Genomic DNA, 57,671 nt, shown 5'->3' with positions numbered 1-57,671 from the left:
GCCTACCTATTCTTTAGACATCAAAAAAAGAATCTTAGACAAATTAAACCATGCAGTTGCTTTTGAAAGTTTCTTAGGAACAAAATTCTTAGGTCAAAAACGTTTCTCTTTAGAAGGTGCAGAAAGCTTAATTCCAGCTTTAGATGCTGTTATCGAAAAAGGATCTGAATTAGGTATCCAAGAATTTGTAATCGGAATGGCTCACCGTGGCCGTTTAAATGTATTAACAAATATCATGGGTAAACCTTACAAAACTGTTTTTTCAGAATTTGAAGGTAAAACTTATGCCGAAGACCCTGAAATTAACTTTGGTGGTGACGTAAAATATCACTTAGGCTATTCAACAGATGTTAAAACAGATGATGGTAAAACAATCCATTTGAGTTTAGCTCCAAACCCTTCTCACTTAGAAACCGTAGATCCAATTGTTGAAGGTTTAGTTCGTTCAAAAATTGACATGAAATATGAAGGCGATTCATCTAAAATCGCTCCTATTGCTATTCATGGTGATGCTGCTATCGCTGGTCAAGGTGTTGTATATGAAGTAACACAGATGTCCAAATTGGATGGTTATAAAACAGGTGGTACAATCCACATTGTCATTAACAACCAAATTGGTTTCACAACAAATTATAAAGACGCCCGTTCTGGTACATACTGTACAGATGTTGCAAAAATTACTTCTTCACCTGTGTTCCACGTGAATGGTGATGATGCTGAAGCTTTAGTATATGCCATTAAATTGGCAGTGGAATACCGTCAAAAATATAAAACTGACGTTTTCATTGATTTATTATGTTACAGAAGATTTGGTCATAATGAGGCTGATGAACCTAAGTTTACGCAACCATTACTGTACAAATTGATCGAAAAACATCCGAATCCAAAGGAAGTTTATGCTAAAAAATTAATCGAAGAAGGTAGTATAGATGAAGCTTATTCTAAAAAAATAGAAAAAGACTTCAAAGCAATTCTACAAGAGAAATTAGAAGAATCAAAAGAAGTTGTTAACTTAACAGAAGAAACTCCAATGTTCTCAGGCGCTTGGAAAGGTCTTCGTCCTGCTAAAAAAGGTGAATCTTTCAAACCTGTAAAAACCAATGTATCGGATAAAACATTCTTACAGTTAGCAAAAGAAATTACAACACTTCCTAAAGATAAAAGCTTCTTCCGTAAAATCTCTCGCTTATTCGAAGATCGTGCAAAGATGATTGAAAAAGATTCTTACGATTGGGCAATGGGCGAATTAATGGCTTATGCTACATTATTAAATGAAGGAAGCCGCGTACGTATTTCTGGTCAAGATGTACAGCGTGGTACATTCTCTCACAGACATGCTGTATTAACATTAGAAAATTCAGAAGAAACTTACACACCATTAGCAAATATCAATGGTGGAGATAAATTCTCAATTTACAACTCCCTACTTTCTGAGTATGCAGTATTAGGTTTCGAATATGGTTATGCTTCAGCAAACCCACATGCATTAACAATTTGGGAAGCACAATTTGGAGATTTCTACAATGGTGCACAGATTATTGTGGATCAGTATTTATCATCTGCAGAAACGAAATGGAAACGTTCTAATGGTTTAGTAATGTTATTACCTCACGGTATGGAAGGGCAAGGTCCTGAGCACTCTTCGGCTCGTATCGAAAGATTCTTAGAGCTTTGTGCGGACGAAAACTTGATCTTAGCAAACTGTACAACACCTGCAAACTACTTCCATTTATTACGCCGTCAACAAGTTCGTGAATTCCGCAAACCATTAGTAGCGTTTACTCCAAAATCGTTGTTGCGCCATCCCAAAGTTGTTTCTTCATTGAAAGATTTCACGACCAGCACTTTCCAAGAGGTAATTGACGATGCAAATGTAAATGCAAAAGATGTAAAACGTGTGTTGTTCTGCTCTGGTAAAGTATACTTCGATTTATTAGAAAAACAAGAAGCTGATAAACGTAAAGATATTGCAATTGTGAGGTTAGAACAATTATTCCCTATTCCTGAGGAACAATTGAAAGCTATCCGTAAAAAATACAACAAAGCAAAAGAATTTATTTGGGTTCAAGAAGAAAACGAAAACATGGGAGCTTGGTCTTACTACTGTCGTAAACTAATGAATACTGAAATTGCATTCACTGGATTTGTAGCACGTAAGGAAAGCGGTAGTACTGCTACTGGTTATATGAAACAGCACGTAGCACAACAAGCTAGCATTTTAAATAAATCATTCGAATAAAAACAATTTTTATCCAATTGCGTCTTTTATCAAAAAGACGCAATTGTCTGTAAAGAACATTATATATGAGCTTAGAAATTAAAGTACCAACCGTAGGTGAATCCATTACTGAGGTAACCTTGTCACAATGGTTGAAACAAGATGGCGATTACGTCGAAATGGACGAAAACATCGCTGAATTGGAATCTGATAAAGCAACTTTTGAATTACCAGCAGAAAAAGCAGGTATTTTAAGAATCATTGCTCAAGAAGGTGATACTTTAGAAATTGGTGCTGTAGTATGTACTATCGAAGAAGGTGGTTCTCCTGCTGGTGATGCAAAACCTGCAGCTGCTGTTTCTGAAGAAAAAGCTAGCACTCCTGCTGCAACAGCTAATGTTGCTGATGAGAATCCTGATTCTTATGCTGCTGGAACTGCTTCTCCTGCTGCCGCTAAAATTTTAAGAGAAAAAGGAATTGATCCTGCTACTATTAAGGGTACAGGTAAAGAAGGCCGTATTACAAAAGAAGATGCTGAAAAAGCACAAGTAGCTCCTAAAGCAGCTGCTCCTGCTAAAGAAGCACCAAAGGCTACTGCTCCAGTTGCTGTAGCTGGTTCACGTAACGAACGTCGTGAGAAAATGACTTCATTGCGTAAAACAATTGCGAAACGCTTAGTTTCTGTTAAAAATGAAACAGCAATGTTAACAACTTTCAATGAAGTTAACATGCAACCGATCATGGATCTACGTGCTAAATACAAAGATACCTTCAAAGAAAAGCATGGTGTAGGTCTAGGCTTCATGTCATTCTTCACTAAGGCTGTTACAACAGCATTAAAAGAATGGCCTGCAGTAAACGCTAGAATTGAAGAAAATGAATTAGTATATTCCGATTTTGCAGATATTTCAATCGCAGTTTCTGCTCCGAAAGGATTAGTAGTTCCTGTTCTTAGAAACGCAGAGTCAATGTCATTACATGAAATCGAAAAAGGAATTGGCGCATTAGCTGTAAAAGCACGTGACAACAAATTAACGATCGACGAAATGACTGGTGGTACATTTACAATTACGAACGGTGGTGTATTTGGTTCAATGATGTCAACTCCGATTATCAATGCTCCACAATCTGCTATCCTAGGTATGCACAACATCATCCAACGTCCAGTTGCAGAGAATGGTCAAGTCGTTATCCGTCCAATGATGTATATCGCACTTTCATATGATCACCGCGTGATTGATGGTCGTGAGTCTGTAAGCTTCTTAGTACGTGTAAAACAGTTATTAGAAGATCCTGCTCGTTTGTTATTAGAAGTTTAATAACAAATAAAAGCTATTAAATAGAAAATCCCGATGAGAATTATTCTCCTCGGGATTTTTTTATTTAATAAAACTTAAACCCTTAACTTAATAGTGTTCTAATTTATTTATGCTCTCGCCTGCAAAGCCAAGGCGTACAATTTCATTTGTTTCACCATGGATAGCAATCCATTGGCACGAGTCGGCGAAAGATGTTCATGAAGACCGATCTGATTAATAAAATATAAATCAGCATCCACAATTTCTTTTGCTGTATGACCAGACAAAACCTTTACCATCAAACTCACCAAGCCTTTTGTAATGATTGCATCACTATCAGCAGTGAAATACACTTTTCCATCTTTCACTTCAGGAAATAACCAAACTTTCGATTGGCATCCTTTAATGATGTAATCATCTTTTTTATGTTCTTCACTTATTAATGGAACTTCCTTTCCTAATTGAATGATATATTCATATTTTTCCATCCAATCTGTAAAAAAAGAAAAATCCTCAATTAACTCATCTTGTATTTCGTTAATAGTCATTACTATTTATATTTTTTTAAACTAACATATTTGCAGCCCTCTTTAGACCTGCAACTAAAGTATCCACCTCTTGTTTCGTATTGTACAAGGCAAATGAAGCCCTTATTGTACCTGGAATACCGAATTTGTCCATAACCGGCTGTGCACAATGATGCCCTGTACGAACTGCAATTCCTAACTTATCTAAAATAACCCCAACATCATAAGGGTGAGTACCATCAATCAGAAAAGAGATTACCGAACTCTTGTGAGCCGCTGTACCAATAAAACGGATTCCTGGTACAGTTTCCAATTGCTCTTGTGCGTAAGTCAATAATTCTTCCTCATAAGAAGCAATCTCATCAATACCGATAGCATTAATGTACTCGATAGCAGCATTTAAACAAATACCTGCTTCAATATTTGGTGTCCCCGCCTCAAACTTAAATGGTAATTCATTATACGTTGTCTTCTCAAAAGTCACTTCTTTAATCATATCTCCCCCACCCTGGTAAGGAGGGATAGCATTCAAAGCATCCTCTTTTCCATATAAAACTCCAATACCCGTAGGGCCATACATTTTATGTCCAGAAAAAGCAAGAAAATCGACATCTAGATCTTGTACATCAATTTTTATATGTTGAATAGCTTGAGCTGCATCTAATAAAACAGGAACATGATGTTCATGTGCTATAGCAATCATCTCTTTAATAGGATTGATCGTACCTAATGAATTTGAAACATAAGTAAAAGAAGCAATCTTAGTTTTTTCAGAGAACAACCCTTTATAAGCTTCGATATCCAGTTCCCCCTGCTCATTCATAGGAATAACTTTTAAAATAGCACCTTTCTCTTCACAGATCATCTGCCAAGGAACTATGTTCGAATGATGCTCCATTGCAGAAATAATGATCTCATCACCAGAACCAATATTCGCTTTACCAAAACAAGTCGCAATTATATTAATACTATGGGTAGTACCTGTAGTGATAATGATTTCATGCTCATGCTTAGCATTTATAAAAGACTGAATATTCCTTCTAGTCACTTCAAAAGCGTCCGTGGAAATTTGACTTAAATAATGAACTCCTCGGTGAACATTACTATTCATATCTGAATAATAATGAGTTATTGCATCAATAACAGACTGCGGCTTTTGAGTCGTCGCTCCATTATCTAAATAAACTAAAGGCTTTCCATTGACTTCCCTTTTAAGTATTGGAAAGTCTGCTCTTATCTTACTTACATCGAAATCTTTCAATTTGTTTTGCTCCATGATATGAGCAAAGTTAACAGTATTTTAGCGAAAAAATGTCTTCGCTATCTACTTTTTAAATATAGCGATACATTTGTCCCAATTTTTTAATCCACCTCTATACTTGATTTTTATCACATAAACGTATAATCTTTTTTCTAATACAATCAATATTGAACCTATTTAATTATCTTTGTATTGATATGCAAGAATTACCTCTAAATTTACCCGAAGGCTCACGAAAAGAAGTTATGAGCTATTTGGAACCGTTCATGCTTAACGAGATGAGCGATTATTTAAAGCCTGTAGACGAAATGTGGCAACCTGCAGATTTTCTACCAGATGCTTCTAGAGATACATTTTTTGAAGAAATTAGAGATTTACAAGAGAGTGCAAGAGAACTTCCATATGATTTAGTTGCTGTATTAGTTGGTGATACGATTACAGAAGAAGCGTTACCTACATACGAATCGTGGTTAACCATGGTTGAGGATGTAGAGAAAAATGAACAAGGTGGCTGGATGAGATGGGTACGTGCTTGGACTGCTGAAGAAAATCGTCATGGTGACCTTCTGAACAAGTATCTATATTTATCAGGAAGAATTGATATGCGTCAATTCGAGATCTCAACACAATATTTAATAAAAGATGGTTTTGATATTGGTACCGGGGCAGACCCTTACCGTAACTTTATTTACACATCTTTCCAAGAATTAGCAACCAATGTTTCTCACCGCCGCGTCGCAGGTCTCTCCAAAAAGAGCGGTGATAAATTATTAGCAAAAATGTGCGGTGTTATTGCTTCAGATGAAGCACGTCATGCAAAAGCATATATGTCATTTATATCACATGCATTAGTCGTTGACCCTAGTGAAGTAATGATTGCTTTTGAAGATATGATGCGTAAGAAAATTGTTATGCCTGCTCAATTCTTAAGAGAGTCTGGAGAACCACAAGGGGAAGCATTTGCGCACTTTTCTGATGCAGCACAACGTCTCAATATCTATACAGCAATTGATTATGTTGATATATTAAAAGAATTAAATGCTGATTGGAAAATCGATCAAGTGACCGGTTTAAATGAAAAAGGAGAAAAAGCGAGAGATTATCTAATGAGACTACCAGATCGCTTACTTAGATTAGCAGACAGAATGAAGGTTCCAGAAACGGAATATAAGTTTAAATGGATCTACGATCAGAAATAATAAAAAAGCTCGATAATTAATTATCGAGCTTTTTTATTATTTCACAAAATTATGGAGAAGTGGATTATTTCACTCCCCCCATTAATTTCTTCACCAATGGTGATAAAGCAATTAAAACCACCCCGGCTATTAAAGAATAAACACCCAGTTGCTTATAACTATCCGTATAAGTGATTAATTTATCCGCCAAAGAATCACCTTCTCGAGCTTCAGCCATACTAGCTCCTATTAAACCCGCTACATATTGACCATAAGCACTTGCTAAAAACCACATCCCCATCATAATGCCCTGCAGCTTCCCTGGCGACAGTTTAGTCATAATAGACAAACCAATAGGCGATAAACATAATTCACCAACAGTGATCACTAAAAGCGCTAAAGTAAAGATATCTAAAGATGCGATTCCATCCTGCGCAAAAAATTTAGTTCCAAATAATACGTAATAACCTAAACCTAGAAAAATAAATCCTAAACCAAATTTAATAATGGTATTCGGTTCCATCTTTCTTTTTGACAGCCAAATCCATAATAGTCCAAAAATTGGAGCCAAAATAATAATGAAAAATGCTCCTCCCGAATTATTAACGCCATTAGGATCTAAATGAAATAATCCACCTAACATGGAGTCATTCAAATTCTTCGCTGCAAAAATGCTCAATGAACCACCACTCTGTTCGTAAATTCCCCAAAAAATGATAGAAAATAAAATAAAGACCAAAGCAGCAATCAATTTATTTCTTTCGACCTTATTCAGTTTTGTCATTTCATAGAACAAGTATATCAATGTCAATGGACCGATTAGGTACATAAAAATATCCGTATACTCCGTTTTAGAAACCATCACCTGCACTAACGGTATTAATAATAAAGTCGCTAGATAAACAGCATATTCTGCCCACTTAGGTAATGCCTTAACTTTAACAATAGCATCTGGATGTCCTGGCTTTAAACCGATAGGTCCTAAGTGAAACTTGGTAAAATGAAAATTAATGAGACTGATCAGCATACCGATAGCAGCTAGACCAAAAGCAACATTCCACCGATGTGCTTCATCAATTACTGAAGCTAGCATATACCCCTTTCCAATTGCAACACAAATGTACCCACCTAGGAATGCACCTAAGTTAATCCCAGCATAGAATAATGAAAATCCCGCATCTCTTCGATTATCATCCGAGCGATATAATTCACCCACCATTGTTGAAATATTTGGCTTAAAAAAACCCGTCCCGATAATGATAAATGCTAATCCGAAGAAGAAAAATTGATGTGGATCTGTTGCTAATAATGCACTACCTACAATCATCAAAGTACCACCCCAAAAAAGGGATTTTCTAAATCCTAATATTTTATCAGCAAATAAACCACCGATAAAAGTAAAAGCATATACAAAAGCCTGAGTCGCTCCGTATTGCAAATTTGCTTCCTTTTCTGCAAAATTAAGCTGCGTGATCATAAAGAAAACCAGCATACCCCGCATACCGTAAAAGCAAAAGCGTTCCCACATTTCCGAGAAAAATAAACTCCAAATCTGCTTTGGATATTTTCCTTCAAAATGTTGAACCTGTTCTAATGTTTGTTGTCCTTGTTTTGACATTTCGATTATTATTAAAAAGAGCTTCCTTTTTAGGAAGCTCTATCAGATTTCATTATTTAACGCCGTGCATCAATTTTTTAATAATAGGATTAAATACCATTACTAACAAACCTGCTGCTGCTGGAATAGCAGTAAACAAAAAGAAGAAGTGACTTAAGGAGTATTCCTGCTGAATAGTCTCAACTTGTCCACCTAATACGGCGGCAACTTTTTGCGCAATCGCAATAGCTAAATACCAGATACCAAACATAAAAGCCAGCATACGGCCTGGTACAAGTTTCGAAACATAAGAAAGACCTACCGGAGAGATAAATAACTCACCCAAAGTGTGGAATAAATAAGTAAGAATTAGAAAAATCATGGAAATTTTAACACCCTCACCAATTCCCCATGAGCCTAAACCAATGACCAAAAATCCAATCGCTACTAAAATTAAACCGTAACCATATTTCATCGCGGCAGAAGGATTATACTTAGACTCCCATAGTTTAGAAACCGTTGAAGCTAAAGCAATAATAAAAAAGGAATTTAATGTTGAGAACCAAGAAACAGTAATCTCCGAAGCTTCTTTAGAAAACTCATTTTTCAACATCCAGATTGCTGCACCCCAAATAAGTACAAAACAAATAATCAAAATGATATTAGATAAAGCAATTTTATTCCATGTCGCTTTTGCTAACTTGATTAATACCCAAGATATAAGTCCCAAAGGAACAATCGTTAATAACGCATTTACAATATTAAAAGTAGTCAAAGCAGCACCAGTTAAACTTCTATCGATATAATCCCGAGCAACTATAACCAATGAAGTAGCTCCCTGCTCAAAACTCATAAAGAAGAATATTAAAAAGAATGCTAGAAATACCACAGCTATCATTCTATCCCTTACAACTTTATCATATCGTCCTATACGAGATGCAATTAAATAGATGAAAAGAACTAAAGCAATAAAGATCATCAGGTATTGACCTCTCAGGAATGGTAAGTCCAATGCACTAAACATATCTATAATACCATTTTTAGACAATGGATCATTAAAAGCATATAAAAATCCTATGATCGAGATAATAGCTATTAAGATGTAATCAAGAGAAGTAAAAGGATTTCTTTTGTCAGCATCTTCTAACAATTTATCTTCAGCACTTAAGTCTTTCGCTTTACCTAATATCCCTAGATTACCCATTAAAGGTTTAGCAAACACAAATTGTAATGTCCCTAAAAGCATAAAAATTCCGGCTAAACCAAATCCCCAGTGCCATCCTTGTGTTTCAGCAATATAACCACAAAGCATCATACCAAAAAATGCCCCTGCATTGACCCCCATATAAAAGATCGTGTAAGCGCCATCTTTCTTTTCAGGTAGATCTTTATACATTTCACCTAATATAGATGGCATATTAGGCTTAAAGAAACCTGTACCGATCACTAAACATGCTAAACCAATAAAAAACATCATCTGTGTATCAAATGCCATTGAAGCATGACCGATTGTCATGATGATAGATCCAATAATTACAGCTTTACGTGATCCAATATATTTGTCGGCAATAATACCACCCAAAATTGGAGTTAAATACAGCATCATCGCATATGTACCGTATAATGCTCCGGCTTGTTCTGCACTCCATGCCCAGCCTCCTTTTAGAACTGCAGCAGTCAAAAACTGGATCAACAATACCCGCATACCGTAGAACGAAAATCGTTCCCACATTTCGGTAAAGAATAGGACAAATAATCCCGATCGTTGTCCTAAAACATTTGATTTATAAAAATCAGAAGTCGTCCCTCCTGAAAATGAAGCCTTAGATGCTTGACTCATATCAATAATTTAAATCTATTTATGCGTATTAAAAAAATGTATTAACAGTCTACAAAGAAACAAAAAACAATCGCATTTTTTACTGAATAATTGTATTATCTCTATTATAAGGCATCATTTAAAAACAAAAAGAGACGTCTCTACCGAAACGCCTCTTCTAAATATTATATAATGAGCACAGATTAATTGATACCGTGCATCATTTTCTTTAACACTGGGTTTAGAATTAATAAAATTAAAGCTGTAGCTGCTGGAACAATGGCAAAAATCATAAAGAAGTATGACATAGAATGTTCAGCAGTAATTTTATCAATATATGATCCTAAGTAACCACCTATAAAATTAGCGATTGCAGATGCACAGAACCAAAATCCAAACAATAGACCTAATAATTTCTTAGGAGATAACTTACTTACATAAGATAGACCAACTGGCGATAAGCATAATTCTCCTGTAGAGTGAAAGAAATAAGCAATAATCAACCAGATCATACTCACAGTTGCAGTCTTAGCTCCTTGAGGTATTTCACTTGCGCCGTAAGCTAAAGCGGCAAAACCGACACCTACCAAAGCAAGTCCTAAAGCAAATTTCACTGGACCTGATGGATTCCAGACCTTTTCCCAAAACTTACTAAATGAATTTGCTAATGAAATGATAAAAAAAGCATTTAAGATTTGGAACCATGAAGCAGCTACTTCTGTTTCTGTAGCGCCAAATTCTCTAAAAACTTTCCATAAACCTAAACACCAGATAACTGCAAATGAAATTCCTGTAAATATAATAGTTAATGGGTATTGCTTATAGATACGTTTTGCTAATGCAAACAAGACAACACTAACAATAACCATTGGTGCAATGGTTAAAATGGTATCTATCCATTTAAAAGTAGTAGCTGTGTTTCCCGAAAGAACACGTTGTGTATAATCTTTAGCAAAAATAGACATTGATCCTCCTGCCTGCTCAAATGCTAAGAAGAAAACGATACTTGCAATCATTAATACCGCAATCACAATCAAACGGTCCCTTACCACATTTGGAGGAATCACTTCCTCAGGTTCTTCTTCGTGATTTTTTATCTTTTCATCATGAAAAGCTTTGGTAGCTTTTGGAGACTCACCAATGACACCAAAAATCTTCTGGGCAAAGTAGAATTGCAACATTCCAAAAAACATAAAAACACCAGCTAAACCAAATCCGTAGTGCCAGCCAACCTTCTCTCCAATATAACCACAAAGTAACATACCAAGAAAAGATCCCGCATTAATACCCATATAGAATATCGTGTATCCCGCATCTTTCTTAGCACTAGCATCTGGATAAAGATTTCCAACCATGGAGGAAATATTTGGTTTGAACATACCATTACCAAGAATCATTAAACCAAGGCCAACGTAAAAGAAATTTTGGTTTATCCCTTCAAAAGCCATAGATAAATGGCCCATGGTCATAATCAATGCACCAATTAAAATTGCTTTTTTAAATCCAGTCAACTTATCAGCTATCATTCCACCAATTAATGGTGTCAAATAAACCAAACCAGTATAAAGTCCATAAAGCTTCATGGCTTCCTCATTACTCCATCCCCATCCTTCATCAGCAAGAGAACTGATTAAGAATAATGTCAGTAAAGCACGCATGCCATAATAACTAAAACGTTCCCACATTTCGGTAAAAAATAGGACAAATAATCCCGCAGGATGTCCAATTACCATCTTATCGTCCACACCTTGTTTTTTCAAATGGATAACAAGAGCTTCATCTCTTTCTTGATACATATAATATATTAATAGGGTTATCTAAGTTTAAAATTTTAGCAAATTAACAAAAAGTTATGGATTAATGAATACCGTGCATCATTTTCTTAATCCCCGAACTACACAAAACCAATATTAAGGCAAATATAAAAGAAACAACGGTAAACATACCAAAGAAATAAGACATAGAGTGTGTTGCCGTAATATCATCTATGTAAGAACCTATAAAACCTCCTATAAAATTGGCAATCGCATTTCCGCAATACCAGATACCAAATAGAAGACCAATGACTTTCTGAGGCGATAATTTACTTACATAAGAAAGACCAACTGGTGATAAACAGAGCTCTCCAACTGTCTGAAGAAAATAAGCCAATACCAACCAGATCATACTCACTGAAGCTGTTTTAGCCCCTTGAGGGATAGCTAAACTGCCATAGGCCAACGCTGCAAAACTTAAACCAACAATTGCTAAACCTAAAGCAAGCTTTATAGGCCCCGAAGGATTCCAAACTCTTTCCCAGATACGACTAAAAGAGGTCGCTAAAGTAATGATAAAAAACGAGTTTAGCATTGGAAACCAAGAGACAGTAACTTCAGAACTCAACGAATTGAATTCCCTAAATAATTTCCAACCGCAAAGTATCCAGATAATTAAAAATGAAAGTGCCGAACATATGACAATAAGTGGATACTTGGACCAGATCTTTTTTGCTAAAGCAAATAAAACGGCGGAAACGACGAGTATTGGAAATACCGTCAAAGCCGCATCGACCCATTTAAAAATAATCGCAGTATTTCCCTCGAGAACACGTTGAGTGTAATTCTTTGCAAAAATTGTCATTGATCCTCCAGCTTGCTCGAAAGCTAAATGAAAAATAATACTCGCAAACATAAAAATACCGATAACAATTAATCGGTCACGGGTTACATGTGCAGGTGTTTTTAACTCATTAGGATCATCTATTTCTTTTACCTGATCAACTTGTTGCAATTGGGGCGAATCGCCTATAATTCCAAATATCTTTTGAGCAAAATAAAATTGCAACATACCCAAGAACATGAAAACACCTGCTAAGCCAAAACCAAAGTGCCAACCAACTTTCTCCCCGATATAACCGCATAACATCATACCCAAAAATGCACCACCGTTGATACCCATATAAAAAATAGTGTAACCGGCATCTTTCTTACTACTAGAATCGGGATATAATTTTCCAACCATCGAAGCAATATTGGGTTTAAACATTCCATTACCTAAAATCATAAGTACTAATCCTAGAAAGAAAAAATTAGAATTTATTCCTTCCAACGCCATGGAAGCGTGACCTATGGTCATCGTTAAGGCACCAATTAAAATTGCATTTTTATATCCAAGCAGGCGATCAGCAATTACTCCTCCGATGAGCGGAGTTAAAAACACAAAACCAGTATAAAGACCATACAGCTTCATCGCTTCAGCATTCGTCCATCCCCATCCCCCACTTGAAATTTCACTAATTAAGAAAATTGTCAGCAAAGCGCGCATACCGTAATAACTGAAACGTTCCCACATTTCAGTAAAAAATAAAACAAATAAACCCGCTGGATGACCTTTTACTAAAATGTTTTCTACTTGCAGCTGATGCAAATGCTTGGCAAGAGCATCATCTTTTACCTGATTCATATTTTTGGTTTGTTTTAATATTTGTTTTTCTTTAAATAAGGAGTTGCAAAATACTAATTTAATTCAGTTGCCGTATGAACAATCGAATTTTTCATAAAACTGTTTTTGCCTTATCTTAAGCATTTAAAAGTCATACTTCAACACGCTGGCGACATGAGACAGGTACTAAATGGTCTTAAAGTAATACAATGACACACAGTTTCTTCACAGCTTAGAAAAATAATCAATCCCACAGATAAGTCTAATAGAGATTTAAATTCAACAAAAAAAACCCTTTATTTATGCAAATGCATAAATAAAGGGTTTCAGCTATCTAAAAGTTTTGTACGCTATTATACTTAACTATTAAATTGTTGGACGTAAACGCTCCAATAATTTTTTTGAAGCAAAAATACCTGCTTCTTCACTGATATTGCTTCCTTCGTATTCGATACCGATATAACCTTTAAATTTAGCATCTTTTACTATTTTAAGCATGCGTGCGTAATCAATTTGAGTTTCATTACCATTTGCATCAAAATCATGTGTTTTAGCACTCACTCCTTTGGCATACGGCATTAGATCCTGAACACCTTGATAACGATCATACTCATAAAAATTACCCAAATCAGGTAAACTTCCACAATTCTTTTTACCTACAGTTTTTAAAGTATCTGCTAACCAATCGCCATGTGATGAAATACCACCATGATTTTCAACGATAACACTTATTTTCGATTTTTTACCATAATCAGCCAAAGTAGATAAACTTTCTACTACAGCTTTTTTAACTTCTTCTGGAGTACCTTTACCAGCGGCATTTACTCGTACTGCGTGACATCCCAAAAAGTTTGCCGCATCAATCCATTTATAGTGATTTTCAACAGCTTGTTTACGTTTAGTAGCATCTTCATCACCTAAATTACCCTCGCCATCGATCATAATTAAAACGTTACGAACACCATTGTCTTTAGCGCGATTATTAAGATCTTTCAAATACGTCATATCTTGTGCTTTATCCTTAAAAAAAGCATTCACGTATTCAACTCCATAAATTCCGAATTTTTTTGCCGCTAATTCAGGAAAATCGATATTTTTAAGATCTCCCTTAAATAATGTTTTGTGCAATGACCACTCAGCTAATGAAATATCGAACCAGTTTTTAGGTGCTGCCAGCAAATCTAAGCTCGGCATTAAGGCTACTCCGGCAGCCGTTAAACCCAAATTTTTGAGAAAATCTCTTCTTGAATTCATAATTATAGTATTTAGTTTAAGTTCTTTATTTTTAAATATTACCCCAACCAGCTGTTAAAACATCAACCAGGTGAATAGTTTTTATTGGCAATCGATATTGATCGATATATGCTTGTAACTGAAGTAAGCATGAGGCATCTGTCGAAATAATGTAATCAGCATGCATATCCATGGCATTTTTTACTTTTTGCTCTGCCATAGCAGAAGAGATTCCTTCAAATTTTACTGAAAATGTCCCACCAAAACCACAGCAAACTTCACTATCCTTTACTTCCACCATTTCTAGACCAAGGACTTTACTTAATAAATGCCGCGGTTCATCTTTGATTTTACACTCTCGTAATGCTGAACATGCATCATGATAAACAGCAATCCCCTCTAACTCAGCACCAAAATAATCCTTCTTAACGACATTTACTAAAAAATCAGAAATTTCAAATATATTTTTCTGTATCGAACGACAGTGTGACTGCTCAATAGAGCCCGTGAATAAATCATTGTAACTATGCTTCACCATTCCGGTACATGATGCAGATGGCGAAACTATATAATGATCTGCACTAAAATCTTTTAAAAATTTTTGCCCAACAACTGTTGCCTCATCCCAAAAACCGGCATTATAAGCAGGTTGACCACAACATGTTTGTTCTGCGTTATAAGTAACTTCACATCCTGCTTTCTCTAACAGTCGAATAGTATTAAAAGCCGTTTCCGGATACAACTGATCTATAAAGCAAGGAACAAAAAGTTCAACTTTCATATGTTAATATTCTAAAATTTAAATTTAGGATTTATTGAACCGCAACAGACGAGCGAGCAGTAACAATCCAATTACAAAAAATAAAGATAAGGATAATGCCGAATATCTAATATTATGTGTCATTTGTTCAATCAGCGCAAACGAAAACAAACCCACCACAATTGCTAATTTCTCTGTAACATCATAAAAAGAGAAAAAAGCCGTTGTATCCTGTATACCTTCAGGAACTAATTTAGAGAATGTCGATCTTGAAAGCGATTGAATTCCTCCCATTACCAGTCCAACCAAAGCTGCCAATATATAAAATTGAATTTCGGTTGTTAAAAAATAAGCAGAAATGCAGATACTGATCCAAATAACCACAACTAACATCAACACTCGAACATTTCCAATACGAGCTGAAATAGCCGACATAATAAATGCACCTGCAATTGCAACAAGTTGAATCAATAAAATAGTACCAATTAATTTAGTCGCGCCCAAATGCAATACCTTCTCTCCAAATGCCGATGCGACAATCATTAATGTCTGTACCCCTATACTGTAAAAGAAAAATGCGGGAAGAAATTTTTTGATCTCCTCTATCTGCTGAATATGCCCCCAAACTGAAGAAATTTCTGCTTTTACCTTGTTAATTAATGACGAACCCTCACCTTTTCGGGTAGCCGGAATGTTAGGAAGATATTTGAAAGGAATAAGAGAAAATCCCAACCACCAAATTCCAACCATTAAAAAGGAAACCCTTGCCGGTAAAGAAGGATCAGTAATACCAAACCAATCAGGTTTCAATACAATGATAAAACATAAAATCTGTAAGGTAACACAGCCCACATAACCATAGGAAAAACCTTGTGCACTCACCTTATCTTGCTGTTCCACAGAAGCGATAAGAGGAAGATAAGAATTGTTAAATAGAACACCGCCTATATACCCCATCGCGGCAATCACAAAACAGATAATACCAACTTCCAAAGTTTCCAGCTTAAAGAAAAAGAGTCCCATACATGCGACTGCTCCAGCAGTAGTAAAAAACTTCATAATTTGTTTCTTCTTGCCATTTGCATCTGCGTACGAAGAAATAAAAGGTAAAGTCAATGCCATGACCAAATAAGCAAATGCTAAAGCAAAATTTGATAATGCCGTATTAACAAATTCAAACCCAAAGAACTTAACCACATCACCATGTTCTTTTGTATTGGTGATTGTTGTATAGTAAACAGGAAAAATCGTTGATGTAATAACCAGATTGTAGGCCGAATTAGCCCAATCAAACATGGCCCAAGAACGAATTAATTTTTTATTATCTTTTTTAATAACAGACATACTGAAGGTTTAGTCGATAAAAATAATAATTAAGCAGTATAAACTGAAATATTAATAATTCTGCCTGATATAAGTCATGATATTAACCATTTCCTTTCTAATAATCGCGCTTCTTTCATCAATAAAATTATTATTTAAAAAAGAAAAAGCAAGTTTTTTTCCAGATCGGGTTATTAAGTATCCACTTTGACAGTAAACTGATGTAATGGTTCCTGTTTTAGCAAACACAAATGGAACACCACGGTCAGTACTGTATGAACGTCTTAATGTACCATCAACGCCACCTGTAGAAAAAAGTTTAAATCGTTGAGATTCATCTGGAAGCTTATTTTTTATAGCCACTAAAACATCAATCATGTTTTGTGGCGTTATCTTATTATAAGAAGAGAGCCCAGATCCATCATGTAATACAATTTCATCCGAGTAATATTTAAAATAATGCTCCTTCATCCAGTTGCGGACTAAATAAGTATCAAACATCTTAAATTTCTGTAGTGATATCATCATGAGAATTTGCTCAGCGAGGTAATTATCACTAGGTAACATCATTTCACGTAAAACATAACGGGTAGCATTAGAGTAAAGAGTTTTTACCTCAGTTGGTTTACTATATTCAATGATCTGAATAGATTTATTTAAAGTGTCTGATAATAATCTAATGGCTAAAGTATCCGAATATTTAAAAGGAATTTCGTTAACATAGTTGGAAGGTACCTTTTCCCGAGATTGTAAGAATTGATTTCCAATAAATGATCTACTTAATGTAAACTTACCTTTATCTAAAGAATGATCAATCGTTAACTTATCTTGGAAGAAGTCTGGAACAAGCTTCAGACCATTGTTCGAATTCTCTCTAAAAGTAACGACATTTCCATAAATTGGAAATGTTGCAATTTCGGGTTGATAATAAGAATCAAAATCATCCATTGTCCAACCTGCAGCAAAAAAACGATTCTGCATAGGAGTTGGAATAAAGAACAGCTTTTTTTCTGTCTTCTTTAAAAAGTTGTAGACAACATGTGAATCCATTTTACTGTGTAAAAAAGTCGGATCACCTGTTCCCCAAAATAAGAGCGAATCACCTTTTTCAACATACTGTAACCCAGGAATTGAATCACCAAGCATTTCTAGAGCTGTATAAAGCGTAAAAACCTTAGTATTAGAAGCCGGTGTAAAATGCTTGTGACCATTAATATCAACTACATAACGATTACTGTCTAAATCGTATAAGGAAAATCCAAAAAAATGATCATTAAGTATTTGAGATTGCTGCAATTTAGCGTAAACTTCACTAAACACCTGGGCATTAACATTATAAATATTAATAACTAAAATTAAAACAATAAATATTCTCTTAAAAAATTCCATCCCTGTAAAACTACGAAAATTGAGACATAATACGGATTTAACTTGTTTCCCTCATGGCCATAAATGAGCATGAGGGAAACAGCCAAACAATTATTATTTAACCTAAGTAAACATTCGCTTTCAATATAAAAACAAGCAGAAAGCTATTACACTAAAAAACATTGCTTAATTAATGATCAGCTACTTCAAACATTTCGTATGAGTATTAATGAAAACTTACAGACAATCAATAAATATAAAGTAAAAGGTCCTTATATTTGTTCTTAATGAATGTAAGCAATTTATTAGAAAAAGCCTTAAAATTTGAGTTCTTAACCAAAGAAGAAGGCATATATTTATATCATAATGCAGCCACAGCTGATCTAAGCTATGTTGCAAATGAATTACGTAAAATACAAGTACCTCATGGAAAGGTAACTTGGCAAATCGATCGTAATGTAAATACCACAAATGTTTGTATTGCAAACTGCAAATTCTGTAATTTCTTTCGCAGACCTGGCCATGAAGATAGTTACATCACAGATCTTGAAACATACAAACAGAAGATTGAGGAAACCTTTATGTACGGAGGAGATCAATTATTGTTACAGGGGGGACATCACCCGGATCTTGGTTTAGAATTTTATGCGACTATTTTTAAACAATTAAAGGAGCTCTATCCAACATTGAAACTCCATGCTTTAGGTCCTCCAGAAATTGCCCATGTTGCTAAACTAGAGAATCTATCTCATATTGAAGTATTAAAAGCCCTAAAGGAATCCGGATTAGATTCATTACCAGGAGCTGGTGCAGAAATCTTAAATGATCGTGTACGACGCCTTATATCAAAAGGGAAATGTGGCGGAAAAGAATGGTTAGATGTAATGCGTGCAGCACATCAAATTGATCTCCCAACCTCAGCAACAATGATGTTTGGTCATATCGAAACAATTGAAGAACGTTTCGAGCATCTGGTCTGGATTAGAGAAGTGCAAACTGAAAAGCCTGAAAACCACTTCGGTTTTGTAGCATTTATTCCTTGGCCATTTCAAGATGATGGTACTTTACTAAAAAGGCTCAGAGGCATTACAAATGACGTAACTGGGGAAGAATATATCCGTATGATTGCTTTAAGCAGAATCATGCTTCCAAATATTAAAAACATTCAAGCTTCTTGGTTGACCGTAGGTAAACGAACAGCTCAATTATGCCTACATGCCGGTGCTAATGATTTTGGTTCCATCATGATCGAGGAAAATGTAGTATCTGCTGCTGGAGCTCCGCATAGATTTACAGCAAAATCTATTCAACAAGCGATCAAAGAAGCTGGATTTGAACCCCAACTGAGAACGCAGCGTTATGAGTTCCGCGAGCTTCCTGAACATATGGTAGAACAAGTCATCAATTACTAAAATCAGTGAAGGATATTATTCGTAACATAGAAGCAATTATATATGCTTCGGAAGACGGCATTACGTCGCAAGATATCAAACATGTATTGCAAGAAGCTTTAGCGATCGAAATTTCAAAAGATGAATTGCAAAATTTAATAGATAAGATCATCATTAAGCATCAAAGCGAAGATGAAGTGTTGGAATTAAAAGTGATTAATAACAGCTACCAATTTTTGACAAAATCAACTTACCATGAAACGATCAATCAATTACAGTTGCATCGGGACAAGAAAAAGTTAAGTCAGGCGGCATTGGAAACTTTAGCAATCATTGCATATAGACAACCTATTACAAAGCTAGAAATCGAACAGATAAGAGGTGTGAGCTGTGACTACTCCGTTCAACGACTTTTAGAAAAAAAACTAATTCAGATTGCTGGGAAGTCAGATTCAATAGGAAAACCTCTGCTGTACAGCACAAGTGCTCAATTTATGAACCACTTCGGCATTAATGGTGTAAGAGACCTACCACAACTTAAAGATATCGTTTCTGTAGACAATGAAATTGGTGAGGTCGTCGAATAACGACATTAGTAATTTTGCTCCGCATTTACAAATCAACGAATAACACTAATAATCAGCCCTTTAGATTGATTATTTTTTTTCAAAAAAAGTTTAAAGTTCGAATTTTGTTATATAATTTTACATTATTAAATAAGCAAAAAAAAATATAATTTTATGAACACGGCAATGATGAAAAGTGAATCTATGAATGTAGAAGATGATAAATTTGGTTCATTTAATGGACCTGATGATGATTCTGATGATATCTTAGAAGATGACTTTAATTTAGAAGACATTGACTCTATTGGAGAATTTGACGATTTCGGAGACGAAGACGAATTTTAATCCAAATCAATCACAAAGATCTATAGAAAACAACTTACGTTGTCAGTCAAAAAGTAAGAAGGCTTGCAGATTAATATCTGCAAGCCTTTATTTTATTCATTCCCAAAATTGAATAAAACCTATTTCTTATGCAATTGCTCGTAAAGATCAATAACTTTCTTTTGCAACTCGATAACTTCAGTTTCACGGGATTGCAATTTTTTAGTTAATTCTGCCAATTCATTGATAGCTTCTTTATCCTCTTCCATATCGGAAGTTGATAAAAGCTGAACTACTGACAAATTAAATAATTTCGAAATTTGATTTAAGCGTGAAAGGTTAACATCTGTAATTCCTGTTTCAATTTTTGAAAAAGCTGGAATTGAGATATCTAATCTCTTTGCAACATCCTCTTGGCTCCACCCTTTTTGGTGTCTCAGTAGTCTAATTTTTTTTCCTAGTGCATTCATTTGGTAGATTTTTTTATTTACAAAACAAATATAAAATAAAAAATCTTTTATTCAAAGTGTTAAGGCAATTTTATTAATAATTCTTAAAAAAATGATCCGCCAGCTCGGTCAAATTAACCCCACTGTAATTGCCAGAACTCATCAGCAATAAATTATTGCCTTTTGATTTAAAATTCTCAAGGAAATCGTAGAGATCACCTAAATTCGTCACAATGTCCACGTCTGATCGATTGAACGCGTTTCGGATGTCTTCCAATAGATGTGTAGTACACTTATTTACCTCCTTAATTGATTCCATATTTATAAAAACAACCGGAAGATCCGCTTCATTCATCGTATCTTTATATTGACTGACAAATTTCTCATCCAAACTGTCATAAGCGTTTAATTCAATTATTGCAACCAACTTTTGACTTGGAAATTGCTCTTTAATAGCATGAATACTTGCTTTCAGTTTCTTAGGAGTATGAGCAAAATCCTGATAAACAACAGATCCCTCGAAACTTGCTACAAATTCCAGATAACGAATTGAACTCTTAAAAGTTTTTATGGCGTCAAAGAAATCCTCCTTCTTAATACCAAGCCACTCACAAACCGTATATGCCCCAGCAATGTTTGAAAGGTTATGCTTCCCAAATACCTGCAAAGGAATATCACCTTTTACGGACTTAATATATGTGGTACCTTTATTAATAGCATATTCAGGAATCTGATATCCATGCCGATTAATTTTACAAGATTTAGTATCTGTTATAATCTTTTGCAGATATTTATCTTCTTTGTTATAAATCAGAGTTCCCTTAGACTCTATCGTATTAATAAAGTCTTCAAACTGTTTTAAATAGTTATCGAAAGTTATTGTCGTGCTATATTCGTTCCAATTTATACCGCTAATCAAGGCAATATTTGGTTTATAAAACATAAACTTTGACTTATTACTCAAGCTAGAAGCTACATTTTCATCACCCTCGATTAATATAATTTTGTTTGTTTTTGTAATTTCGATCAAATTATCAAAACCTTCAAGTTGCGCTCCAACTAAATAATCAAAAGGTCTTTCAAGAGTTTTTAAAACATGCATGATCATACTCATGATCGTAGTCTTACCATAACTACCTGCTATGATCACCCTCGTTTTATCTTGAGAAAGTTCTTGAATAAATTCGGGAAATGAATAAATCTTTAACCCTAACTCCTGCGCTTTTATAAGCTCAGGGTTATTGATAAGTGCATGAGCTCCTAAAATTACAGCATCAATATCATCGGTAATTTTTTCGTCAAACCACCCTAGTTGCTCAGGCAATAAACCTGCATCAATGAGATGACTACGGGAAGGTTCCACAATCTGATCATCAGACCCAGAGACCTGATGCCCCTGCCTTTCCAAAGAAATAGCAAGGTTATGCATGATACTTCCTCCTATCGCAATAAAATGTATGCGCATATTATTATTTTACTTTCACGAACTTAGCCGAGCACCAGTTGTCCATTACTTTATTGGAAACAAACTCAAAACCTATAGCTTCTGCACTCGTTCTCAAAATTGATAAATCTTCCCCATCAAAAAAACCACTAATATACAACTCTCCGTTTAATCGAAGAGACTTGCTATACTGCGGAAATTGTTCTAACAATATATTACGGTTTATATTAGCTAAAATGATGTCAAATTCCCGACCTATTAATGTTTCATATGAACCTAATTTTGATTCTATATTACTAACGTTATTCAGTAATTTATTTTCCTCAACACTAGCGATACAAACATCATCAAAATCTACAGCAAATACATGTCTTGCTTCTTTTTGTGATGCTAAAATAGCCAATATACCTGTACCGCAACCCATATCCAAAACTTCTTTATCCTGAATGTTATTTTCCAGGATATAACGAAGTATCATAGTTGTGGTCTGGTGATGCCCCGTACCAAACGACATCTTAGGATCTATTATTATTTCATAACGAATTTCCGGTTTAGCCGGATGAAAATTAGCTCTGACATAACAATCATTATCAATTAAAATCGGGCTAAAGTTACTTTCCCATAACTTATTCCAATTTTGATCTTGTATATCCACCACTTCATAACGAACCTCGAAACCGTCTTCTTGTTGAAGAATAACTGTTTCCAATGCCTGAAGATCAAGGTTTGCAGTTGGAATAAAAGCTGCAAACCCTGTCTCAGTATCTTCAAAAGTATCAAAACCTATATCAGCTAGCTCGGCAATAAACAAATCCTGTTGCCACTCTTCCCCTACTATTCGCGTAAATATTACCTCACTATATTTCATAATAGATTTTTACTTATTAAAAACTTTAACGATATCTAAGAAGTCTCTTGATTTTAAAGAAGCTCCACCGATCAATCCACCATCAATATCAGGTTGTGCAAACAATTCACCTGCATTTTTAGGGTTACAGCTTCCTCCATATAAAATACTAGTCTCATCCGCAACAGATTGATCATAATGAGCCGCTACAGTAGCACGAATAAAAGCATGAACTTCTTGAGCTTGCTCTGGAGAAGCTGTTAAACCAGTACCGATAGCCCAAACTGGCTCATAAGCCAACACAACTTTCGCAAACTCCTCTTTGGATAGATGAAACACCCCTTCTGCCAATTGTGTTTTTATAATATCAAAAAACTTTCCAGACTCTCTTTCCTCTTTAGTTTCACCAATACAGAAAATTGGTAACAAACCATGCTTTAACGCAGCATCAACCTTCTCACTTAATAAGGCATTTGTTTCTCCAAAATAAGCTCTACGCTCCGAATGTCCCAATATAACATAATCAGCACCTACAGATTTAACTTGACTTGCAGAAATTTCTCCTGTATAAGCTCCAGATTCAGCCTGGTGGATATTTTGTGCACCTACAGCAACATGAGAAGCCGTCTTTGCCAATTGCGCAATACTATGTAAATGAATAAATGGGCTACAAACAACGACTTGTTGGTCACCAACAATTTCATCTTTAGCCATATTCACAACTTCAGAGAACAAGCTAACTCCATCCTGATAATCCAAATTCATTTTCCAGTTTCCTGCTACAATTTTCTTACGCATAATACTTTAGTTTTTAAATGTTGATTGATTAATTTCTATAATTCTTTCAATTAGTCTCTTGTCTAATCTTTTATTTTTTGATAAAAATACAACTTCTAAATCAGAAATAAACTTTTGAAGTTGATAAGCTTCCTTTATGTCCCCGTATAGCCAAGTAAATGACGGAACAAATTTAGGATAAAAATCCGTCAATGCTAACATACATCCTGTACCAATAACAGTTCCGGTGTTAAAAGCTGACTGTATTCCAGATCGACTGAAGTCTCCCATATATAAACCACACTTCATCAATCCTGTATCACGCAATCCTTTCGATAAATAATCATAAAGCTCAACAGGAGATAAATTATTCTTCAAGTTTGAATTTGTTGTGCCCGCACCAAGGTTACACCAATCACCAATCACCGAACAACCCAAATATCCGTAATGCCCTTTTGCACTAAAATTCCCGATACTTGAGTTCGCGATCTCCCCTCCTACTACTGCGCATTCACCAATTGAAACATTTCCGTAAATCGTTGTCCCCATCTTAACAACAGCATGCTTTCCAATATACAATGGTCCTCTTAAATTAGCCCCTTCCATAACGACAGCACCCTCTTCTATATAAATTGGACCTGTCTTTGTATTCAGAGTCACACATTCCATCTCAACGAAATTACCGATATACAATTGATCACCAATCACCGTATTGCTCTCAGAATAAAGTGCACCTGAAAAATGTTTTGTCAAGATCTCAAAATCACGTATAATCTCCGTACCAACATGTAAATACAGATCTTCTATAAATCGGACACGAATGAGGGTCTCATCAAAAGGTATATGGGCCACCCTCACTTTAGAAGGCTCGTCAAAATCAGCCCTTAATGCAAGTAGATCATTACCAGACTTAAGATACTGGCCCTTCGACAACGAAATTAATTTTTCAAGAAAGGATTCATTGGGAATAACATTTACAGACACAAAGTAGAGTTCCTCTGCTTCATAAGATGATAATGCAATCTGTTCATCGATAGATAAAGAATTGTCTAAGCAATCATATAAAACAACAGCATCTAAAGCATGTTTCCACTTTTCAAACAAGGGAAGTATTCCAATACGTAACGAAGCGGTAGGTTTAACTTCTGTAAAGGGCCACAAAGAATCAGAGTTAAATAGATCCCCTAATCCATTAAAACATTGTAAGTACCTTGACTCTGTTGACTGATCAAATAAGATAACTATCACCCTATAAAAATAACAAAAAAAACTCGATAATGGATATTATCGAGTTTTAATATTGTGCTACCCTTAGGATAACAAAAATTACTTTTTGTTATAACGGCTACGGAATTTATCAATACGACCAGCCGTATCAACCAATTTCATTTTACCAGTATAGAAAGGGTGAGAAGTATGAGAAATCTCCAATTTTACAACTGGATATTCATTACCATCTTCCCAAGTGATTGTCTCTTTTGTATCAACACATGATTTTGTGATGAAAGAATAGTCATTTGACATATCTTTAAACACAACTAATCTGTAATTTGAAGGATGCAAATCTTTTTTCATTTTTATCTTATGATTACGTATATTCAATAATTGAGGTGCAAAGATAATTTATTAAAACCTTATTTGCAAGAATATTCCGTAACAAATATTCCAAATAAGGTATTTATTTTTTACCCTTTACTCCTACTGCAAATATAGTCAATTTTAGCATAAAAAAAGATAATATTTATTCCTTATTTAAGGAATATTGTTTAATTTAAACATAAATTAGAAACTACTTAATTTAACAAGACCACATTATGAGCAAATTAGATGAAAAAATCTCAGCATATATTGCAGAGGCAAAAAAATTAAAACTATCCTTAGAAGACTCTCTTATCGAATCTGTTACAAAAGGGTTAGGTCCTTCTATTTACAAAGCAGATGCTGAAACAATCGCATCTTCTGATCCTGAAGAAATTAAAAGATTAAAAAACAATTTTTTAATCAAAAAATTAGGTCTTACAGATGATGCAAAATTAGATGCGGCTATTGAAGAAGTTTTTACTCAAATTGGCAAATCAAACCGCAACAAATACCGTGCATTAGTATATGCACTGCTTGTTAAGAAATTCAAGAAAGAAAGTTTATACAAATAATTTGAATAAGAGTCATCCAACTCTTATACAAAAATCAATTCACCAAAGAATTCAGGTAAATGAAAATTAGGAGTTGGATGATCTATTTTATTCCAAGATAAAAAGTGAGGTCGAGGTAAATGATCTCCACATTTATAAAAATTAGCAAAAATCTTATTTTCCTTTAAAAAGGAATTTGTAATTTGATTATGTGTAAAAGCTGTAAATGGAATGTACTGAATCAAGCTCCATTTAGAGCCTGTTTGAGTACGCTCAATAGTACTAAATACATCAACTTGATCAATTTGCTCTTCTGTTAATCGCGAGCGCTCAGTCTTCACATTAGTGCCATACCCAATCAACCCTGCTCCAATAGGATTAAACTCAAAATTGTAATAGTGCTCTTTGTTATCAAATGAAATGAAGAATTCAACACAGCTATCTTCCCAGATATTATCATTGTGTACATGATATTGTGCCTTGATAACTTCTTCCTCGATCTCATACTGAATAATTATCGCCTTTTGATCATACGCTACCCTAAAATTAGCTTGAGGAATATATGGGTAATCTTCATTCCAGTTCGCGACATTTATATGATTCCAAGATGTAGAACGTAATAATTCATTTAAAGATTGATACCCCTTTAAATCACTATTTTCCAGATTAATTGATGATATAATGATTGAATTTGTCATATACAATAATACTAAATTAAAGCAAAAAGAGAGCATTGAAATATCAATGCTCTCTACTATTTGATTACTAATCTTGCAAAACTGAACTAATGGCAGTTTTTAACTCCTCTTCTTGTCTTTCCATCTCTTCAACCAATTTCAATTGCGTTTTGGTTCTAACGAGATTATGATCATCATACTTTGTTTTAAAATAATGATCTCCTTCAAGATAATCTGTTAAAAATCGTACACCTTGCATATATGGCAGTAAAAATACGCCTTCTAACAAAGAGTGCACCTCAATATCAGTTAAAAACTCTTTAGCTTCATTTAAATATCCTTCTGCGTATGCTGCATAAAGAGGAATATTTAAAACAATCTTAGACAAGTCTTTCTCATCTTCCTCCACTGGATTAATAATCGTACGAATTGCATCTCCAAAATCATATGCTACATATCCAGGCATGACCGTATCTAAATCAATCACACATTGCGCCTGATCATTTTGATCCAATAATACATTATTAAATTTTGTATCATTATGAGTAATGCGTAAAGGAAGATCTCCTTTAGAAGCTAGATCAAGAATTGTTCGCATACGGTCCTCTCTAGAGAAGATAAATTCTAAAATATCTTTTACGCCCTCAACACGTCCTTGTGAATCAGCCGCAATTGCCTTCCTTAAATTATCCAACCTAAACTGGATGTTATGGAAATTTGGCAATACTTCAACAATTTGAGTAGCATCTAAATCTGCCAACTGTAATTGAAATTGACCAAAAGCTTTCCCTCCCTCTGAAGCTTGCGTTGTCGTCTCCACAACATCGTAGCTTTTGGTACCATCAATAAGAATAAACATCCGCCAATAATCTCCATCTTCATCAAGATGATATAAATCATTTGATTTAGTCGGAATTATAGTGAGTACCCTTGACTCTTGAATTTCAATTGGTAAATGCGCAATTTTAGTTTTTAAATGATCGGTGACATGTTTAATGTTTAACATGAGACCATCAACATTTTGAAAAATATGATGATTTATCCTTTGTAATAAAAAGGTTTTACCAATGGTATTTCTTGTTGTTACACGATATGTATCGTTGATATGTCCTGAACCAAAAGCTTCCACACTTATGATATCTTCACTTAAAGAAAACGCTGCTGCTGCTTTCAGACCATTCATTTGATTCGAATTTGACATTAAAAATTATACTAACTATAAATAATTAAGTTTTTAACTGGACTGCAATATCCCAAATAGTTGTGAAAAGTGCTAATAAAATATCAACACAAACGTTTGTTCTTTTTTTTCATTTTAGACAAACGTTTGCACATTAAGTTTGTATTTTCAATTTTATATATTTGTTTGATAGCGAATTAAGTTATATCACACTAAACTCACAATATAACTTAAAAGGGATATTTAATATCCTGATTATAAAAGAACAAAAATTATGGACAGAAGAAATTTCATAAAATCTACAGCACTTACAACTGCTGGACTGGGTATCCTTTCTAGTACAGATTTATTTGCAAAAGATGGTAAAGTTAGGTTAGCATTTATTGGAGTAGGACTTAGAGGCCGTAACCATGTTGCTATCGCATTAAACCGCGACGATGTTGAAGTTGTTGCAATTTGTGATACACAAGAAGAATCTTTATCACAATGTCGTAAGCAATTTGATAAAAAAGGAATTAAACTTCCGAAAGAATACACAGGCGGTATCGATGCTTACAAGAAAATGTTAAGTAAAGAAAAGTTAGATGCTGTAATCATTGCAACTCCTTGGGAATTCCACAAAGATCAAGCAATTGACTCCATGAAGGCAGGCCTATATGTAGGTTGCGAAGTTATTGCAGGACTAACAGTACAAGATCACTGGGATGTAGTAAAAGCATCTGAACAAACAGGGAAACCTTACATGACTTTAGAAAATGTGGCATATCGTCGTGATGTATTGGCTGTTCTTAACATGCACCGCCAAGGATTATTTGGAGAATTACTTCATTTAGAAGGTGGGTACCAACATGATTTACGTGAAGTTCTTTTTAATGATGGAAAAAGCTACTACGGTAAAGGTGTAGAATTTGGCCCTAAAGCAATTTCTGAGGCACAATGGCGCACAAAATATAACGTAGAACAAGATGGTGATTTATATCCGACGCACGGTTTAGGTCCAATTCTTCCTTTCGTTAATATTAATGCTGGAAATCGTTTTACACACCTTACGTCTTATTCGAGTAAAGCGAGAGGCTTGGCTGCATATGTTGAAAAACAATCTCCAGGTCATCCAAATGCAAAATTGAATTATAAAAATGGTGATATCACCCAAACAATGATTCAGTGTCAAAATGGAGAGACTATCATGTTAACACATGATACGCACTTGCCAAGACCATACTCAATCGGTTTCCGTGTTCAAGGTACAGAGGGAATCTGGATGGACGTTGCACAAGGTATCCATATTGAAGGGAAATCAAAACCTCATACTTGGGACCCTGCAAAGGAATGGGTAGATAAATACGATCACCCAATTTGGAAAAAGTATGAAACATTAGCAACAGGCTCAGGTCACGGTGGAATGGACTGGTTTGTCTTCAACTCTTTTATCCAAGCTACCAAACAAGGAAAACAAACTCCTTTCGATGTTTACGACTCTGTTACAATGAGTGCAGTATTCCCATTATCAACAGAATCAATTAAACAAGGTAATAAAACTGTTGAATTTCCTGATTTTACTTCCGGAAAATGGAAAACGAAGAAAAACACATTCATGCTAGATGATAGCGGATTGTAAAATAACAAAAAGGCTTCTAAATAGAAGCCTTTTTACGTTATAGACGAAGGCTAATGCCCTGACAAAAGAGATCTCTCAATCTTTTTTACATATAAATTTCTAAAAATTTACTACATTTAGCCTAAGTATAAAAAAAACATGCTCACAGAAGTCCTTATTATATTAGCTCTAATTATTCTAAATGGAGTATTATCTGCATCAGAAATTGCAATCGTCTCCAGTAGAAAAGCCCGACTGCAAGCAGCATCTGACAAAAATAACCCTGCAGCTAAAATAGCCTTAGCTTTAAAAGAATCTCCAAACAATTTTTTATCCACTGTTCAAATAGGAATTACTTTAATAGGGATTCTAACAGGTTTTTTTAGCGGCGGAAGTATTGCAGTCTACCTGAAGCAGATATTTGTTCAAATCTCATTTTTAGCACCATACAGTGAACAGTTGTCTGTAGTAATCGTTGTTTTTATCATCACTTTTTTTTCTTTGGTACTTGGAGAACTAGTGCCAAAAAGAATCGGTATGGCTATTCCAGAAAAGTATGCCATGGTCATCGCTTACCCAATGAATCTACTGAGTAAAATAGTTCGTCCCTTTGTCTGGCTACTCAGTATTTCAACAGATTGTATTGTCAAACTATTTAATATCAAAAGCACACACAATTCAGTAACAGAAGAAGAAATAAAAGCATTGGTCGATGAAGGAGTGGATAGTGGAGCTATTGAGGGGATAGAACACGATATTGTAGACCGATTATTAAGCTTAGGCGATAAAAAAGCAATAAATCTAATGACCCATAGAAGTAATATTGCTTTTTTAGACCTAGAAGATAGTTTCGAAGAACATCGACATATCATTATGAACACGGAGCATACCATGTACCCAATTTGCGAAGGTAATCTTGATAACATAAAAGGAGTCGTACATGTAAAAAAATTACTTTCACAATATTTAAAAGAAAAACCGATAGATTTAAACAGTTTGATAGAACCTATTAAATTTGTTAACGAGCATAGCTCCGCTTACAGTATTTTAACAAGCCTGAGAGCATCGCATATACACCAGGCTATCGTAATTGATGAATATGGCTCTACACAAGGCGTTATTACCCTTCGGGATATTCTATCTGACCTGGTAGGTAATTTACCTGAAGATCAATCAATCGACAGACCTCGAATCCGTAAACGTGAGGACGGATCCTATATTGCAGATGGGCAATACCAACTGGATAAGTTTATGGAAGAGTTTGAAATTGGTCTCTCTGAAGAAGACGAAGATGAAATAAATAATATTACCACTTTAGGTGGACTTGTATTTTTGCTCCTTGACCACGTTCCTGAAGAAGGAGAACAGGTCCAGTACAAAAATATAAAATTTGAAGTCTTGGATATGGATGGTAATCGAATTGATAAAATTTCATTCAGAAAAAAAGGAGATGATTAATCATCTCCTTTTTTATTTGTGAGCATCAATAAGCTTATGTAGATCTGTTTTAGTAATCATTCCACTTTGCCTCCATACTTGAGTACCATTTTTAAATAATACAAAAGTAGGAACTCCACTTACTTTATAAATGGATGCTATCTTAGGATTTTTATCCACATCAATTTTTATAATTGACAAACTTTCATCATAAAACTCTTTTACATCTTGTAATATGGGTGCCATGGTCTGACACGGTCCACACCAAGTTGCAAAGAAGTCTACCAGTACAACATTATTTGATTTAATAATCTCATCGAATGTAGCCATTATTTCTCCTCTTTTAATTGTTTCAATGCCTGATATCCACCTCTAATATTTATTACATGCTCAAAGCCCTTCTTCTTCAAAATAGACATAGCAATCATACTACGATATCCAGAAAGACATTGGACATAATAATTCTTATTGTCTGGTAAATCTAGATTAAAGTTACCTAAATCTTTTAATGGAAAATTCATAGCATTGTCAATATGCCCTGTGGCAAACTCTTTTTCCGACCGGACATCTATTATTTGACCTTCGTTTGATAAATCTAAATAAGTCGAAGCATCGACCTCTGGTATAGAATCTAAAAGGTACTGCTTTTTATAACTACCCACACCTCCCTCAAGATACCCTAATATATGCGTATAGCCTAATTCTTCCAATGTTAAGCATACCTGTGCTACTGTTTCCTGATCTGAAAGGAGTATAATCGGTTGGTCTTTGTTGGCTAATATTTTTGGAACCCAAGCTTTAAATGGGCCGTTCCAACCGATAAACACCGACTTAGGAATATAACCTGCTGCAAAATCTTTTACCGACCTGGTATCTAACACCAATGCTCCTGTTGCTTCCAATGACATAAATTGCGTTAAATTCAAAGCTGAAACAGGAGGGATAAGCGAAATAGAAGGAGATCTCTTTTCACTTTCCGATATTGCTTTTCCAAAACCGATCTGTGTAAATGTTAAAATAAAAAATACTGTTGCACACGCGCCAACTATATAAGTTAAATATTCTTTTTTCATCTGTATTAATTTTTAAAAGAAGATAAAGCAATTAAAACCGATACTTTCAACTTCTTTTGTGAATTGATGTGCGATGCTGATCGCTTCCACCAGAAAATAATGATGTATGTTTATAAATTTCAAAGAGGAATATACCCCCTTAAACATCCTCTGTATTTATTGTCTCAAGATTATGTAATTTCAATTTTTAAAAGGAATAGTAATTTCTTCAAGTTCTTCAATAGTACCATTAAAGATATTTAGATCCACATTCCCGTTAATCCCTCTAACAGTCCCCTTCTCGGAAAACTGCCAAAAATTCCAATGATCTTTAAGATCTTCGACCCAAAAATTATAATTGGCAATCCATAAAATATAATTACTAAATTCTTTTTGAAGAAAATCTGTATAATATTTATCTCCTGAATACAAAATAGGCTTTACCCTATAATGTGATTCAACTTCGTCCAGCCACCGTTTTAAACCAACTTTCAGACTGTCCATGGATTGATGTTTAGGCAATTCCTCAATATCTAATACAGGCGGTAGATCTCCTGATTCAAGTTTAACAGTCCTAATAAAATTTTTAGCCTGCTTAACGGAATTTTCATTTGGTCTAAAATAGTGATAAGCCCCTCTTAAATTCGCTCTAGTAGCAACTGCTTTCCAATTATCATCAAATCGATCATCCACCTTACTTTCACCCATCGTTGCCCTTACAAAAATAAAATCTATTGGAAATTGATCATTGATTGTATTAACTTCTATCCAGTTAATATCACCTTGATATTGCGATATATCTAAACCAAAAATCTTATCTGAATGGCTCGACATAATCTCCACATTTCGAATATCATATTTAGCCTCTTTATGAGCAGTTCCTCGAGCTTTCCCCAAAGTACTGAGGTAATATCTAATTCCCGCACGATAATGCCATGCAAACGCTAAAAGAACAAGAAGAATAAAAGCTCCAGAAAATGCGATATACTTCCATCTTTTACCATTGTCATCTGTGATCTCGCCTGATTTCTTGCGCTGAACTTTCTTTTTCTTCATTTGGCAATGAATTTAATCTATCTTTTACAAAGAATCAAAATTAAAATAAACATTTTGTATTTTTGTCTATGATTGTTTACAACCCAAAAGATTGGCTTACTTCAACTCTCAAACTCCATAAAACGGATACTTTCCGTAAATTATTTCCATATCTTATCTTAGCATCTTTATATTCTTGGGGCATTGCGTACCTAGAACTGGAATATCTAAAACTAGCTGAAAAAAGTTGGATTAAAAATATCACAATAGTTCATAGCTTACTTGGATTCGTACTCTCCCTTTTGCTTGTATTTAGAACTAATACTGCATACGACCGTTGGTGGGAAGCTAGAAAACAATGGGGTTCATTAACAAACATCAGTAGAAGTTTATCCTATAAAATGAATGCATTTCTGGAAAGCGATGATAAGGTAAACCGCAGCTTTTATAGGAAAGCAATTCCGCTTTATGCAGAAACACTCTATACCTTTCTTCGTTCGGACTACACCAAATTTATGCTTGATGAAGTGTCACATCCGGAATTAGAAAATCTGGATGATCAAAAACATGGTCCCAATCAGGTAGCATCATTAATTTTTAAAAAAACAAATTCCCTCTATAAAGAAGGAAAAATAACAGGAGATCAATTTCGAATCATCAACAATGAACTTGAATCTTTCACCAATGTATGTGGAGCATGTGAACGGATTAAAAACACACCAATACCGCTATCCTATAACGCATTCATAAAAAAGTTCATCATCCTTTATACAGCAACACTCCCCATCGGATACGTCTTTTCAATTGGTTATTTTGTCATTGCAGCAGTACCATTTATATTTTATGTACTAGCATCATTAGAATTAATTGGAGAATCCATTGAAGAACCTTTCGGAACGGATAGTGATGATTTACCGATTGACAAAATCGCACAGAACATCAAAAAACACTGTTATGAAATCTTACTTCCATAGCCTTTAAAAGTAATTTAAGCCTTTTTTTTAACTAAAATATAGCTTAAAAAATTAATCTCCCTCATTTTCAATGGAGTAAAAAATAAGTTTTGGCGACTAAATGAATTTTTCTACTTTTGTGGCGGAGAGCTGGCAGAGTGGTCGAATGCGGCAGTCTTGAAAACTGTTGACTGTCATAGGTCCGGGGGTTCGAATCCCTCGCTCTCCGCCAAATAACAAAGCCCAAAGCAATTTGGGCTTTTGTCATTTATAGAACTTTATATACTTGCTTAACAAAGAAATGAGCAAAGCGAATGTTTTATTGTAGTATATCCTCATTTGGAATCATGGGATAAACCCTCGCTCTCCGCCAATAAAAAAGCCCAACTGCAAAGTTGGGCTTTTGTTGTTTTTTAAGTATTATTTATCCATACTGATTCGTTCTGTTTTTTCTACTTTTTCATCCTCTTTTGGAAAGCCAGAGCGCATGATCTCATCCCACAAAGCTGAACTTACACCGAATCCGTGTTCTGGATCAGAATAATGATGCAACATATGGTGTTGTTTAATTCGTTTAAAAATTCCACTCTTAAAGTTAGCATGATGCATTGCGTAGTGGCATTCGTCATAAATTAAATAACCAATCATAAAACCCGAAAAGAAAGACGCCAATATAATATCCGAACTAAAAAAGAAAGTAAACAAATAATAAACCAATGCTGCCAAAGGTATACTCGCAGATAATGGCATAACCAATCTTAATCTATCCTTTGGATAATCATGATGTACACCGTGAAAAATAAATGCTATTCTCTTACCCCACTTAGTTGTTGGATGATAATGAAAAACCCAACGGTGTAATGCATATTCGAATAAAGTCCAGAAAGCAAGTCCAAAGACAAAATACTGGATATAACAAAGAATACTCATATCTCCAGGACCTAAAGCAGTCCATGAAAAGTAACCAATTATTGGTAAGTAAAATATTAAAGGAACACTCCAATGGACTTTTGTCAATGATTCTAAAAAATCACTTTTAAACATCCTTGAAGATTCAGTGGAATTTGAAACAAAATTACGCTTTGCCATACAATTAATTTATTAATAAAATTGCTACAGATTATCTTTTGCAAAAATAATAATTATAAAAAAATATATAAAACACCATTCATCAAGTTAAAGTCACATTACTGACTTTTTAAACATAAAAGTTAAACCTATAAAAATATCTATAAAAGAAATCTAATTTAAAAATCATTATTTCATCAATTCTTTCAATTCATCTTCACTAAAAGAGTTTGCACCTTTGATATATTTATATATAATTTCTTTTACATCCCGATGCTGAAGACTATATAGGTGGTCAATTATATAAGATTTATCTTTTTTGATATCATTGCTGTAATTTAAAATAGAAGGTGCATGAGTTTGAACACTCCACCTGATAAAACGAAGTTCAACATTACTAGGTTCTTCCCTAATTAAGGTCTCTAATAAATTTTTACCTTTATTAAATTGACCAAGTTTCCGGAATGGATTACCCATATGTTTAGCAAAAACCATTTCATAAACAGCTAAATAACCTCTATCAGTCGTTTCTTTCGCTTTAGCCCGTAGTAAATTCAGATTATTTTCACAAATACTTTCATCTTTCACTGCTAAAGAATACTCTTTACGAATTTTAAGAAGATTCAATTCTTGTGCTGAAGCATGAGAACCGATCATTAAAAAAAATAAAAGAATCTTAATTGTCATAAATAAAAGGTTTTAAAATTAAATGTGTCAGTTTATTCTTGCTCTCTTAAAATTACTCAAAAAAAGTGCTAAATCTTAAAAAATTATCAGATATAATTCTCATTGGTTAATAGGTTGAAAATACAACGTCAGTAAACGACTACAAATAAAACTAATGAAACCAAAATTGATTAGGAAAACCAATCTAATTACGAGTTTTGCATCATGAAATTACAATTAATACAAACTCCCTCTTGGTTTAAAGTAACTGGTTCGATAATATTAGGAATACTGCTGGGTTGCTTTATTGGGGAGATTCTTTTTTCTTTTTATCAATTGTTGACGTAAAAAGCAAAAAAAAGAATTTCATAACGAATAAAAATTTTCTAACAAAGCTTTCATTACTAATTGTTTTTCAGTATATTTAGATTACCGATTATAAATAAAAAACAGCTGAAGTATGGAAGCAACTTTAGAATATGAAATTTGGGACAGCATTGTTAACAGTGCAAAAACAAGGTTTGATTACAAACATATTTTATCTTTATTCAAAGAAACTGATAGTGAAATCATCGATAAATTTCTATTTCATGTTTTAGTTGCATTCGCATGTGGCGAAGATCATGCAACGATTTCAACAAACCTTTTTAATGAATTACAACAAATTGGTTTTGATTGTAACGAACAACAAATTGACGGGTTTATTGCTGACAAACACGAAACTTTCAGTATTGAAATATATGCCACCTATATTGCTTTTTCACTTTTAGAAGATGGTGAAGATCCTGCAATAATTTCCGCAACAATTCAAGATCTACTGAAGAAGCCAGAGTAAGAAATAATATTTTTTTTCGATTATACGTATAAGTCCTTTGCAAATTTCACCTATTCACTATCTTCGCAAAAAAAAGATGCTAGAAAGGGACAATTCACTGGATATTATACGTAGTGTAGGTTTATTGTGCATTATTCTCGCACATGTAAACCCACCCTTTACAATTTTTCAAATCAGAAACTTTGATGTTCCTTTAATGGTATTTATCTCAGGATATTTATTTGGGAACAAAAATCAAACCTTTAAATCCATAACCGATTTTACAACCTATCTATGGAAACGCTTTTTCCGTCTTGTTGTACCCGTATGGATTTTCTTATCGATATTTTACATCATTCAGTACTTTTTCCCCTTATCCTTTAAGATCAATTACACACAGTTTCCAGATATTATGATTTCGAGCTATCTGCTATTAGATGGCTTTGGCTATGTTTGGATTATACGCATCTTTTTAATGATTGCCATCCTAGGGCCATTGTTCAGTAAAGTCATTAAAAATAAATGGCAATTACTGATTTATTATGCCATTTATGAAATGGTCGTTCAGTTTTCAACTGATTTATTTCAACCAGGCGTACAAAAATACTTCAATCAATTTGGCACCTATAGCTTAGGTTTTCTCATTTTCTTCATGCTAGGAGCACAATACCGAAATTATGATGTAAGAACTAAAACACTATTATTTATCATAAGTGCTTTGATAAGTATTGGAGGCTTGATATATTTTAAATTCCACCTGGGAATACCATTTGATATTGGAGCATTGAAATATCCACCACATTCGTTTTATATTTTTTATGCAGTAAGTATTTTCTCACTTATATTTTGTATAAAACCAACTATTCAAAAATTAAACAAACCTATTTTAAATTTCATAGGCTCTTCAACAATTTGGATTTATCTATGGCATATATTATTTCTATTCTTGATCAATTTAGAAAACTGGTATTTAAATTGGATAGCTATTCTCACACTATCCATTATAGCAACATTTCTACAACAACAACTCATTAACAAAGCAATAAATCACTTTAAAATTCCCGCTAAGCAAGCAAAACAAATACGAATTATTTTTTGTTCCTAGTTTTTTAAGTTACAAATGACAAAACTTAACCAGGATAATATCATATTTTAATGTCAAAAATGTACCTTAGCACTATGAGTAATTACGCAGTTATTTTTGATATGGATGGTGTTATTTGTCACACCAATCCCTATCACGCTAAAGCTTTTGAAGCATTTTTCAAAAAATACAATATTGAAAGTAGTGAAGAAGAATTTCAGGAGCATATGTATGGTAAACACAATAGCTATATCATGCAACATTTTTTCAAGAGAACAATAGCTCCTGATGAATTGATCAAGTTAGAGTTTGAGAAAGAAGAACTCTTTAGAATTATTTATAAAGATCAGATCACACCAATAGCAGGTTACTTAGAATTTTTAGAAGACCTCAAGAGAAATGATTTAAAAACTGGAGTGGCCACTTCTGCACCTAAAGAAAATATGGATTTAATCTTAGATGCACTTCATATCCGATCCAAAATGGGTTCGATCTTATGTAGTGAAAATGTTAGTCATCATAAACCACATCCAGAAGTTTATCTAACGTCCGCTAATAATTTAGAGGTAGAGCCTATAAATTGCGTCGTTTTTGAAGATTCTTTTTCAGGAATTACAGCTGGTCTGAATGCGGGAATGACAGTAGTTGGCGTATTATCTACCCACACCAAAGATCAACTTCCAACCTGTCATGCATACATCAATGACTACACGGAGATATCAACTTACAAGATTTTAGAATTACTAAAAAGGGCTTGATAAAATTATCAAGCCCTTTTTTCTAATCTCTTTTAAGACCGAATTTTTCGATCTTACTATATAAATGACTTCGCTGAATATCTAAATCATCAGCAGTTTTAGAAACATTCCACGTGTTTTTCTCTAATTTATATTTGATAAACTCCTTCTCTGCAAAATCCTTAAAATCTTGAAAAGAAGCAAAGTTATCTAGATCAACCTTTCCACCATTTTGAGTCGTATGGCTAGATCCATTATCCGTATGTGCATGAGAAGAAATAGCATTCACCGTGTTTGAAGGATTTGCAAATGCAATAACATCCCTATCCGTAATAGATTTATCACTTAAAATAATTAAGCGTTCAATCATGTTACGTAATTCGCGAATATTACCCGTCCAAGGAAGATTACTCAACTCTTTTAATGCAGCAGGTGTAATTTCTTTTATTGGAACCCCATATTCATTACAAATTTCTTCACAAAAATTTTTCGATAATAAAGGAATATCATCCACACGTTCAGTCAATGAAGGTACGTGAATAAGAATTACAGAAAGGCGATGGTATAAATCCATTCTAAAATTCCCTTCATCAATCTCTTTAAAGAGATTCTTATTCGTCGCTGCAACAACACGAACATTCACATCAATTTCCTTATCACCACCTACACGGGTTATCTTATGCTCTTGTAAAGCCCTTAACACCTTAGCTTGGGCAGAAAGGCTCATATCGCCTATTTCATCCAGAAAAAGTGTACCATTGGTAGCTAATTCAAATTTACCAAGACGTTGTTTAATAGCGGAAGTAAAAGATCCCTTTTCGTGACCAAATAATTCAGACTCAATTAATTCCGATGGTATTGCTGCGCAGTTAACTTCAATTAAAGGACCTTCTGCACGATTAGATTTCTCATGCAACCAACGTGCAACAAGTTCTTTTCCGGCACCATTTGCACCTGTAATAAGTACGCGAGCCTCCGTAGGTGCAACCCGATCAATTGTTTCTTTAATACGACTAATCGCTTCAGATTTACCTAAGATTTCTTTGGTTTTATAGCTCGTTACCTTTTTCTTTAAAACTTTAGTTTCAGTAACTAATGAGACCTTCTCTAAGCCATTCCTTACCGTGATAAGTAAACGATTTAAATCAAGTGGCTTTTCTAAGAAATCAAAGGCACCTTTTTTAGCGGCTTCGACAGCAGTTTCTATCGTACCATGACCCGAAATCATAATAAAAGGAAGATCTGGATTTGTTTTTTGGGCAGTTGCCAAAACCTCCATACCATCCATCTTATTCATTTTAATATCACAAAGAACAAGATCAATTTTTTCCTTCTTAATGATCTCTAAGGCCTCAATACCATTATCTACATCTAGTATATTATAATCTTCATACTCTAAGATGTCTCTTAGTGAATTTCTGATTGCCCGTTCGTCATCAATAATTAATATTGTACTCATAAAAGTATTATTACTCTTCCTTAAAGGTTATCTAAATTATTGGTAATATAGTAAAAAAGAAGCAAACCTTATAAGCCGGGTTCTGTAAACCGAAAAAATCGGAGTTTCTACCATTTATCTAGGCTAGTCATCACTAACTAGCTCCATCAACCTACCCATTACGAATCTTAGCCTAAACTAAAAGAAGACGAGCAGCCTTCGAATTTCGCAACCTATTTGGTCTTTCAACACACGAGGTTTACCGCAATGTATGTCGCCATACAAGACCGTGAGCTCTTACCTCACGTTTTCACCCTTACTCCGAAAAGCGGTATATTTTCTGTGGCACTTTCTGTCTGCTGTAACAGCATCCTTCCCGTTAGGAAGCGTGTTGCTCTGCGTTGCCCGGACTTTCCTCTCCTCCTCAAGGGAGCAGCGGTAGAACCAGTTTGCTTCTTCTGCAAAGGTAGGATTTAGATTGATAATTATTCCCTATAAATAAAGAAAAGAATGAAATTTTGAATTTAAAGTGCTTGTGCTATAGCATAACCAGATGCCCAAGCCCACTGAAAATTATAGCCTCCCAACCAACCGGTGACATCAACAGCCTCTCCTCCAAAAAACAATCCCCTTACCCGCTTACTTTCTAGAGTCTTAGCATGCAGCTCTGCAGTAGAAACACCACCACGCATTACCTCTGCTTTATCGTACCCTTTATCTCCAGCAGCCTTGACTTTAAATTTATGAATAGTATCAATAATCAATTTTGCATCCGCTTTACTTAAAGATGCTATTTTAGTTTCTAAAGGAAGAAATTTACCCAGTGCCTCCACCATACGTTTAGTAAAGTAATCGTTCAAGATACTCGAAACCAAACGTTTTCCACCTTCATTACGTTCATCTTTGATTATTTTATCCAATTGAAACCGAGGTAAAAGATCAATATAAAACTCTTCTCCAGCACGCCAATAAGATGAAATCTGTAGAATCGCAGGACCACTTAAGCCCCAATGCGTAAAAAGGATGTTCTCTTCAAAACTAATCTTATGATTATAAACTCTAGAAAAAACTGAATTACCAGCTAAAGAAGCATACCATTCAGCCTCCTTTCCTGTAATAGTTAGAGGTACTAAAGCAGGTGCGGTAGGGACAATTGCCATGTCAAATTTCTTAGCCGTACGAATAGCAAAATCAGAGGCTCCCAACTTCGCGACAGGTAAACCTCCGCTGGCCATAACAACTTTCTTTGTCGTTAACTGCTGAATGCCCTTTTCACTTTCCACTGTTAAGACAAAGTCATCCTCAAGCTTTTCTATAGCTTTAACAACCGTGTTTAATCTTATATCCTGATCCGTAGCAAATAAGATCTTAGTAAAAACGGCTACAACATCTTTAGCCTTATTCGAAGAAGGAAATAATTGTCCCAACGTTTTCTCCTCACCAAATATACCATGCGACTCAAAAAAACTCAATGTATCATCTACCGTCCATTGACTAAATGCAGATCTTAAAAAGTCTGCATTCTCAGACACAAAATTATCGATGTCAGTACCCAAATTGGTATAATTACACCTTCCTCCGCCCGAAATTAGAATCTTAGCTCCAACTTTATCATTTCGTTCAATCACTAAAGTTCGCTTACCTAATAATCCAGCTTGAGCAGCACACATGAGCCCACACGCCCCTCCCCCAACTATAATGGCATCATATTGCTTCATATTTATATATTAATAGCCTATTAGTTCATTATCTAATGAAATGACACGGCGTTCCGCCTGACTTTGTATCCCCAGTTCGATAATACGAATAACATCACGTCCTTGTTCTGCTGTAACAATTAGAGGAGTTTTCCCAAGAATAGCATCTGCTATATTTTGGTAATAATCAGGATAGCTGCCTAATTTCGAAGTAACGGTCTCTTCGAGATCTTCGCCATTCCAAAGTAAATTTAATTTACCATAAATAGCTGGATCTTCTTTGCCCCAGTTTGGATCTTCATCAGGAAATGCACCAGCACGTAATAATTCCTCTTGAGGATCAACACCATTTTTAAGGAAGTTTCCGTTTAATGCAAATACAGTGTATCGCGGAGTCGGCTCTTTAGCAAGCATCCCTCCTTTCAAAGAAACACGCATTTCCGGGTAGTAAAGTAGTATTTCAAAATTATCAATTGCCCCCGCTCCAGGTCTTTGAATAGTCAAATCTGCAAATACAGCATTTGGTCTACCGAAGAGTTGTAGCGTCTGGTCAATTAAATGCGCTCCAAGATCATAAAAGATTCCTGAACCAGGCAGATTATCTTCTCGCCACGCACCCGGTCTAAGATGGTTACGGAAACGATCGTAACGAACTTCAAAATTCTTGATCTGCCCCAATCGTTCATCCTTAATCACCTCTTTGATCGTTCTAAAATCTGAGTTGAATCTTAAATTATGATATACAGATAAAATTTTACCACTTTCTTTTGCCAATGCGATCAATTCATCAGCCTGTTCAGATGTATTGGTAAACGGTTTTTCGACTACCACATGTTTCCCTGCTAGCAATGCCTGCTTAGCAAAAGGATAGTGCATATCATTAGAGGTAGCAATAACCACCAAATCAATGGAATCGTCATTTAATATTTCGTCAGCATGATCTACAGCCAACGCTGTAGGATACTTTTCACTTACAATTAATTTTTGCTCCGCTTTGCGAGCAGTTATTTTTACTAATTCTAGGTCAGCAATAGATCGCATCACAGGAGCATGAAATACTTGTCCTGAAATACCAAAACCAATTAAACCAACACGGATTTTTTGAGCCATCATGAGATAAATTACATACGTTCAGGAACTTCAATTCCTAATAAACTCATTCCTTTTGCAATAACTTTTGCTGCAGAAGCCGAAAGGTGCAAACGGAAATTCTTCACTTCTTCAATTTCTGCCTTTAAAATAGTCTCTTCATGATAAAACTTATTGTACAATTTAGCTACATCATAAATATAATTAGACATCTGCGCTGGACTGAATTCTTGAGCTGAGATTGCTATAATACTTGGAAAATTACCCAAAGTCATAATCAAATCACGCTCATAAGCCGATATGGATACTGGCACCGATACTTTCGACTGTTCATCAAAATTTACTTTAGAAAGAACAGACTTAATACGAGCGTAAGTGTATTGGATAAAAGGACCTGTATTTCCTTGAAAATCAACAGACTCTTTCGGATCGAACAATAAACGTTTTTTGGGATCAACTTTCAATAAGAAATATTTCAAAGCCCCCATACCGATGGTATTATAAAGTGCATTTTTATTTTCTTCAGACAAGCCCTCCGTTTTACCCAGTTCCTCTGTGCGCTCTTTCGCTGTTTCGATCATCTCACTCATCAAATCATCAGCATCTACAACTGTACCTTCACGCGATTTCATCTTTCCAGAAGGTAAATCGACCATCCCGTAAGATAAATGGAATAAGCCATCTGCCCAAGATTTACCAAGTTTTTTTAAGATCAAAAACAATACTTTAAAATGGTAATCTTGTTCGTTACCGACCACATAAATAGAATCATTCATCTTGAACTCATCGTATTTCAATTGAGCTGTACCTAAATCTTGAGTAATATATACAGAAGTACCATCGCCTCGCAGGACAAGCTTTTCATCCAATCCGTCGGCAGTTAAGTCAATCCAAACAGAGTTATCTTCTTTCTTAAAGAAAACACCACTATCTAAACCCTCTTGAATGATATCTTTTCCTAACAAATACGTATTTGATTCATAATAATATTTATCAAAGTTAACACCTAGTTGCTTATACGTTTTTTCAAAACCAGCATATACCCAGGTATTCATTGTTTTCCAAAGATCAATCACAGCCTCATCACCAGCTTCCCATTGCTGTAACATCGCTTGTGCTTCTTTAATCAATGGCGCATTCTTCTTAGCCTCATCTTCAGTTTGACCTTCAACTTTGAGTGTTTCTATTTCTTTTTTATATTCTTTATCAAAAACTACATAATATTTACCCACCAAATGGTCACCTTTCATACCCGTAGACTCAGGAGTTTCTCCATTTCCGAATTTTTGCCATGCAAGCATAGATTTACAGATATGAATACCGCGATCATTTACCAGATTGGCTTTTATGACATCATAACCATAAGCCTTTAAAAGCTCTGCAACAGAATATCCTAATAGGTTGTTACGAATATGGCCTAAGTGAAGCGGCTTATTGGTGTTTGGAGAAGAATACTCCACCATTAATTTTTTACCATTCGAAGGAAATACCCCAAAATCAGATTTCACGATAGTCTCGTTTAAAAGAGAAATCCAGTATTCATCCGAAAGACAAATATTTAGAAACCCTTTAATAACGTTAAAATCAGTAATAGCTGAGATATGAGTTTTCAAATACTCACCTATTTCCGTACCAGTCTGCTCAGGAGATTTCTTAGAAAATCGGGTAACAGGAAAAGTTACAATTGTAATTTGCCCCTCAAACTCTTTGCGTGTCTCTTGCAGAGCAATTTGATTTTCAGAAATATCTGCATTATAAAGCTGTTTTACAGCTTGAACAGTGACTTCAATAAGTCTGTTTTGAATAGAATTCGCCATGTAATGATTATGTAAAATATGCAACTCCCTGAAATAGAATACAAAAATAATTCACATTCGCTATTCTTGTATTCATATTGAAAGTATATCTTTGCAAAAATAATAAAAAATGCAGAGCTATCAGGAATTTCTTGACCTAAGTGTTGGTTTTCCGCAAGACGGATTCGAAATCATCGACGACGAATTGTATTTCCACGATTTGAATTTAATGGAAATGATAGAAACGTACGGTACGCCGTTGCGTTTTACTTATTTGCCAATCGTCAGCAAAAAAATTCAACAAGCGAAAATTTTGTTTCAAACCGCAATTTTGAAACACAACTACAGAGGGTCCTACAAATATTGTTATTGTACCAAATCTTCCCACTTCAAACATATTGTTGAAGAGGCATTGAAGAATGAGATTCACTTAGAAACATCATCTGCATTTGATATGCCGATGATCGATTCCTTAGAACGTCAAGGTACAGTAAAAAAAGACATTACAGTGATTTGTAATGGTTTTAAGACATACCAATACAAACAGTATATCATCGACATGATCCATGATGGGTATAAGAATATTATCCCCGTCCTAGATAACAAAGAGGAATTCAATCTCTATGATGATGAAATTGAATTGGATGAACCATGTGCTTTAGGTATCCGTATCGCATCGGAAGAACAGCCAGACTCACAGTTTTACACTTCAAGACTAGGTATTCGTATCGAAGAAGTTATAGAATTCTATAACAACAAAATTGCGAACAATCCTAACTTCAAAGTAAAGCTGTTACATTTCTTTATCAATTCAGGTATATCGGATACCCCGTATTACTGGAATGAGCTAGAAAAATATGTTACATTGTTCTGTAAGTTTAAAAAAGTAAACCCAGACTTAGATACTTTAGATATCGGTGGAGGCATGCCTTTCAAAGATTCATTAGTGCATGATTTTGACTATGAGTACATGGTCAATGAAATTGTGAACAGGATCAAGCAGATCTGTGCACAACATGAAGTAATGGAACCGGATATTATTACTGAATTTGGTAAATATACCGTTGCCGAAGCATCAGGTATCCTTTACAAGGTTTTAGGTCGTAAATTACAAAATGATCGTGAAAAATGGTTTATGATTGATGGCTCATTTATTACAAACTTACCAGATGTTTGGGCTTTAAATCAAAAATATATCTTACTTCCGATCAACAATTGGGATTCTGAATATGAACGGGTAAACCTAGGTGGTATTACTTGTGATGGCCAAGATTATTACAATCAAGAAGCACATACTAGTTCAGTATTCATGCCTAAAACACGTAAATTACAATATCTAGGTTTCTTCCATACAGGAGCATACCAAGATGTATTGAGTGGTTATGGCGGTATACATCATTGTTTATTACCATCTCCAAAGCATGTACTGATTCGCCGTAACCGCGACGAAACATTCAATTACGAAGTTTTTGGTGAGGAACAAAATTCAAAACAGGTTATGAAATTATTGGGCTACCAATAAGCGCGTAGTCAACTCACAATAAAAGGTTAGAAATTTTCATTTCTAACCTTTTTTGTTTTATTTAATATCTGTTATTCATGATTAATTTGTATTTTAGGTATATAATACTTTAACCCAACCATAGTTATGACAGATTCAATTTATAATTGTTTATGGTTTGATGGTCAAGCCCAAGATGCAGCAAACTTCTACTGTTCAGTATTTAAAGATGGAAAAATCATCTCATCCAATTCTCTGGTCGTTATTTTTGAAATTAACAAAACTCGATTTATGGGACTTAACGGAGGTCCATCATATAAACCATCAGATGCTGTCTCATTTGTCGTTGAATGTGAAGATCAACAAGAAATCGATCACCATTGGAATATGTTGACCGCAAATGGAGGTCAAGAAAATATGTGTGGCTGGCTAAAAGACAAATTTGGTTTTTCTTGGCAAATAATTCCTAAAAGAATTCATATGCTCATTTCAAATCCAAAAGCAATGGAAGCTTTGGTCAAGATGAAAAAAATTAATATAAAGGGTTTAGAAGAAGCATGCTAAAATAAGATGAATAACAGACTGAGATCGCCAGTAGTGCTACCAGGAAACTCTTATGCTAAAAATAAGATTATTTGTCTACCCGAAGCACCATTATCATTCGACCCGTCAAAACAATATGCATGCAATTGATATTATATCCATATAAAATATAACAAACCATGAAAGAAGAATTTATCAACTTACCTTTAACTAAAAATGATCAATTAAATCATTTTGAACTTCATATAGGAGAATACCAAGCCTTTATCGCATTCAAAGAAAGACCTAGTAAAGTTTGGCTCATTCATACCGAATCCGACCCTCAATTAGCGGGTCAAGGAGTAGCAACTGCTGTCATTGAAAAAACATTACAATACCTGAAAGAACATCATTACACCCTTTTTCCATTATGCCCTTTGGTATACGCGTATATAAAAAAACATCCAGAATGGAAAGAAATCGTTGACCCAAGTTTTGAAGGATTTCAAGAGGATAAGTAGGTATTAATCATATTTTTAGATCATATTAAAAATAAATGTTTCAACAAATTTCAGTTGCAATCCATAAAATTAAGCTACCTTTGTCGCTTACAAATAAATAAATTAGATTGCAATTTCAAGATTTAAAACTCATAGCACCAATCCTTAAGGCATTGGAAGCTGTTGGATATACTACTCCTACCCCAATTCAGGAACAGGCGATTCCTATTATTTTTAGAAAAAATGATTTATTAGGTTGCGCTCAGACAGGTACTGGTAAAACAGCTGCCTTTGCCATTCCTATACTTCAAATGTTAAGTTATTCAAAAGTTAAAACTGCGAAAAAAAATATTCGTGCATTAGTTTTAACACCCACACGTGAACTAGCAATTCAAATTGAAGAAAATTTCAATCAATACTCCAAAGATCTTCCACTTAAAAGTCTAGTTGTTTTTGGAGGTGTCGGACAACAACCACAACGTGATGCCTTGAAGAGAGGTGTTGATGTGCTTATTGCTACACCAGGCCGCTTACTAGATCTATACGGTCAAGGATATATCGATTTAAAACATTTAGAATTTTTTGTTTTAGATGAAGCTGACCGTATGTTAGATATGGGATTTATCCATGACGTAAAGAAGCTAATTAAAATAATACCTGAAAAAAGACAAACATTATTTTTCTCAGCAACAATGCCACCTGAGATTCAGAAATTAGCAAATCATATTCTTGTTGATCCTATCAAGGTTGAAGTAACTCCAGAATCTACTACTGCAGAAAAGATCCAACAGGAAGTTTATTACGTTAAGAAAAACGATAAAAAAGATTTGTTAATCCATGTTTTAAAGGAGAAAAATATAAATCACGTGTTAGTTTTTTCTAAAACTAAACATGGTGCAGATCGCATCGTTAAAGATCTTGCAAAAAAGAATATTCAATCTGCGGCCATTCATGGAAACAAATCTCAAAGTGCCCGTCAAAATGCCCTTAAAAACTTCAAAGATCGTACACTACGTGTACTGGTTGCTACCGATATCGCTGCACGTGGTATTGATATAGATGAGTTGGCATTTGTAATCAACTATGATTTACCCAATATACCAGAATCATATGTACACCGAATAGGCCGTACAGGTAGAGCAGGTAAAGATGGTCAAGCGATTTCATTCTGCGACGAAGAAGAATATGCATTCTTACTAGATATCCAAAAATCCATCCGTATGGAGATCCCTTTAGTTGAGAAGCATCCCTATGCTTTACATATCTCAGGTGTAGCACCAAAGAAAGCTGGTACAGCAAAGAAATCTGGCAGACCATCATCTACATCCAGAAATGGCCAAAGTTCAAATAACGCTAGTCCTGGAGGAAATAGAAGAAGAACGTCATCCGGTCCAAGATCTGAAAATAGAAACAGAACTTCTTCGAGAAGAAGAGATTCTTAAAGCAAAAAATAATTACAAAAAAAGAGAGGCTTAGCCTCTCTTTGGTTTTTTATTACCATACTCCCGATCACGTTCGAAAGTATTCATATGTCTTTCTTTTTTCACAGGATAAACATCGTCAATAATGATCAAAATCCCTGTTTCTTCAACTTCCCCAAACTCATCGTTAATTGCTGTCCCAAACGATTTCATCGTTGGAGATAGATTCATATAAGTGTTAATCAGAGGAGGAATATTCTCACCCAACGCACGAACCTTACTATTTAATAATTTATAAGACTCCTTATAATCTAATCCATCGAAAATACCTTCAAATTTAGAAAAATCATTTTCACAATTTAAACTTGGGATTGGTACCACTAAATTTTCATGATCAGGGAAGTGATACTCCATGAAATAAAGCAACAAATCACGGGCTTCTTTATTATAATGCGGATACATGGTCACTTTACCGAAAAGATACTTAATATCTGGATTAATCATCACTAATGCACCTAATCCATCCCATAGATTATCTAAAGAAAAGATTCCTTTGCGGTTATCAATTGCTGGTTGAAATTTTGGTTGGACAAAAGACCTGCCTAATTCAATTGTATAGGGCAAATAATCCGTTTTAAATCGTTCGGAAAACTGAAAATAATGAGCTGTTGATAAATTTGGGACACCATCTTTTACCGAAGCATTGGCACATTTGATGACACGATAGCCTGCAACAACTTCTTCTTCTTCAGGATTCCAGGCAATCAATTGATCGTAGCAATCTTCGCATGTATCATTTTCATCAATATCAATTGATAAACCAGTTCCACCACCAGCACCTCTAAACGTCAATTCTCTTAATCGTCCTATCTCCCGCATCACATTAGGTGCATTATGATAGTTAATCAAATATATTTCGTTATTTCCATTGTTGGTATATCGTATAAAAGCATCTTTACCTAATTCTGCCTTTAACAATTTTCTATCAACAGGAGCAATAATTTCTTGCATAATTCTATTTTTCTTGAGACATTCCGTAAACCAATCGCTTCACCTCTTCAGCCCATTTTTTTTCGCCTTTAGATTGATCAAAATGTGTGTAAGATATTTTTTTGCCAATAACAATCGTCACAGTTTGGTTGCGTTGAGAAAACATTTCATCAGGTAGATAAAGCATTTCCAAATTTGCCTTTAAGCCAATCTTCTGTCTTAGCCTTGCAAAATTATAAAAAAAGTTAGAGTTTTTCCCCTCAATATAGACAGGTACGATATCTTTTTTATATTTCTTTGCCTTATTTATAAAACTTTTCTTCCATTCAAGATCTTCAATTCTTCCGTCTCCCTGTTTTCTAGAAACTAAACCCGCAGGAAATACCAATAAAGCACTATCAGACGCGTAAGCTTCCTCTATGGCGGCGATCCCACTTTTTCCTTGTCCCCCTAATTTATTTACAGGTATAAATAGCGGCTGAAGATTACCGACATTCATCAATATATCATTGACTAAAAATTTAACATCTTTACGGTACTGTCCAATAGCATGCATAAAAGCAATTCCATCTAATCCACCTAAGGGATGATTTGAAGCAAAAATAACGCTTTCATCAATCGGAATATTAGCCGCACCTTTTAGCTCAACATTAACGCCTAGATCTTTAATTAAAGCATCAACAAAATCCAAACCTTTCAAGTCCGAAAACCGAGTCATAATATCATTGATATCGTCCTCATGTATAGTTCGTTCCAAATACTTTAATAAAAAAGATGGAATCCATTTTATCAACTTGGGACTTTTCTTGCGAATTACTTCTCTAACTTCAATAAATTTCCGACTTGCAACCTCACTCATAAAATTTCAGTACTATGATTTAACTTCATTATATATTCAAAATATAAATCGCACTTTTGTAAAAGTAGATAAAATTTGTACAATCCATTATCAATAATATATAAACTGTGCAAAGTTAAAGTAAAAATTTAATGACCTTTAATGCAAGAAAGCTTTTTTATTAATAAAAAAGGTTTTCTTTAAACATTTTACTAAATTTAAGGTCAATAGTATACAGATAAATTATCCATATGTATATAGCGAACATTCCTCTTTCACAAAACACGACGATAAAGCAATCTGACACAATTGCTTTTGCTTTAGATCGAATGGAAGATTTCCAATTTCATTTGTTGCCTGTTGTTGATGGTGATAATTATTTAGGATTTATTTCTCAAAATGATTTACTGAATGCCCTTGATGATCAAAATACAATTGCTTCTGTTCATTTAAAAACTGACCCAATTTATATCAAGGCAAATCAACATCCATACGATGCGATCCGTTTAATGACAGCTTATAACATAAGTACTTTACCTGTGTTAGATGAAAACAATAAATTTGAAGGAGTATTGACTTCTTTAGAGTTGGTAAAAACGATTTCAGTATTGCAATCACTAAATGATATAGGAGCAATTATTACCTTAGAAATTGGAATACATGATTTTTCTTTATCTAAAATAGCACATCTAGTTGAAGCAGAAAATGCTCAAATTTTAAACTGTTCAACAAAAACAGTCCCTGAAAATGCAACATTGCTTGTGACAATGAAAGTAAATAAGTCAAACATCGCTTCTCTACTATCTTCCTTCGCACGACAAAATTATAAAGTCATTGCATCTTTCAATACACTGCAAGAATTTGATGATTTAGAAGATCGTTACCAACAACTCATGAATTACATCAATATTTAGCAATACGCTAGTTTTTTCTCATCTTTGGCAAAATAATGCAATCATTACTGCTAGAATAAAAAATACTGTACAATATGAGAATAGCAATTTATGGTAGAGAATTTAGTCCTTCAGTTATTCCCCATGTAAAGCATTTACTGGAATATTTAAATGGGAAAAATGTTGAGATTTGGATCTACGACAGCTTTTATACTTTTCTACAAAAACAATTTGACTGTAATAAAACCTTCTCCACTTACAGCTCTAATGAGAATCTGCCAAAAGACACAGATTTTATGTTAAGCCTGGGTGGTGATGGAACTATGTTATCAGCAGTATCACTAATCCATAATTCCGGAATCCCTATTGCAGGCATAAATTTCGGAAGATTAGGTTTCTTAGCATCCATAAATAAAACAGATTTTGAACCTTCAATTGATCAAATTCTAGCTAAAAACTATAAAATACAAAAAAGAGCATTACTAGCCGTAGAATCGCCTGACAGAGAATTATTTGGCGGAAACAGTAATTATGCCTTGAATGATATTACCGTTTTTAGATATGATAGTTCTGCAATGATCACAGTAAATGCGTACTTAAATGGCGAACTTTTAAACTCCTATTGGGCCGATGGTCTAATTATCGCGACACCAACAGGATCTACGGCATATTCATTAAGTTGCGGAGGACCTATCATTATGCCTGGAAGTGGCAATTTCGTAATTACCCCAATTTCACCACACAATTTAAATGTTCGTCCAGTAGTTATATCATCTGAATTTGAATTAGCATTAGAAATTGAAAGTCGTTCCGAAAAATATATATTGAGCTGCGATTCTAAAAATGAAACAATAGAAAGTAATGTCAAACTAAAAATAACTAAAGCGCCATTCTATATTAATTTAATCAGATTAGAAGGTGAAAGCTATTTTGAAACACTCCGGGAGAAACTACTTTGGGGCTTAGATGTAAGAAATTATTAGCGTTAACATGAATTTGTAATCCGCTATTCGTCAAAAAGATTTATATTTACCGCACGATATTTTAAAGAATCTGGTTAATATAAGTTATCCTTATGCAGCAATACTTAAAAATTAATGAAGAAAAAATTGCTTAATGGCAAGCGCAATTTCTTGAGGATATTAGGAAATTACATTTTTCAAATGAAAATCACACCTGATACAAGGAAATCTGACGTAGCACTTCACACTAATTTAATAATTTAATTGCAGTGGTAGTTTGTATACAACGAAATTAAAATAAGTATACACGATTGAAATTAAAACAGGCATCAGGCCAATTTCAACAACTATCTTACGAAAAAACGATACACTTGTAGCATATATTTAGAAATAAATGTTTTTACCAATCGTGAGATAGGCAGAAGTAAAGAAATAGAAAATGAGCATAATAGATCATATTGACAAAAACAATCTTCCTCAACATATTGCTATTATTATGGACGGCAATGGAAGATGGGCAAAAGAAAAAGGAAAATTACGGATTTTTGGTCATCAAAGCGGAGTAAAAGCTGTAAGAGAGGCACTAGAAGCAACTTTACAGGTTGGCGTAAAACACCTTACTTTGTATGCTTTTTCAACAGAAAACTGGAATAGACCCAAACTAGAAGTAATAGCGTTAATGGAGTTGCTGGTATCTTCGTTAAAAAAAGAAGTGAAAACTTTCCAAAAAAACGGTGTTCGTTTAAATGCAATTGGAGATCTATCTAAGCTCCCTAAAAATTGTCAAGAAAAATTGCAGGAAACAATGAATTTAACTGCCGGCAATGATAAATGTATACTAACATTAGCATTAAGTTATAGTTCGCAGGAGGAAATCGTCCAAGCAACAAAAAAAATAGCAGAAAAAGTTGTTAAAGGAGATCTGAAAATTGAGAATATAACAACCGAGGTATTTCAGGAAAATCTCTACACTTCAAACTTACCAAACCCAGATTTATTAATCCGAACAAGCGGAGAATATCGAATTAGTAATTTTCTTTTATGGCAGATTGCTTATGCTGAATTCTGTTTCCTAGATAAGATGTGGCCTGAATTTGAACAAGAAGACCTTTTTAAGGCAATTCTTGACTATCAAAAGCGAGAAAGAAGATTTGGAAAAACAAGTGAACAGATCTAATCTTTATTAGTAACTTTGCTGACTGATTTTAAACCTTCATATCTGCTGGTTCTTAAATTTTTCTTAATTAACAAAAATTAACAACTGATTGGTGTACTTTAGCATCAATAAAAATTTATAAATGAAGCGCATACTATTTGTTATATTATTTTTAGCATGTACCCAACCACAATTCGCACAAGCTCAAGTGAATGGAACTGCTATAAACCTGAATGACCCCGACCAGATAAGTTATTTATCCCCTAAAGACTATATTATTGGTGGTGTTACTGTTTCGGGAACGCAGCATCTTGACAACAATGTATTAATTACCATCTCCAAACTTGTCGTTGGCCAATATATTGAAGTTCCTAGTGAGGCCACATCAAATGTCGTGAAAGTGATGATGGCACAAGGACTTTTTGATGATGTCCAATTATGGGCTGAAAAAATAGAAGGTGAAACTATTTTTCTAAACATTCGTGTTAACGAAAGACCTCGATTAACCCGTATAGACATTAACGGTTTAAGTAAAAGTCAAACAGAGGAAGTTCGTAAAAGATTAAAAGATAACGCAGGTAAAGTTGTCAATGAAAACTTGATCAATACAACACGCAATACAATTCAACGTTTTTTAAGAGAGAAAGCTTATTTATATCCAGAAATTAAGATTAGTACTATTAAAGATACTACTCAAGCTAATAATGAGATATTAATTGCTGATGTTGACCGTAAAAATAAAGTTCGTGTTAAAAAGATAACATTTACCGGAAATAAGGAATTCACACAAAAACAGCTTCGTAAGAACTTAAAAGGGGTTAAGCAAAAAGCTTGGTTCCGTATTTTTGGACCTGGAAAATTCAAAGAAGAAAAATATAAAGAAGCAAAAGAAACCTTAGTTGCGAAAATGCAAAACAAAGGTTTCCGCGATGCCGAAATTATCCAAGATTCCGTAATTAAAGTTGATGATAAAAATGTCTTAGTCAATATCGATGTGTATGAAGGCCCTAAATATTATGTTGGTAATATTAAATGGTCAGGAAACGCAAAATATACAGACACAGTTTTAAATAGAATTTTAGGAATCCGTAAAGGTGATATTTTTAGTGAAGAAAAATTAACGACTAAATTGATGGGTGGAGGAAGAAATAGTGATGATATTTCTTCTCTGTATATGAATGATGGTTATTTGACATTCTCAATTGATCCTGAACAAACGCGTATTTATAACGATACAATTGATTTAAATTTACGCGTATATGAAGGTGCACAGTTCACCATCAACAATATTATAGTAAAAGGAAATGACGTGACCAATGATCGCGTAGTATTAAGATCTATTCGTACAAAACCAGGTCAAAAATTTTCAAAAGAAGCTATCATGACTTCTGTTCGTGAAATTGCACAGTTGGGTAATTTTGACGAACAGAAAACAAATCCAGTTCCAGAAAATATTAACCATGCTGAAGGAACCGTAGATATCGTTTATAACGTTACAGAAAAACCTTCCGATCAAGTTGAACTATCAGGCGGTTACGGTGCTGGACAAATTATCGGTACCTTAGGTTTAACGTTCAATAACTTCTCGACAAGTAACTTCTTTGATAAGAGCTCTTGGAAACCACTACCACGCGGTGATGGACAAAAATTGAGTGTTCGTGGACAAACTTCAGGTAAACGTTACCAATCTTATAGTTTCTCATTCTCAGAACCTTGGTTAGGCGGTAAAAAACCAATTTATTTTGGTCTTAGCGCATATACATCAAGCTCTTCTTACGGAGGTTTTAACTACTATACAGGAGAGCAGATGGTAAAAGATTCAGATCTTAACCGTATCTGGATGACTGGTGTTACCGCAACATTAGGTAAGCGTGTACAATGGCCAGACAACTGGTTCCAGGTAAATACTTCCCTTTCGTTCCAACGTTACAAATTACAGAACTATTCAAACTATTTCTTGTTTGACAACGGTACTGCTTACAACATTAACTTAACACAGGAAATCAGCCGTAATACGATTGATGCACCGATTTACCCTACTTCAGGGTCTAATCTAAAGTTTTCAGTACAACTTACGCCTCCATATTCATTGTTTAACAAAATTAACTACGAAACATCTGCACCGGAAGTTAAATACAAATGGACTGAATACCACAAATGGAAATTTGATTCACAATGGTATGCAAAGATTGCTGGTAAATTGGTGTTCAAAGCACAGGCACAGTTCGGTTTCTTAGGTAGCTACTCCAACAAAACAGGAATCTCTACATTTGAGCGCTTCAAACTAGGTGGTGACGGTATGCAAGGATTTGATTTCCTACAGGGATCTGAAATCATCGCGATGCGTGGCTATGCAAATGGTTCCATTATTCCAGAAGGAACACAAAACGTTAATATCGCTATGCGTTCAGGTAGTCCAATTTACACCAAGTACCAAATGGAATTGAGACATCCTGTCATGTTAAATGAACAAGCAACAGTCTTTGTATTAGCTTTTGCTGAAGCTGGTAATACTTGGAACAAATTCTCTGAATACAATCCATTTAAAGTAAGACGCGCAGCGGGTGTTGGTGCACGTATCTTCTTACCTATATTTGGTATGTTAGGTATCGATTACGGTCACGCATTTGATCCGATCCCAGGTTTACAAAGTAGCCAGTGGAAACAAAATTTCACATTCAGTATCATGCAAAATATGGGCGGGTTTTAATCGCTGGATTTATCCAACCCTCAGGTACTATCAAAATAAAAAGAAAGGCTTTCACCATTGTGAAAGCCTTTCTTTTTACCACCAATTCCTAAAAGGGTTGAGAAGTTTGTTTTAAACACTAAGTTTTCAATTATTCTAAAAACGCGTTTCATCTCCTATGCCAAAAGTATAAAATACCATACTCACATCCAGCAACTCGATTATAACCCCCTCGAAAAAGCACCTATAAAAAACGATTATAAGTGATACTACTAATTTAACGGAACAAATAAAAAACACGCATTAAATGCTACATATCATTGATAATATTTCAATAAAAGTTCCAACAAAAAAAAATGATAATTCATCAAATCATCATTAATCACTAGAATCTATACTACTCATAACATGAAGGAAAAAGGGCAAACAAGTTAAATAGTGTTAAACCCGAAAAATATCGCATAGATTGCTTCTTTTTTATTATTTTTGGGCAGTAAGTTTACTGGAGATGATTTTCCCAAATTAAACTATTGGGTTTATCCATGGTCTTAAAGTAAATTAGTGTTAAATAATATATTATAGTCTATAAAACTTTCAGAGAATATGAAAAAAATAGTTTTAGTAATAGCATTTGTCGTAGTTACCATATCAGCTACTTTTGCACAAAATTTTGCCTATGTTAATTCAGAATATATTTTAAAGCATATCCCTGAATATACAGCCGCACAAAAACAGTTAGATGATCTTTCTCAAAAATGGCAACAAGAGGTAGATCAACAATATGCTGAAATAGAAAAAATGTATAAAGCTTATCAGAATGATCAAGTTTTACTAAATGAAGATATGCGCAGACGTCGCGAAGATGAAATCGTGAAAAAAGAAAAAGAAGTAAAAGATTATCAAAAACAAAAATTTGGTTTTGAAGGCGAGTTATTTAAACAACGTCAGCAACTGGTTCAACCTATACAACAACGCGTGTCCAAAGCAATTCAAGATATAGCACAAGCGCAAGGATTCGATCTTGTATTGGATAGAGGTCAAGAAGTAACATTCCTATATGCAAATCCAAAATTGGATAAAAGTAATGACGTCATTATTAAATTAGGATTAAAACCTAATTCAGCACTTGCAAACTAAATATTAGTTTATTAATATTGCGAGAACAAATACCAGTAGTAGTAAGTATTAAATTAGAAACACAAAAATTTGTCTCATTATAATTTGAAGAGACGATTTAAGATTAAAATGAAAAGAATGAGAAATTTATTTAAAGGTGCTATTGCATTTGTAGCAGTTATTTTCGCTACTCAGTTAGCTCAGGCACAACAAAAAATTGGTCACGTTAATTTAGCTGAAGTAATTCAGGCAACACCAGAATTCAAAACAGCGGAAGGCCAATTGAAAACTTTAAGCGACGGAAAAACGAAAGAGCTTCAAGATATGTATGCGATGTATCAAACGAAACAAAAAGAAGCAAATGATAAAGCACGTAACAGAAGCGAAGCAAACAAAGAGACTGTTGATGTTGAATTACAAAAATTAGGTACTGAACTACGCGATATTGAAACTCGTATCAACGAAAACCAACGTGTTGCTCAAGAAGAATTAAACAAAAAAGAAGAAGAGTTGATTTCTCCTATTCATAGAAAAGTATCAGATGCACTTACTGCTGTATCTAAAGAAAAAGGATTTGCTTATGTTTTTGATATCTCAAGCACAAACATTCCTTATTTCCAAGGCGGAGATGATTTAACACCTGCTTTAAAAACAAAATTAGGTATTTCTGCAACAGCTGCTCCTGCAACTCCAGCAAAAAAATAATTAATTAAATCCTGAAATAAATTCAGGTTATAAAAAAACAGCAGTCCCTTCAAGGTCTGCTGTTTTTTTTATGACCTTACCTTACCTTACCTTACCTTACCTTACCTTACCTTACCTTACCTTACC

General features: G+C 34.4%; 52 protein-coding genes, 1 tRNA gene and 1 other RNA gene (1 of these 54 running past the window's edge). 24 read left to right on the top strand and 30 right to left on the bottom strand.

The genetic code is table 11. From position 1 onward, the window contains the following. On the top strand, positions 1-2,239 hold the 3' portion of the coding sequence (locus tag WH188_RS00270; protein WP_132771996.1) for a 2-oxoglutarate dehydrogenase E1 component. It extends 500 nt beyond the left edge of the window; the window shows 2,239 of its 2,739 coding nt (coding positions 501-2,739); the start codon falls outside the window, past its left edge; the stop codon is at positions 2,237-2,239. A 65-nt stretch (positions 2,240-2,304) separates the two neighbouring features. After that, complete coding sequence (odhB, locus tag WH188_RS00265) at positions 2,305-3,537, top strand: 2-oxoglutarate dehydrogenase complex dihydrolipoyllysine-residue succinyltransferase (RefSeq protein ID WP_132771997.1); 1,233 nt, start codon at positions 2,305-2,307, stop codon at positions 3,535-3,537. A gap of 107 nt (positions 3,538-3,644) precedes the next feature. Here odhB and WH188_RS00260 read toward each other — a convergent pair whose 3' ends face one another. Further along, entirely contained in the window at positions 3,645-4,064 is a 420-nt protein-coding gene (locus WH188_RS00260; protein WP_168128031.1) for a SufE family protein, read from the bottom strand. Between the two features lie 16 nt (positions 4,065-4,080). Continuing rightward, positions 4,081-5,319: a cysteine desulfurase gene (locus tag WH188_RS00255; RefSeq protein ID WP_206368643.1), complete on the bottom strand. Its 1,239-nt coding sequence runs from the start codon at positions 5,317-5,319 to the stop codon at positions 4,081-4,083. A gap of 182 nt (positions 5,320-5,501) precedes the next feature. Here WH188_RS00255 and WH188_RS00250 point away from each other — a divergent pair, with 182 nt between their 5' ends. Further along, positions 5,502-6,503 carry an acyl-ACP desaturase gene (locus tag WH188_RS00250; protein ID WP_132771999.1) on the top strand — a complete coding sequence of 334 codons (1,002 nt, stop codon included), beginning with the start codon at positions 5,502-5,504 and terminating at the stop codon, positions 6,501-6,503. Between the two features lie 64 nt (positions 6,504-6,567). Here the strand turns inward: WH188_RS00250 and WH188_RS00245 are convergent, their stop codons facing one another. The 8 genes from WH188_RS00245 to WH188_RS00210 form a co-directional block, all read right to left on the bottom strand. Beyond that, positions 6,568-8,100 (bottom strand): peptide MFS transporter, encoded by a 1,533-nt coding sequence (locus WH188_RS00245; protein WP_132772000.1) that lies wholly within the window; start codon positions 8,098-8,100, stop codon positions 6,568-6,570. Between the two features lie 52 nt (positions 8,101-8,152). Then, a complete protein-coding gene (locus WH188_RS00240) occupies positions 8,153-9,919 on the bottom strand; it encodes a peptide MFS transporter (protein ID WP_021189744.1) in 1,767 nt (588 codons plus the stop codon). Between the two features lie 182 nt (positions 9,920-10,101). Then, complete coding sequence (locus WH188_RS00235) at positions 10,102-11,694, bottom strand: peptide MFS transporter (RefSeq protein WP_132772001.1); 1,593 nt, start codon at positions 11,692-11,694, stop codon at positions 10,102-10,104. Positions 11,695-11,755: 61 nt separating this feature from the next. Further along, positions 11,756-13,339 (bottom strand): peptide MFS transporter, encoded by a 1,584-nt coding sequence (locus tag WH188_RS00230; protein WP_132772002.1) that lies wholly within the window; start codon positions 13,337-13,339, stop codon positions 11,756-11,758. 345 nt (positions 13,340-13,684) lie between these two features. Beyond that, a complete protein-coding gene (locus tag WH188_RS00225) occupies positions 13,685-14,572 on the bottom strand; it encodes a sugar phosphate isomerase/epimerase family protein (RefSeq protein ID WP_132772003.1) in 888 nt (295 codons plus the stop codon). A gap of 31 nt (positions 14,573-14,603) precedes the next feature. Continuing rightward, positions 14,604-15,332: a (Fe-S)-binding protein gene (locus tag WH188_RS00220; RefSeq protein WP_132772004.1), complete on the bottom strand. Its 729-nt coding sequence runs from the start codon at positions 15,330-15,332 to the stop codon at positions 14,604-14,606. Positions 15,333-15,356: 24 nt separating this feature from the next. Beyond that, entirely contained in the window at positions 15,357-16,655 is a 1,299-nt protein-coding gene (locus WH188_RS00215; protein ID WP_132772005.1) for an MFS transporter, read from the bottom strand. Positions 16,656-16,706: 51 nt separating this feature from the next. Next, a complete protein-coding gene (locus tag WH188_RS00210) occupies positions 16,707-18,023 on the bottom strand; it encodes a D-alanyl-D-alanine carboxypeptidase (RefSeq protein WP_132772006.1) in 1,317 nt (438 codons plus the stop codon). Positions 18,024-18,289: 266 nt separating this feature from the next. Here WH188_RS00210 and WH188_RS00205 point away from each other — a divergent pair, with 266 nt between their 5' ends. The 3 genes from WH188_RS00205 to WH188_RS00195 all read left to right on the top strand — a co-directional run bounded on the left by WH188_RS00205 (position 18,290) and on the right by WH188_RS00195 (position 20,304). Then, complete coding sequence (locus WH188_RS00205) at positions 18,290-19,414, top strand: CofH family radical SAM protein (protein ID WP_132772007.1); 1,125 nt, start codon at positions 18,290-18,292, stop codon at positions 19,412-19,414. Between the two features lie 5 nt (positions 19,415-19,419). Then, positions 19,420-19,980: an SMC-Scp complex subunit ScpB gene (scpB, locus tag WH188_RS00200; RefSeq protein WP_132772008.1), complete on the top strand. Its 561-nt coding sequence runs from the start codon at positions 19,420-19,422 to the stop codon at positions 19,978-19,980. Between the two features lie 153 nt (positions 19,981-20,133). Then, a complete protein-coding gene (locus WH188_RS00195) occupies positions 20,134-20,304 on the top strand; it encodes a hypothetical protein (RefSeq protein ID WP_165902458.1) in 171 nt (56 codons plus the stop codon). Positions 20,305-20,423: 119 nt separating this feature from the next. On the opposite strand, the gene WH188_RS00190 is transcribed toward WH188_RS00195, so the two are convergent. The 6 genes from WH188_RS00190 to WH188_RS00165 form a co-directional block, all read right to left on the bottom strand. Next, positions 20,424-20,753, bottom strand: coding sequence for a helix-turn-helix domain-containing protein (locus WH188_RS00190; RefSeq protein ID WP_021189733.1), 330 nt, complete (start codon positions 20,751-20,753; stop codon positions 20,424-20,426). A 73-nt stretch (positions 20,754-20,826) separates the two neighbouring features. Continuing rightward, positions 20,827-22,197 carry a Mur ligase family protein gene (locus tag WH188_RS00185; RefSeq protein WP_132772009.1) on the bottom strand — a complete coding sequence of 457 codons (1,371 nt, stop codon included), beginning with the start codon at positions 22,195-22,197 and terminating at the stop codon, positions 20,827-20,829. Positions 22,198-22,201: 4 nt separating this feature from the next. Next, positions 22,202-23,044: a 50S ribosomal protein L11 methyltransferase gene (gene prmA / locus WH188_RS00180; RefSeq protein ID WP_132772010.1), complete on the bottom strand. Its 843-nt coding sequence runs from the start codon at positions 23,042-23,044 to the stop codon at positions 22,202-22,204. Between the two features lie 9 nt (positions 23,045-23,053). Further along, the gene (tpiA, locus tag WH188_RS00175) at positions 23,054-23,821 is read right to left on the bottom strand and encodes a triose-phosphate isomerase (RefSeq protein ID WP_132772011.1); all 768 of its coding nucleotides are present in this window, start codon (positions 23,819-23,821) and stop codon (positions 23,054-23,056) included. A gap of 6 nt (positions 23,822-23,827) precedes the next feature. Next, complete coding sequence (locus WH188_RS00170; protein ID WP_132772012.1) at positions 23,828-25,048, bottom strand: putative sugar nucleotidyl transferase; 1,221 nt, start codon at positions 25,046-25,048, stop codon at positions 23,828-23,830. A gap of 78 nt (positions 25,049-25,126) precedes the next feature. Continuing rightward, positions 25,127-25,375, bottom strand: a complete 249-nt coding sequence (locus WH188_RS00165; RefSeq protein ID WP_021189727.1) for a type B 50S ribosomal protein L31 — start codon at positions 25,373-25,375, stop codon at positions 25,127-25,129. A 239-nt stretch (positions 25,376-25,614) separates the two neighbouring features. On the opposite strand from WH188_RS00165, the gene WH188_RS00160 reads away from it, so the two are divergent. Beyond that, positions 25,615-25,953 carry a DUF2853 family protein gene (locus WH188_RS00160; RefSeq protein WP_021189726.1) on the top strand — a complete coding sequence of 113 codons (339 nt, stop codon included), beginning with the start codon at positions 25,615-25,617 and terminating at the stop codon, positions 25,951-25,953. Between the two features lie 23 nt (positions 25,954-25,976). On the opposite strand, the gene WH188_RS00155 is transcribed toward WH188_RS00160, so the two are convergent. Further along, positions 25,977-26,630, bottom strand: coding sequence for a carbohydrate-binding family 9-like protein (locus WH188_RS00155; RefSeq protein WP_339423035.1), 654 nt, complete (start codon positions 26,628-26,630; stop codon positions 25,977-25,979). 67 nt (positions 26,631-26,697) lie between these two features. Beyond that, positions 26,698-27,810: a phosphotransferase enzyme family protein gene (locus WH188_RS00150; RefSeq protein ID WP_021189724.1), complete on the bottom strand. Its 1,113-nt coding sequence runs from the start codon at positions 27,808-27,810 to the stop codon at positions 26,698-26,700. Positions 27,811-28,063: 253 nt separating this feature from the next. Here WH188_RS00150 and WH188_RS00145 point away from each other — a divergent pair, with 253 nt between their 5' ends. Both WH188_RS00145 and WH188_RS00140 read left to right on the top strand, forming a co-directional pair. Next, positions 28,064-29,407 carry a Gfo/Idh/MocA family protein gene (locus tag WH188_RS00145; protein WP_132772014.1) on the top strand — a complete coding sequence of 448 codons (1,344 nt, stop codon included), beginning with the start codon at positions 28,064-28,066 and terminating at the stop codon, positions 29,405-29,407. 138 nt (positions 29,408-29,545) lie between these two features. After that, on the top strand, positions 29,546-30,844 hold the full coding sequence (locus WH188_RS00140; protein ID WP_132772015.1) for a hemolysin family protein: 1,299 nt from the start codon (positions 29,546-29,548) through the stop codon (positions 30,842-30,844). A 12-nt stretch (positions 30,845-30,856) separates the two neighbouring features. Here the strand turns inward: WH188_RS00140 and trxA are convergent, their stop codons facing one another. From trxA to WH188_RS00125, 3 genes are all read right to left on the bottom strand, one after another. Continuing rightward, positions 30,857-31,153, bottom strand: a complete 297-nt coding sequence (gene trxA / locus WH188_RS00135) for a thioredoxin (protein WP_132772016.1) — start codon at positions 31,151-31,153, stop codon at positions 30,857-30,859. After that, positions 31,153-31,896, bottom strand: coding sequence for a rhodanese-like domain-containing protein (locus tag WH188_RS00130; RefSeq protein WP_132772017.1), 744 nt, complete (start codon positions 31,894-31,896; stop codon positions 31,153-31,155). Before WH188_RS00130 ends, trxA begins: the two co-directional genes overlap by 1 nt. A gap of 180 nt (positions 31,897-32,076) precedes the next feature. Continuing rightward, positions 32,077-32,931 carry a glycoside hydrolase family 25 protein gene (locus WH188_RS00125; RefSeq protein ID WP_132772018.1) on the bottom strand — a complete coding sequence of 285 codons (855 nt, stop codon included), beginning with the start codon at positions 32,929-32,931 and terminating at the stop codon, positions 32,077-32,079. Positions 32,932-32,999: 68 nt separating this feature from the next. On the opposite strand from WH188_RS00125, the gene WH188_RS00120 reads away from it, so the two are divergent. Both WH188_RS00120 and WH188_RS00115 read left to right on the top strand, forming a co-directional pair. Beyond that, a complete protein-coding gene (locus WH188_RS00120; protein ID WP_132772019.1) occupies positions 33,000-33,884 on the top strand; it encodes a bestrophin family protein in 885 nt (294 codons plus the stop codon). A gap of 123 nt (positions 33,885-34,007) precedes the next feature. After that, positions 34,008-34,095 (top strand) — tRNA-Ser (locus WH188_RS00115). A 188-nt stretch (positions 34,096-34,283) separates the two neighbouring features. On the opposite strand, the gene WH188_RS00110 is transcribed toward WH188_RS00115, so the two are convergent. After that, positions 34,284-34,952 carry a sterol desaturase family protein gene (locus tag WH188_RS00110; protein WP_237682864.1) on the bottom strand — a complete coding sequence of 223 codons (669 nt, stop codon included), beginning with the start codon at positions 34,950-34,952 and terminating at the stop codon, positions 34,284-34,286. 168 nt (positions 34,953-35,120) lie between these two features. Further along, entirely contained in the window at positions 35,121-35,618 is a 498-nt protein-coding gene (locus tag WH188_RS00105) for a hypothetical protein (RefSeq protein WP_132772020.1), read from the bottom strand. Between the two features lie 439 nt (positions 35,619-36,057). Here WH188_RS00105 and WH188_RS00100 point away from each other — a divergent pair, with 439 nt between their 5' ends. From WH188_RS00100 to WH188_RS00090, 3 genes are all read left to right on the top strand, one after another. Beyond that, a complete protein-coding gene (locus tag WH188_RS00100; protein WP_132772021.1) occupies positions 36,058-36,432 on the top strand; it encodes a hypothetical protein in 375 nt (124 codons plus the stop codon). 76 nt (positions 36,433-36,508) lie between these two features. Continuing rightward, entirely contained in the window at positions 36,509-37,516 is a 1,008-nt protein-coding gene (locus WH188_RS00095) for an acyltransferase family protein (protein WP_132772022.1), read from the top strand. A 74-nt stretch (positions 37,517-37,590) separates the two neighbouring features. Then, the gene (locus tag WH188_RS00090; protein WP_021188276.1) at positions 37,591-38,253 is read left to right on the top strand and encodes an HAD family hydrolase; all 663 of its coding nucleotides are present in this window, start codon (positions 37,591-37,593) and stop codon (positions 38,251-38,253) included. A gap of 22 nt (positions 38,254-38,275) precedes the next feature. On the opposite strand, the gene WH188_RS00085 is transcribed toward WH188_RS00090, so the two are convergent. The 5 genes from WH188_RS00085 to argS form a co-directional block, all read right to left on the bottom strand. Beyond that, on the bottom strand, positions 38,276-39,691 hold the full coding sequence (locus tag WH188_RS00085; protein WP_132772023.1) for a sigma-54-dependent transcriptional regulator: 1,416 nt from the start codon (positions 39,689-39,691) through the stop codon (positions 38,276-38,278). A gap of 55 nt (positions 39,692-39,746) precedes the next feature. Further along, positions 39,747-40,125: RNase P RNA component class A (rnpB, locus tag WH188_RS00080), an RNA gene on the bottom strand. Positions 40,126-40,194: 69 nt separating this feature from the next. Then, positions 40,195-41,388, bottom strand: a complete 1,194-nt coding sequence (locus WH188_RS00075; protein ID WP_132772024.1) for an NAD(P)/FAD-dependent oxidoreductase — start codon at positions 41,386-41,388, stop codon at positions 40,195-40,197. Between the two features lie 9 nt (positions 41,389-41,397). Continuing rightward, entirely contained in the window at positions 41,398-42,480 is a 1,083-nt protein-coding gene (locus tag WH188_RS00070; protein WP_237682863.1) for an oxidoreductase, read from the bottom strand. Positions 42,481-42,488: 8 nt separating this feature from the next. Further along, complete coding sequence (argS, locus tag WH188_RS00065) at positions 42,489-44,273, bottom strand: arginine--tRNA ligase (protein WP_132772025.1); 1,785 nt, start codon at positions 44,271-44,273, stop codon at positions 42,489-42,491. Between the two features lie 109 nt (positions 44,274-44,382). Between argS and WH188_RS00060 the strand changes: the two genes are divergently transcribed. From WH188_RS00060 to WH188_RS00045, 4 genes are all read left to right on the top strand, one after another. After that, positions 44,383-45,774 carry an arginine decarboxylase gene (locus tag WH188_RS00060; RefSeq protein ID WP_132772026.1) on the top strand — a complete coding sequence of 464 codons (1,392 nt, stop codon included), beginning with the start codon at positions 44,383-44,385 and terminating at the stop codon, positions 45,772-45,774. A gap of 126 nt (positions 45,775-45,900) precedes the next feature. Continuing rightward, a complete protein-coding gene (locus WH188_RS00055; RefSeq protein WP_132772027.1) occupies positions 45,901-46,317 on the top strand; it encodes a VOC family protein in 417 nt (138 codons plus the stop codon). Between the two features lie 158 nt (positions 46,318-46,475). Continuing rightward, positions 46,476-46,796 carry a GNAT family N-acetyltransferase gene (locus WH188_RS00050; RefSeq protein ID WP_132772028.1) on the top strand — a complete coding sequence of 107 codons (321 nt, stop codon included), beginning with the start codon at positions 46,476-46,478 and terminating at the stop codon, positions 46,794-46,796. A 107-nt stretch (positions 46,797-46,903) separates the two neighbouring features. Further along, positions 46,904-48,217, top strand: a complete 1,314-nt coding sequence (locus WH188_RS00045) for a DEAD/DEAH box helicase (RefSeq protein ID WP_021188279.1) — start codon at positions 46,904-46,906, stop codon at positions 48,215-48,217. Between the two features lie 30 nt (positions 48,218-48,247). On the opposite strand, the gene WH188_RS00040 is transcribed toward WH188_RS00045, so the two are convergent. Both WH188_RS00040 and WH188_RS00035 read right to left on the bottom strand, forming a co-directional pair. Next, positions 48,248-49,207 carry a GNAT family N-acetyltransferase gene (locus WH188_RS00040; RefSeq protein ID WP_021188280.1) on the bottom strand — a complete coding sequence of 320 codons (960 nt, stop codon included), beginning with the start codon at positions 49,205-49,207 and terminating at the stop codon, positions 48,248-48,250. 4 nt (positions 49,208-49,211) lie between these two features. Further along, entirely contained in the window at positions 49,212-50,045 is an 834-nt protein-coding gene (locus WH188_RS00035; RefSeq protein WP_132772029.1) for a 1-acyl-sn-glycerol-3-phosphate acyltransferase, read from the bottom strand. Positions 50,046-50,275: 230 nt separating this feature from the next. Here WH188_RS00035 and WH188_RS00030 point away from each other — a divergent pair, with 230 nt between their 5' ends. From WH188_RS00030 to WH188_RS00005, 6 genes are all read left to right on the top strand, one after another. Then, positions 50,276-50,938 (top strand): CBS domain-containing protein, encoded by a 663-nt coding sequence (locus WH188_RS00030; RefSeq protein ID WP_132772030.1) that lies wholly within the window; start codon positions 50,276-50,278, stop codon positions 50,936-50,938. A gap of 74 nt (positions 50,939-51,012) precedes the next feature. Continuing rightward, complete coding sequence (locus tag WH188_RS00025; protein ID WP_021188282.1) at positions 51,013-51,900, top strand: NAD kinase; 888 nt, start codon at positions 51,013-51,015, stop codon at positions 51,898-51,900. 418 nt (positions 51,901-52,318) lie between these two features. Then, complete coding sequence (locus WH188_RS00020) at positions 52,319-53,056, top strand: isoprenyl transferase (RefSeq protein ID WP_132772031.1); 738 nt, start codon at positions 52,319-52,321, stop codon at positions 53,054-53,056. A gap of 121 nt (positions 53,057-53,177) precedes the next feature. Further along, the gene (bamA, locus tag WH188_RS00015) at positions 53,178-55,745 is read left to right on the top strand and encodes an outer membrane protein assembly factor BamA (RefSeq protein ID WP_132772032.1); all 2,568 of its coding nucleotides are present in this window, start codon (positions 53,178-53,180) and stop codon (positions 55,743-55,745) included. A gap of 582 nt (positions 55,746-56,327) precedes the next feature. Beyond that, the gene (locus tag WH188_RS00010) at positions 56,328-56,861 is read left to right on the top strand and encodes an OmpH family outer membrane protein (protein ID WP_132772033.1); all 534 of its coding nucleotides are present in this window, start codon (positions 56,328-56,330) and stop codon (positions 56,859-56,861) included. Positions 56,862-56,978: 117 nt separating this feature from the next. Beyond that, positions 56,979-57,545, top strand: a complete 567-nt coding sequence (locus WH188_RS00005; protein ID WP_031287178.1) for an OmpH family outer membrane protein — start codon at positions 56,979-56,981, stop codon at positions 57,543-57,545. Positions 57,546-57,671: the final 126 nt, after the last annotated feature.

This window comes from Sphingobacterium sp. MYb388, assembly GCF_037479535.1.
Classification (GTDB): Bacteria; Bacteroidota; Bacteroidia; order Sphingobacteriales; family Sphingobacteriaceae; genus Sphingobacterium; species Sphingobacterium anhuiense.
Note: the sequence above shows the minus strand (reverse complement) of the source record. Positions and strands in the feature narration are given on the sequence as shown.

What these genes read in the sequence shown, in the direction of transcription:
- WH188_RS00005 (WP_031287178.1), top strand. Translation starts at nt 56,979, where the DNA reads ATGAGAAATTTATTTAAAGGTGCTATTGCATTTGTAGCAGTTATTTTC.
- prmA (WP_132772010.1), bottom strand. Translation starts at nt 23,044, where the DNA reads ATGAAATATAGTGAGGTAATATTTACGCGAATAGTAGGGGAAGAGTGG.
- WH188_RS00095 (WP_132772022.1), top strand. Translation starts at nt 36,509, where the DNA reads ATGCTAGAAAGGGACAATTCACTGGATATTATACGTAGTGTAGGTTTA.
- WH188_RS00215 (WP_132772005.1), bottom strand. Translation starts at nt 16,655, where the DNA reads ATGTCTGTTATTAAAAAAGATAATAAAAAATTAATTCGTTCTTGGGCC.
- WH188_RS00210 (WP_132772006.1), bottom strand. Translation starts at nt 18,023, where the DNA reads ATGGAATTTTTTAAGAGAATATTTATTGTTTTAATTTTAGTTATTAAT.
- WH188_RS00205 (WP_132772007.1), top strand. Translation starts at nt 18,290, where the DNA reads ATGAATGTAAGCAATTTATTAGAAAAAGCCTTAAAATTTGAGTTCTTA.
- bamA (WP_132772032.1), top strand. Translation starts at nt 53,178, where the DNA reads ATGAAGCGCATACTATTTGTTATATTATTTTTAGCATGTACCCAACCA.
- WH188_RS00085 (WP_132772023.1), bottom strand. Translation starts at nt 39,691, where the DNA reads ATGAGTACAATATTAATTATTGATGACGAACGGGCAATCAGAAATTCA.
- WH188_RS00020 (WP_132772031.1), top strand. Translation starts at nt 52,319, where the DNA reads ATGAGCATAATAGATCATATTGACAAAAACAATCTTCCTCAACATATT.
- WH188_RS00230 (WP_132772002.1), bottom strand. Translation starts at nt 13,339, where the DNA reads ATGAATCAGGTAAAAGATGATGCTCTTGCCAAGCATTTGCATCAGCTG.
- WH188_RS00225 (WP_132772003.1), bottom strand. Translation starts at nt 14,572, where the DNA reads ATGAATTCAAGAAGAGATTTTCTCAAAAATTTGGGTTTAACGGCTGCC.
- WH188_RS00150 (WP_021189724.1), bottom strand. Translation starts at nt 27,810, where the DNA reads ATGTCAAATTCGAATCAAATGAATGGTCTGAAAGCAGCAGCAGCGTTT.
- WH188_RS00120 (WP_132772019.1), top strand. Translation starts at nt 33,000, where the DNA reads ATGATTGTTTACAACCCAAAAGATTGGCTTACTTCAACTCTCAAACTC.
- WH188_RS00235 (WP_132772001.1), bottom strand. Translation starts at nt 11,694, where the DNA reads ATGTATCAAGAAAGAGATGAAGCTCTTGTTATCCATTTGAAAAAACAA.
- WH188_RS00060 (WP_132772026.1), top strand. Translation starts at nt 44,383, where the DNA reads ATGCAGAGCTATCAGGAATTTCTTGACCTAAGTGTTGGTTTTCCGCAA.
- WH188_RS00255 (WP_206368643.1), bottom strand. Translation starts at nt 5,319, where the DNA reads ATGGAGCAAAACAAATTGAAAGATTTCGATGTAAGTAAGATAAGAGCA.
- WH188_RS00030 (WP_132772030.1), top strand. Translation starts at nt 50,276, where the DNA reads ATGTATATAGCGAACATTCCTCTTTCACAAAACACGACGATAAAGCAA.
- argS (WP_132772025.1), bottom strand. Translation starts at nt 44,273, where the DNA reads ATGGCGAATTCTATTCAAAACAGACTTATTGAAGTCACTGTTCAAGCT.
- WH188_RS00145 (WP_132772014.1), top strand. Translation starts at nt 28,064, where the DNA reads ATGGACAGAAGAAATTTCATAAAATCTACAGCACTTACAACTGCTGGA.
- WH188_RS00050 (WP_132772028.1), top strand. Translation starts at nt 46,476, where the DNA reads ATGAAAGAAGAATTTATCAACTTACCTTTAACTAAAAATGATCAATTA.
- trxA (WP_132772016.1), bottom strand. Translation starts at nt 31,153, where the DNA reads ATGGCTACATTCGATGAGATTATTAAATCAAATAATGTTGTACTGGTA.
- WH188_RS00245 (WP_132772000.1), bottom strand. Translation starts at nt 8,100, where the DNA reads ATGTCAAAACAAGGACAACAAACATTAGAACAGGTTCAACATTTTGAA.
- WH188_RS00035 (WP_132772029.1), bottom strand. Translation starts at nt 50,045, where the DNA reads ATGAGTGAGGTTGCAAGTCGGAAATTTATTGAAGTTAGAGAAGTAATT.
- WH188_RS00140 (WP_132772015.1), top strand. Translation starts at nt 29,546, where the DNA reads ATGCTCACAGAAGTCCTTATTATATTAGCTCTAATTATTCTAAATGGA.
- WH188_RS00075 (WP_132772024.1), bottom strand. Translation starts at nt 41,388, where the DNA reads ATGAAGCAATATGATGCCATTATAGTTGGGGGAGGGGCGTGTGGGCTC.
- WH188_RS00155 (WP_339423035.1), bottom strand. Translation starts at nt 26,630, where the DNA reads ATGACAAATTCAATCATTATATCATCAATTAATCTGGAAAATAGTGAT.
- WH188_RS00220 (WP_132772004.1), bottom strand. Translation starts at nt 15,332, where the DNA reads ATGAAAGTTGAACTTTTTGTTCCTTGCTTTATAGATCAGTTGTATCCG.
- WH188_RS00250 (WP_132771999.1), top strand. Translation starts at nt 5,502, where the DNA reads ATGCAAGAATTACCTCTAAATTTACCCGAAGGCTCACGAAAAGAAGTT.
- WH188_RS00185 (WP_132772009.1), bottom strand. Translation starts at nt 22,197, where the DNA reads ATGCGCATACATTTTATTGCGATAGGAGGAAGTATCATGCATAACCTT.
- tpiA (WP_132772011.1), bottom strand. Translation starts at nt 23,821, where the DNA reads ATGCGTAAGAAAATTGTAGCAGGAAACTGGAAAATGAATTTGGATTAT.
- WH188_RS00010 (WP_132772033.1), top strand. Translation starts at nt 56,328, where the DNA reads ATGAAAAAAATAGTTTTAGTAATAGCATTTGTCGTAGTTACCATATCA.
- WH188_RS00195 (WP_165902458.1), top strand. Translation starts at nt 20,134, where the DNA reads ATGAACACGGCAATGATGAAAAGTGAATCTATGAATGTAGAAGATGAT.
- WH188_RS00070 (WP_237682863.1), bottom strand. Translation starts at nt 42,480, where the DNA reads ATGATGGCTCAAAAAATCCGTGTTGGTTTAATTGGTTTTGGTATTTCA.
- WH188_RS00055 (WP_132772027.1), top strand. Translation starts at nt 45,901, where the DNA reads ATGACAGATTCAATTTATAATTGTTTATGGTTTGATGGTCAAGCCCAA.
- WH188_RS00260 (WP_168128031.1), bottom strand. Translation starts at nt 4,064, where the DNA reads ATGACTATTAACGAAATACAAGATGAGTTAATTGAGGATTTTTCTTTT.
- WH188_RS00130 (WP_132772017.1), bottom strand. Translation starts at nt 31,896, where the DNA reads ATGAAAAAAGAATATTTAACTTATATAGTTGGCGCGTGTGCAACAGTA.
- WH188_RS00110 (WP_237682864.1), bottom strand. Translation starts at nt 34,952, where the DNA reads ATGGCAAAGCGTAATTTTGTTTCAAATTCCACTGAATCTTCAAGGATG.
- WH188_RS00090 (WP_021188276.1), top strand. Translation starts at nt 37,591, where the DNA reads ATGAGTAATTACGCAGTTATTTTTGATATGGATGGTGTTATTTGTCAC.
- WH188_RS00100 (WP_132772021.1), top strand. Translation starts at nt 36,058, where the DNA reads ATGGAAGCAACTTTAGAATATGAAATTTGGGACAGCATTGTTAACAGT.
- WH188_RS00025 (WP_021188282.1), top strand. Translation starts at nt 51,013, where the DNA reads ATGAGAATAGCAATTTATGGTAGAGAATTTAGTCCTTCAGTTATTCCC.
- WH188_RS00190 (WP_021189733.1), bottom strand. Translation starts at nt 20,753, where the DNA reads ATGAATGCACTAGGAAAAAAAATTAGACTACTGAGACACCAAAAAGGG.
- WH188_RS00165 (WP_021189727.1), bottom strand. Translation starts at nt 25,375, where the DNA reads ATGAAAAAAGATTTGCATCCTTCAAATTACAGATTAGTTGTGTTTAAA.
- odhB (WP_132771997.1), top strand. Translation starts at nt 2,305, where the DNA reads ATGAGCTTAGAAATTAAAGTACCAACCGTAGGTGAATCCATTACTGAG.
- WH188_RS00105 (WP_132772020.1), bottom strand. Translation starts at nt 35,618, where the DNA reads ATGACAATTAAGATTCTTTTATTTTTTTTAATGATCGGTTCTCATGCT.
- WH188_RS00240 (WP_021189744.1), bottom strand. Translation starts at nt 9,919, where the DNA reads ATGAGTCAAGCATCTAAGGCTTCATTTTCAGGAGGGACGACTTCTGAT.
- WH188_RS00040 (WP_021188280.1), bottom strand. Translation starts at nt 49,207, where the DNA reads ATGCAAGAAATTATTGCTCCTGTTGATAGAAAATTGTTAAAGGCAGAA.
- WH188_RS00125 (WP_132772018.1), bottom strand. Translation starts at nt 32,931, where the DNA reads ATGAAGAAAAAGAAAGTTCAGCGCAAGAAATCAGGCGAGATCACAGAT.
- WH188_RS00160 (WP_021189726.1), top strand. Translation starts at nt 25,615, where the DNA reads ATGAGCAAATTAGATGAAAAAATCTCAGCATATATTGCAGAGGCAAAA.